50 protein-coding genes, 2 pseudogenes and 2 riboswitches (2 of these 54 cut by a window edge) are annotated in these 57,671 nt (G+C 36.4%); of the genes and pseudogenes, 44 read left to right on the forward strand and 8 right to left on the reverse strand.

Annotation, left to right across the window (positions count from 1 at the left end):
- On the reverse strand, nucleotides 1-172 hold the 5' portion of the coding sequence (locus O7776_RS08630; RefSeq protein WP_274310191.1) for an AAA family ATPase. 389 nt of this gene lie to the left of the window's left edge; 172 of the gene's 561 nt are visible here — the first part of the coding sequence; its start codon is at nucleotides 170-172; its stop codon lies off the left edge, out of view.
- A 168-nt stretch (nucleotides 173-340) separates the two neighbouring features.
- Nucleotides 341-1,426 carry a response regulator transcription factor gene (locus O7776_RS08635; RefSeq protein WP_274310192.1) on the reverse strand — a complete coding sequence of 362 codons (1,086 nt, stop codon included), beginning with the start codon at nucleotides 1,424-1,426 and terminating at the stop codon, nucleotides 341-343.
- A gap of 130 nt (nucleotides 1,427-1,556) precedes the next feature.
- Between O7776_RS08635 and O7776_RS08640 the strand changes: the two genes are divergently transcribed.
- Nucleotides 1,557-2,450, forward strand: coding sequence for a 3-hydroxyacyl-CoA dehydrogenase (locus O7776_RS08640; RefSeq protein ID WP_274310193.1), 894 nt, complete (start codon nucleotides 1,557-1,559; stop codon nucleotides 2,448-2,450).
- A gap of 268 nt (nucleotides 2,451-2,718) precedes the next feature.
- Here O7776_RS08640 and O7776_RS08645 read toward each other — a convergent pair whose 3' ends face one another.
- Complete coding sequence (locus O7776_RS08645; protein ID WP_274310194.1) at nucleotides 2,719-3,885, reverse strand: YhgE/Pip domain-containing protein; 1,167 nt, start codon at nucleotides 3,883-3,885, stop codon at nucleotides 2,719-2,721.
- 157 nt (nucleotides 3,886-4,042) lie between these two features.
- On the opposite strand from O7776_RS08645, the gene O7776_RS08650 reads away from it, so the two are divergent.
- From O7776_RS08650 to O7776_RS08760, 22 genes are all read left to right on the forward strand, one after another.
- Entirely contained in the window at nucleotides 4,043-4,678 is a 636-nt protein-coding gene (locus O7776_RS08650) for a TetR/AcrR family transcriptional regulator (protein WP_274310195.1), read from the forward strand.
- Between the two features lie 188 nt (nucleotides 4,679-4,866).
- Nucleotides 4,867-5,091, forward strand: a complete 225-nt coding sequence (locus O7776_RS08655) for a hypothetical protein (protein WP_274310196.1) — start codon at nucleotides 4,867-4,869, stop codon at nucleotides 5,089-5,091.
- 299 nt (nucleotides 5,092-5,390) lie between these two features.
- Nucleotides 5,391-6,530 (forward strand): acyl-CoA dehydrogenase family protein, encoded by a 1,140-nt coding sequence (locus O7776_RS08660; RefSeq protein WP_274310197.1) that lies wholly within the window; start codon nucleotides 5,391-5,393, stop codon nucleotides 6,528-6,530.
- A gap of 6 nt (nucleotides 6,531-6,536) precedes the next feature.
- Nucleotides 6,537-7,406 (forward strand): ABC transporter ATP-binding protein, encoded by an 870-nt coding sequence (locus tag O7776_RS08665; protein ID WP_274310198.1) that lies wholly within the window; start codon nucleotides 6,537-6,539, stop codon nucleotides 7,404-7,406.
- 13 nt (nucleotides 7,407-7,419) lie between these two features.
- The gene (locus O7776_RS08670) at nucleotides 7,420-8,484 is read left to right on the forward strand and encodes an ABC transporter substrate-binding protein (RefSeq protein ID WP_274310199.1); all 1,065 of its coding nucleotides are present in this window, start codon (nucleotides 7,420-7,422) and stop codon (nucleotides 8,482-8,484) included.
- 15 nt (nucleotides 8,485-8,499) lie between these two features.
- A complete protein-coding gene (locus O7776_RS08675) occupies nucleotides 8,500-9,264 on the forward strand; it encodes an ABC transporter permease (protein WP_274310200.1) in 765 nt (254 codons plus the stop codon).
- A gap of 1 nt (nucleotide 9,265) precedes the next feature.
- A complete protein-coding gene (locus tag O7776_RS08680) occupies nucleotides 9,266-9,619 on the forward strand; it encodes a FixH family protein (protein WP_274310201.1) in 354 nt (117 codons plus the stop codon).
- Nucleotides 9,616-10,101, forward strand: coding sequence for a redoxin domain-containing protein (locus O7776_RS08685; protein ID WP_274310202.1), 486 nt, complete (start codon nucleotides 9,616-9,618; stop codon nucleotides 10,099-10,101). The genes O7776_RS08680 and O7776_RS08685 overlap by 4 nt, the downstream gene beginning before the upstream one ends.
- 14 nt (nucleotides 10,102-10,115) lie before the next feature.
- Nucleotides 10,116-11,414 (forward strand): O-acetylhomoserine aminocarboxypropyltransferase/cysteine synthase family protein, encoded by a 1,299-nt coding sequence (locus O7776_RS08690; RefSeq protein WP_274310203.1) that lies wholly within the window; start codon nucleotides 10,116-10,118, stop codon nucleotides 11,412-11,414.
- A 13-nt stretch (nucleotides 11,415-11,427) separates the two neighbouring features.
- Nucleotides 11,428-11,799, forward strand: a complete 372-nt coding sequence (locus O7776_RS08695) for a chemotaxis protein CheY (protein WP_274310204.1) — start codon at nucleotides 11,428-11,430, stop codon at nucleotides 11,797-11,799.
- A 16-nt stretch (nucleotides 11,800-11,815) separates the two neighbouring features.
- Nucleotides 11,816-12,943 carry an LLM class flavin-dependent oxidoreductase gene (locus O7776_RS08700; RefSeq protein WP_274310205.1) on the forward strand — a complete coding sequence of 376 codons (1,128 nt, stop codon included), beginning with the start codon at nucleotides 11,816-11,818 and terminating at the stop codon, nucleotides 12,941-12,943.
- 13 nt (nucleotides 12,944-12,956) lie between these two features.
- Entirely contained in the window at nucleotides 12,957-14,279 is a 1,323-nt protein-coding gene (locus tag O7776_RS08705; RefSeq protein ID WP_274310206.1) for an LLM class flavin-dependent oxidoreductase, read from the forward strand.
- A gap of 12 nt (nucleotides 14,280-14,291) precedes the next feature.
- The gene (gene ssuE, locus O7776_RS08710) at nucleotides 14,292-14,822 is read left to right on the forward strand and encodes an NADPH-dependent FMN reductase (protein ID WP_274310207.1); all 531 of its coding nucleotides are present in this window, start codon (nucleotides 14,292-14,294) and stop codon (nucleotides 14,820-14,822) included.
- A gap of 1,037 nt (nucleotides 14,823-15,859) precedes the next feature.
- Complete coding sequence (locus O7776_RS08720) at nucleotides 15,860-18,769, forward strand: S-layer homology domain-containing protein (RefSeq protein WP_274310208.1); 2,910 nt, start codon at nucleotides 15,860-15,862, stop codon at nucleotides 18,767-18,769.
- Between the two features lie 236 nt (nucleotides 18,770-19,005).
- Entirely contained in the window at nucleotides 19,006-20,769 is a 1,764-nt protein-coding gene (locus O7776_RS08725) for an ABC transporter ATP-binding protein (protein WP_274310209.1), read from the forward strand.
- Nucleotides 20,766-22,502 carry an ABC transporter ATP-binding protein gene (locus O7776_RS08730; protein WP_274310210.1) on the forward strand — a complete coding sequence of 579 codons (1,737 nt, stop codon included), beginning with the start codon at nucleotides 20,766-20,768 and terminating at the stop codon, nucleotides 22,500-22,502. The genes O7776_RS08725 and O7776_RS08730 overlap by 4 nt, the downstream gene beginning before the upstream one ends.
- Nucleotides 22,503-22,802: 300 nt before the next feature.
- On the forward strand, nucleotides 22,803-23,786 hold the full coding sequence (locus O7776_RS08735) for an alpha/beta fold hydrolase (RefSeq protein ID WP_274310211.1): 984 nt from the start codon (nucleotides 22,803-22,805) through the stop codon (nucleotides 23,784-23,786).
- A gap of 236 nt (nucleotides 23,787-24,022) precedes the next feature.
- A riboswitch (cobalamin riboswitch) is annotated at nucleotides 24,023-24,209 on the forward strand.
- 118 nt (nucleotides 24,210-24,327) lie between these two features.
- Complete coding sequence (nikA, locus tag O7776_RS08740) at nucleotides 24,328-25,950, forward strand: nickel ABC transporter substrate-binding protein (RefSeq protein ID WP_274310212.1); 1,623 nt, start codon at nucleotides 24,328-24,330, stop codon at nucleotides 25,948-25,950.
- A 59-nt stretch (nucleotides 25,951-26,009) separates the two neighbouring features.
- On the forward strand, nucleotides 26,010-26,954 hold the full coding sequence (gene nikB / locus O7776_RS08745; RefSeq protein ID WP_274310213.1) for a nickel ABC transporter permease: 945 nt from the start codon (nucleotides 26,010-26,012) through the stop codon (nucleotides 26,952-26,954).
- Nucleotides 26,951-27,769 carry an ABC transporter permease gene (locus O7776_RS08750; protein ID WP_274310214.1) on the forward strand — a complete coding sequence of 273 codons (819 nt, stop codon included), beginning with the start codon at nucleotides 26,951-26,953 and terminating at the stop codon, nucleotides 27,767-27,769. The genes nikB and O7776_RS08750 overlap by 4 nt, the downstream gene beginning before the upstream one ends.
- Nucleotides 27,769-28,707 carry an ABC transporter ATP-binding protein gene (locus tag O7776_RS08755; protein ID WP_274310215.1) on the forward strand — a complete coding sequence of 313 codons (939 nt, stop codon included), beginning with the start codon at nucleotides 27,769-27,771 and terminating at the stop codon, nucleotides 28,705-28,707. The genes O7776_RS08750 and O7776_RS08755 overlap by 1 nt, the downstream gene beginning before the upstream one ends.
- Nucleotides 28,689-29,459: an ABC transporter ATP-binding protein gene (locus O7776_RS08760; RefSeq protein WP_274310216.1), complete on the forward strand. Its 771-nt coding sequence runs from the start codon at nucleotides 28,689-28,691 to the stop codon at nucleotides 29,457-29,459. Before O7776_RS08755 ends, O7776_RS08760 begins: the two co-directional genes overlap by 19 nt.
- Before the next feature lie 324 nt (nucleotides 29,460-29,783).
- On the opposite strand, the gene O7776_RS08765 is transcribed toward O7776_RS08760, so the two are convergent.
- On the reverse strand, nucleotides 29,784-30,566 hold the full coding sequence (locus O7776_RS08765) for an alpha/beta fold hydrolase (protein ID WP_274310466.1): 783 nt from the start codon (nucleotides 30,564-30,566) through the stop codon (nucleotides 29,784-29,786).
- A 472-nt stretch (nucleotides 30,567-31,038) separates the two neighbouring features.
- Here O7776_RS08765 and O7776_RS08770 point away from each other — a divergent pair, with 472 nt between their 5' ends.
- The 9 genes from O7776_RS08770 to O7776_RS08810 all read left to right on the forward strand — a co-directional run bounded on the left by O7776_RS08770 (nucleotide 31,039) and on the right by O7776_RS08810 (nucleotide 40,036).
- Nucleotides 31,039-32,151 (forward strand): ABC transporter substrate-binding protein, encoded by a 1,113-nt coding sequence (locus O7776_RS08770; protein ID WP_274310217.1) that lies wholly within the window; start codon nucleotides 31,039-31,041, stop codon nucleotides 32,149-32,151.
- Nucleotides 32,141-32,980: an alkaline phosphatase family protein gene (locus O7776_RS08775; protein ID WP_274310218.1), complete on the forward strand. Its 840-nt coding sequence runs from the start codon at nucleotides 32,141-32,143 to the stop codon at nucleotides 32,978-32,980. Before O7776_RS08770 ends, O7776_RS08775 begins: the two co-directional genes overlap by 11 nt.
- A gap of 111 nt (nucleotides 32,981-33,091) precedes the next feature.
- Nucleotides 33,092-33,946 (forward strand): ABC transporter permease, encoded by an 855-nt coding sequence (locus tag O7776_RS08780; protein ID WP_274310219.1) that lies wholly within the window; start codon nucleotides 33,092-33,094, stop codon nucleotides 33,944-33,946.
- Entirely contained in the window at nucleotides 33,943-34,815 is an 873-nt protein-coding gene (locus tag O7776_RS08785) for an ABC transporter permease (protein ID WP_274310220.1), read from the forward strand. The genes O7776_RS08780 and O7776_RS08785 overlap by 4 nt, the downstream gene beginning before the upstream one ends.
- Entirely contained in the window at nucleotides 34,815-35,828 is a 1,014-nt protein-coding gene (locus O7776_RS08790) for an ABC transporter ATP-binding protein (RefSeq protein ID WP_274310221.1), read from the forward strand. The genes O7776_RS08785 and O7776_RS08790 overlap by 1 nt, the downstream gene beginning before the upstream one ends.
- Nucleotides 35,829-35,855: 27 nt before the next feature.
- On the forward strand, nucleotides 35,856-36,638 hold the full coding sequence (locus tag O7776_RS08795; RefSeq protein ID WP_274310222.1) for a DeoR/GlpR family DNA-binding transcription regulator: 783 nt from the start codon (nucleotides 35,856-35,858) through the stop codon (nucleotides 36,636-36,638).
- 27 nt (nucleotides 36,639-36,665) lie between these two features.
- Complete coding sequence (locus O7776_RS08800) at nucleotides 36,666-37,538, forward strand: Cof-type HAD-IIB family hydrolase (protein WP_274310223.1); 873 nt, start codon at nucleotides 36,666-36,668, stop codon at nucleotides 37,536-37,538.
- 26 nt (nucleotides 37,539-37,564) lie between these two features.
- Nucleotides 37,565-38,905 carry a D-serine ammonia-lyase gene (locus O7776_RS08805; protein ID WP_274310224.1) on the forward strand — a complete coding sequence of 447 codons (1,341 nt, stop codon included), beginning with the start codon at nucleotides 37,565-37,567 and terminating at the stop codon, nucleotides 38,903-38,905.
- A gap of 513 nt (nucleotides 38,906-39,418) precedes the next feature.
- Entirely contained in the window at nucleotides 39,419-40,036 is a 618-nt protein-coding gene (locus O7776_RS08810; RefSeq protein WP_274310225.1) for a HutD/Ves family protein, read from the forward strand.
- Between the two features lie 520 nt (nucleotides 40,037-40,556).
- Here O7776_RS08810 and O7776_RS08815 read toward each other — a convergent pair.
- Nucleotides 40,557-41,913 (reverse strand): annotated as a pseudogene (locus O7776_RS08815) (transposase).
- Between the two features lie 216 nt (nucleotides 41,914-42,129).
- On the opposite strand from O7776_RS08815, the gene O7776_RS08820 reads away from it, so the two are divergent.
- Nucleotides 42,130-43,305, forward strand: a complete 1,176-nt coding sequence (locus O7776_RS08820; RefSeq protein ID WP_057990217.1) for a DUF4272 domain-containing protein — start codon at nucleotides 42,130-42,132, stop codon at nucleotides 43,303-43,305.
- Nucleotides 43,306-43,432: 127 nt separating this feature from the next.
- On the opposite strand, the gene O7776_RS08825 is transcribed toward O7776_RS08820, so the two are convergent.
- Both O7776_RS08825 and O7776_RS08830 read right to left on the reverse strand, forming a co-directional pair.
- Nucleotides 43,433-43,609, reverse strand: a complete 177-nt coding sequence (locus tag O7776_RS08825) for a hypothetical protein (protein ID WP_157764828.1) — start codon at nucleotides 43,607-43,609, stop codon at nucleotides 43,433-43,435.
- A 251-nt stretch (nucleotides 43,610-43,860) separates the two neighbouring features.
- Entirely contained in the window at nucleotides 43,861-44,679 is an 819-nt protein-coding gene (locus tag O7776_RS08830; RefSeq protein ID WP_274310226.1) for a hypothetical protein, read from the reverse strand.
- 572 nt (nucleotides 44,680-45,251) lie between these two features.
- Here O7776_RS08830 and O7776_RS08835 point away from each other — a divergent pair.
- The 8 genes from O7776_RS08835 to trhO all read left to right on the forward strand — a co-directional run bounded on the left by O7776_RS08835 (nucleotide 45,252) and on the right by trhO (nucleotide 54,435).
- Entirely contained in the window at nucleotides 45,252-46,157 is a 906-nt protein-coding gene (locus O7776_RS08835) for an NAD(P)/FAD-dependent oxidoreductase (protein WP_274310227.1), read from the forward strand.
- Between the two features lie 365 nt (nucleotides 46,158-46,522).
- Nucleotides 46,523-46,664: riboswitch (cyclic di-AMP (ydaO/yuaA leader) on the forward strand.
- A 196-nt stretch (nucleotides 46,665-46,860) separates the two neighbouring features.
- Nucleotides 46,861-48,198 (forward strand): TrkH family potassium uptake protein, encoded by a 1,338-nt coding sequence (locus tag O7776_RS08840; RefSeq protein ID WP_274310228.1) that lies wholly within the window; start codon nucleotides 46,861-46,863, stop codon nucleotides 48,196-48,198.
- Nucleotides 48,199-48,227: 29 nt separating this feature from the next.
- Complete coding sequence (locus tag O7776_RS08845; RefSeq protein WP_274310229.1) at nucleotides 48,228-48,884, forward strand: potassium channel family protein; 657 nt, start codon at nucleotides 48,228-48,230, stop codon at nucleotides 48,882-48,884.
- Nucleotides 48,885-49,048: 164 nt separating this feature from the next.
- The gene (locus tag O7776_RS08850; RefSeq protein WP_274310230.1) at nucleotides 49,049-49,576 is read left to right on the forward strand and encodes a DUF4871 domain-containing protein; all 528 of its coding nucleotides are present in this window, start codon (nucleotides 49,049-49,051) and stop codon (nucleotides 49,574-49,576) included.
- A 188-nt stretch (nucleotides 49,577-49,764) separates the two neighbouring features.
- Entirely contained in the window at nucleotides 49,765-50,718 is a 954-nt protein-coding gene (corA, locus tag O7776_RS08855) for a magnesium/cobalt transporter CorA (protein WP_274310231.1), read from the forward strand.
- Nucleotides 50,719-51,029: 311 nt separating this feature from the next.
- Nucleotides 51,030-51,599: an RNA 2',3'-cyclic phosphodiesterase gene (gene thpR / locus O7776_RS08860; RefSeq protein ID WP_274310232.1), complete on the forward strand. Its 570-nt coding sequence runs from the start codon at nucleotides 51,030-51,032 to the stop codon at nucleotides 51,597-51,599.
- A 645-nt stretch (nucleotides 51,600-52,244) separates the two neighbouring features.
- Nucleotides 52,245-52,784 carry a YusW family protein gene (locus tag O7776_RS08865; protein WP_274310233.1) on the forward strand — a complete coding sequence of 180 codons (540 nt, stop codon included), beginning with the start codon at nucleotides 52,245-52,247 and terminating at the stop codon, nucleotides 52,782-52,784.
- A 709-nt stretch (nucleotides 52,785-53,493) separates the two neighbouring features.
- Nucleotides 53,494-54,435: an oxygen-dependent tRNA uridine(34) hydroxylase TrhO gene (gene trhO / locus O7776_RS08870; RefSeq protein WP_274310234.1), complete on the forward strand. Its 942-nt coding sequence runs from the start codon at nucleotides 53,494-53,496 to the stop codon at nucleotides 54,433-54,435.
- A gap of 202 nt (nucleotides 54,436-54,637) precedes the next feature.
- Here trhO and O7776_RS08875 read toward each other — a convergent pair.
- Nucleotides 54,638-54,757: pseudogene (locus O7776_RS08875) on the reverse strand (transposase); the annotation flags it as partial.
- Nucleotides 54,758-54,912: 155 nt separating this feature from the next.
- On the opposite strand from O7776_RS08875, the gene mgrA reads away from it, so the two are divergent.
- The 3 genes from mgrA to O7776_RS08890 all read left to right on the forward strand — a co-directional run.
- Complete coding sequence (gene mgrA / locus O7776_RS08880; RefSeq protein WP_274310235.1) at nucleotides 54,913-55,914, forward strand: L-glyceraldehyde 3-phosphate reductase; 1,002 nt, start codon at nucleotides 54,913-54,915, stop codon at nucleotides 55,912-55,914.
- Between the two features lie 221 nt (nucleotides 55,915-56,135).
- Nucleotides 56,136-56,912, forward strand: a complete 777-nt coding sequence (locus O7776_RS08885) for an SDR family oxidoreductase (protein ID WP_274310236.1) — start codon at nucleotides 56,136-56,138, stop codon at nucleotides 56,910-56,912.
- Between the two features lie 531 nt (nucleotides 56,913-57,443).
- Nucleotides 57,444-57,671, forward strand: the 5' portion of a protein-coding gene (locus O7776_RS08890) for a hypothetical protein (protein WP_274310237.1). Its footprint extends 42 nt past the window's final position; 228 of the gene's 270 nt are visible here — the first part of the coding sequence; the start codon lies at nucleotides 57,444-57,446; its stop codon lies beyond the right edge, outside the window.

Genomic DNA, 57,671 nt, shown 5'->3' on the forward strand with positions numbered 1-57,671 from the left:
GAGTATTCGGCCCGTTTTGTGGTACGAGCTTTTCATAATGTGCATTTAAAAATTCCGCCTGATTATCTTGATCGAGCACGACAAAATTCACGAGCGCCTGTTCAAGTTGCCGAGCAAGCGTCGTTTTTCCACTATGCGTAGGGCCAATAGTAAGAATCACTATTCGTTTCATCACATTCATCCTTCAATGTTGTTTTTATTTTCGATACATATCTACTACATAAATTCTGTAATCAAAATAAGCATATAAAATGATTGCGATTTTACATGCCTTTATTTATGAGATTTTGCGTATTAAATTCCTAAAGGCTGCTCCTTTACATGCTCCAAAACACCTTATTTATTCCACCAGCCCCATACGAAAAGCAGTCGAAATGATTTGAGTTCGATTGTTCGCCTGCAATTTGTCCATTAATCGTTGCACATAATCACGCACTGTAAATTCGCTTAAAAACAGAACATTCGCAATTTCTTTATTTTTATAGCCTTCAGCAAGCAAATACAAAATCGTATATTCCTTCTCGCTTAGCTGCATACGGTGATTCAAGTGATTGCGCAGTTGCTTACGGGCTAAATACATACCAAGACGCTTGCCTGCTTGTTCAAGTAAAAACAATTTTTCATTGTCACAATCAAATGTTTCTCCCATTTGGTCAAATGATATCCAACCAAATAACTGCTGTTCATATTCAATCGGAATAAATATGACGGAAGAAAGCCCAAACAAATCAATTGCTACTTGTTGTACATATGGCGCAGGATCTTTAAGGAAAATGGGTTTTTTTAACGTAAAAACCGGCTCGATTTCGATATTACCTTGCATACGTTGTACTTTAGGTAATTCAGTACCAATGACACCTGAAAACTCATTGAGCCAAGGATTATAACTATAAAAAATACAGCGCTTAAATTGAAAAATTTCCTCGGCCTTTACTAAAAGTAGCGGTAAATCCTCCGTACCATTAAGCTGAATCAATTCAATACTAAATGCATCAAGTTGCTTTAATGAAGCCTTCGTCAATTCAAGGGTAGCTATAGGCTTTTCAAGTAATTGCATAAAAGAACGCATACTTTGGTTCATAACTTCTTCATGCGTTGCTAAAATCGCTTCTTTATTGGAATGGTCGATTGAATCTAATACTGTACGCAAAACATGCTCAATTGCTATGGGGAAATAGTTTGATTTATCAACAGGCAAGCCGTGCTGATGAACGCGCACCCAATATTGGAGTGCTTCCAAATTGACTTGCTGCTGCTTCATTTGATTTGCTAAAAATTGCAAAAATGAAATTGAAATGAGATGAAATTGACGCTTCTCAATTGCGGTCAAATCGGGAATACTCTCAATGTACGCTGTCGCTTCATTTTGCAGGTCACTTCGATACATCTTTAAGAATAACAAATACGGAAATTGTTCGCTTGTCATGATTTCACCTACATTTATATGTTTTTTGTTTATGAAATAACCTTAATATATATGTATCATATCACATGAAAGCGCTTTATCATAAAGGTATAAGTTATATCATTAAAATTCTTTCAAAGGAGAGATTCTTATGAATTTCAAAAACGTAACGATCGCTGGTAGCGGTGTATTAGGCAGCCAAATCGCATTCCAATCAGCATTTTTTGGTTTTAACGTAAATGTTTATGACATAAATGACGGTGCAATTGAAGCAGCAAAAACACGTATGGAGTCATTAAAGGCGACATATGGTGAGTATTTCAACGATACAGAAAAAGCAGAAAAGGCATTTGCTAGCCTAACTTATTATACGGATTTAGCACAAGCAGTAAGAGACGCAGACATCATTGTTGAAGCGGTGCCAGAGCGTATCGAAATTAAACAAAACTTCTATGAAAATTTAGGTAAAGTTGCACCTGAAAAAACTGTATTTGCATCAAATTCATCCACATTATTACCAAGTCAATTTGCACATTTTACAGGTAGACCTGAAAAATTCTTAGCATTACATTTTGCGAACTCCATTTGGCAAAACAACACAGCAGAAGTAATGGGTCACCCTGGTACAGAAGAACAGTACGTGGAGCAAGTAGCAGACTTCGCGCGTGCGATTAACATGATTCCATTCGTACTAAAAAAAGAACAACCAGGCTACATCTTAAACACATTATTAGTGCCATTTCTATCAGCAGCGATGGAGCTTTGGGTTAAAGATATTGCCGATCCACAAACGATTGACAAAAACTGGATGATTTCTACCGGCGCACCACGCGGGCCATTCGCGATATATGATGTTGTTGGTATGGAAACACCGTACAACTTAAACTTAATGCGTGCTGAGATAGACCCAGCTGCAAAATTTGTTGCAGAAAAAATTAAGCGTGAAATGATTGACCAAGGGAAAATGGGGATTTCAACAGGAGAAGGCTTTTACAAGTATCCAAACCCAGCCTACATGGATCCTAACTTCTTAAAATCAAATTAATTTTTTGTACATGCGCATCTTGCAAAAGGATGCGCGTTTTTTTGTGCATAGAAATGTCTAAATTTTTTAGTGTAACCCTTTCGAATTTCGAAACTGCCTTCATTCGACCTCGAAATGTGTTTTCTCTTAACGAAAGAATACCAAAGCTAAGAGGGGCGCGTTAAAGAGAAGGAGCTATAATCTAAAATTAGATATGGCCTATTAGTATAGTCTTTCACTATAAATCAAAAAACAGTCTATGTGTAATTTTACACATAAACTGCATTTATTAATTTTCGCTAATTTCATGCTTTTCCATCAAATTTTTCACCCAAATTAGCACAAATGCAATGATAGCAATGACAATTAGCACGGTTGAATTACTGTTTAACACGTCGTCACTGAAGAATAAAATATCTTTCAAGCCCTCAATTAAGAAGCCAAATGGTAACCAAGACACAACATAATCGCGATAGAAACTTGGAAGCATTTCCGGTGCTAATTGAATTAAAGGCAGTCCGAAGAACATTAATATTGCAAAAATTGGCACGACAGCGATACCAATCCATTTTAAACATGCCAATACTAAATACACATAGCCTAAAAATGCGATAGATAGCATCAAAGCAACCGAATTGAACGATTCGAACTCATAGCCTAATACCCATGTGGAAACTAGCGTGATAACATAGCCTGCAAAGAAGTTATAAACGATTGGTAATAGTGATTGTGCCATTTGAAATAGGCGGGCTTGCTTCATCGAACTGAAATTGCGCTTGCGTCCAGCAAAGTAAAAGAGAACTGCGCCAAGTAAGCTAGAAATCCATATAGATGTAAATAACCCCATTGGTACAGAGGCTAACCCATTTACTGGATTAACTTTATACGTTTCTGTTGTAATCGGAGTCGCAAGCAACGGAATCAACTGTGGCTGAACAGGGGATACTGCTGCCGCTAATTGCGGATTGTCTGCGAATTGCTGTTGCAGCGAAGTTTGTACCTCTGTTAGTTTTGCAATCGTTTGCGCACTCATTGTTGAACCAAGTTGTGTCGCCATTTTTTGAAGCATCGTTTCAACGGTAGTTGCGACGCTTGCATTGTAGCCTTCATTTACATATATTTCTACAATCGCTGCTTCAGGTGCGTTTGATTGCAATGAAGCCAATTGCGCCGAAAAATTTTCTGGGACGACTAAACCGCCGTAAGTTTCACGCTGATTCATAGCCTCTTTCATAATTTCCACAGAATCATATTCAATAAACTTAACTGCATCTGGCGCATTCTCAATTAATTTTTCAGTAATGGTAGCCCCAATCTCTCCAGTATCTTCATTGACTAATGCAATGGGTAGATGCTTCGGCTCTATTTTCGCAGTCGGAATCTGTGCCATTAAAAAAATGAACGACACTAATATAACCGCAAGAAACGGAATGATAAAAAATTTATTTTCCTTCATATGCCAATTTGGTCCTTTCTATTTACTCAACGTAATGTTGATTAATGTATAATGCGATTATAAAGAATTTCGTAATCGATGCCCATAAACAATAATAGGTACTCTGTATGTTACTCAACATAATGTTCCATATTGTTTATTAAAAGGAGGAGAAAAAATGGATCGTAGAAAACGAAAATCCCGTGAAGCATTGCGTAAAGCATGTTTAGAATTAGTAAGAGAAAAAGGATTTGAAGCGATGACGATTTTAGATATTACCACGCGCGCTGATTTAAATCGTGGCACGTTTTATTTACATTTTGTTGATAAATACGACATGGTGGAGCAATTTGAAAAGGAGCTTATTTCGAAGATTGAACATGCGCTGCTAGACGATATAACTGAGATACATACGCTTGAAGAATTAGTTCATTCACGCAAATTATCACTTATCAAAATCTTTGATTGTTTTCAGGAGGATCGCGATTTACTAGAAATTATTTTCAATACGAAAGGGGTAGTTTCGTTTCAGCAAAGTTTAAGTGACATTGCGGAAACGGTATTTGAAGACAAACTCAATCGTGAAAAATTAAAGCTTGATAAACATATTCCCCCAGAACTGTTTCGCATCGTGATCGTGTCGCTCATGGTTAGCATTGCACAATATTGGCTTAAAGGCGATAAGCATGTATCTTCTGAAGTAATGGCGCACGGCTTTTTAAATATTATGATGAATGGACCTGCGCGTGCAACAGGGTTAATTCCAGGGGTTTACATCGACATTGAAGATATTTTTAGCAAAACCCAAGACTAAGGTGCGCCGATGCTTTACGGTAGCACCTTTTTTTTTCGCTCCCATAGAATAGTCAGATAGGCAGTCGCAAAAATTTGCGCTTGTTTTATTCGAACATCGATGGTGGGGAATAGATTAAATGAAAAATGTAAAATAATAGGTGTTGATTATGATACAATTACTTCAAATACAATAATAGGGAGCTAGTTATGGATATGATGAACCAATTTGGATCGGTGTTATGGTTGTCACTAATGCCACCGATTTTTTATATTTGTTGTTTGTATTTTACATTATCCTTTTTTCAACATTTGAAATCTGGGGAAGAGGCAAAAATTAAAAAAGCAAAATTAGGTGCGGTAATCTCTCTTTCAATTGCATTATTATTACCTTCTATATCACAACTAATTATTTATTTAGTCATGATGCGATAAAGATTTTAAGGGCTACTAGCAAAATTGTTAGTGGCTTTTTATTGTAGCGAGTGTTCAATAATGCTCAATTGATAAAAAATTCACCTCGAATAACGACATTTTCATGTATATTCATCGAAGATTTATCCTTCCTATCCACTACTTTATTACGTTAATTAACTAAAAACATATTAAACTAATAAGAATTATAAAAATTAATTATTGACTTTAGCAAAATGAATCTGTAAACTAACGAATTAAGATTTGTTGAATTGTAAGAAAATTCAAGGACTTTAAATTTAAAGGGGTGCACACAACATATGACAGCAGTGGCAAACATTCAAGAAGTTGCCTATGAACTCGCAGCGCAGTTTGAACAAACAGCGGTACAGCGAGATAAAACAGGAGGTAATGCAAAATATGAACGAGACTTAATCCGCGAAAGCGGGCTTTTAAAGCTTTTAATTCCTAGTGAATATGGTGGTTTAGGTGGTAATTGGCGAGATGTTTTTGAAGTTGTTCGTATTTTTGCACGAGTAGATAGCTCACTTGCACATGTTTTTGGTTATCATTTTGTGAATTTAGCAACTCCGCATTTATGTGGAAGCGAGTCACAGAAAGAATACTTCTATCGTGAAACAGCAGCGCATAATCTATTTTGGGGTAATGCCTTTAACCCGGTAGACATTAAGCTAGTTGCAACAAAAACGGCGAAAGGCTATGTGTTAAACGGTGTGAAAACATTTTGTTCAGGTAGCGTTGATTCGGATGTATTACTTGTATCGGCACAGGAAGAGGGACGTGAAGAGCCTTTGTTGGTTGTAATACCAAGTAATCGAATAGGTATAGATATGAAAGGCGATTGGGACAATATGGGGCAGCGTCAAACAGACAGTGGCACAATCATTTTCAATCAAGTTGAGGTTTCAGCAGATGAAGTGTTAGAGCGCGGTTTTAATGCTAGTGAGTTTTCAAAGCTGCGTTTAAATATTGCTACATTCACTCTGAATCATCTGTATTTAGGCATTGCAGAAGGTGCGCTACAATCAGCACTAAGCTATACAAAGCAGCACACTCGACCACGTTCAATTGCTCAAACGTCCGCGATTGAAGATCCAATCATACAGCATCATTACGGTCAGTTTTACGTCCAGATAGAAGCGGCAAATTTGGTGGTACATAAAGCCGATACATTATTACAGAAACTTTGGGACAATCCAAATAATATTACACCTGAAAAACGTTTTGTGCTTGAAATGGCATTGCAAACAGCGAAAGTATTTACGACAACAGTAGGCTTAGATATTACTTCACGAATTTTTGAGGTAATGGGTAGCCGCTCAACATCCAACCAATTCGGCTTTGATCGATTTTGGCGCAATATTCGTACCATGACGTTGCATGTACCAGTAGACACAACGATTCAAAACCTAGGCTATCAATTTTTAACGAAAGGGTGATGTGAGATGGTGTTATTGCAACAAGAGGTGGAACTGCCCATAGAAATTCCTGAGCAACGAAAGTTTTCGCGCAAAAACAAAATCGAAGCGCGTGGCATTGATTTTAGCTATGATGGGACGACGAAAATTTTAAATAACATTGATTTAGATGTAAAAGAAGGTGAATTCCTTGTATTCATGGGACCGTCTGGCTGTGGCAAAAGTACATTTTTACGCATGATTGCCGGGCTTGAAGGCTTTGATAATGGAGACATTGTCATCAACGAGAATTCAGTAAAGACGAAGCATCCGGATTGCGGCGTTGTGTTTCAAGATTATTCGCTGTTCCCATGGTTAACTGCTCAAGCAAATGTTGTGCTAGCACTCAAGCAACGCAACAAAACCAAGTCGAAAAAAGAGCTAACACATATCGCTGAAGAGTATTTGACGCTTGTGAATTTAGGGCATGCCATTAAAAAGTACCCAGGGCAAATGTCGGGTGGAATGAAGCAACGAGCGGCTATTGCACGGGCACTGAGCTACGGCTCGGATCTGCTGTTAATGGATGAACCATTCGGCGCACTTGACCCTGTTACACGTATTCACTTACAAGATTTAATCGTTCAAATTCGTGCGCAGCAAAATCGTACCATTGTTTTTGTAACGCATGATGTCGATGAAGCCATTTACTTAGCAGACCGCATTATTATTTTTGCACCTGGAAAAAATGGCGCAGTGACAAAATCAATTGAAGTGTCAGTAAAAAAGGGAACAGACCGTCAAAAATTATTTGAAAGTTTCGAATTCCGTTCGTTCCGCGAATCATTACTAAACGAAATGAATGAACAAATTTTAAATAGCATAAAAAACGAAGTGTCAGATGGCGCAGGAATTTAGGAGGATTTTTTAAATGAAGAAATTAAAATTATTCGCACCTTTTCTACTCGCGGCGAGCGTATTAGCAGCATGTGGGGATGATACAGACGTAAAAACAGGTAGTGCTGAAGAAGATTTTGAAATTACAGTCGGCTTAAGCCAATCATCTGGTGGAACATTAGTAGACATTGCTTACCAGGAAGGCTACTTTGAAGATGAAAATTTAATAGTTAATCGAGTTGGGTTTGCGAACTCCGCAGATGGTTTAAATGCATTACAGGCAGGGAAAGTTGATGTCGGTGTATCGTTCGGTACTGCAGGTCCGCTAACATTTATCGCAAATGGTTCAGATTTTTCAATTATCGGTGGGCATTTAGAAGGTGGACACCCGATTTTAACGAAGAAGGAAAATGCAGGTCAATATACTTCGCTTGAAAGCTACAAAGGTAAAAAGGTAGGGACGATTCGTATTTTTACATCAGATATCGTATTCCGCTCAGCGCTTGAAGATGCCGGTATTGACTGGAAAAACGAAGTCGAAATCGTTGAATTTAAAACGGGTAGTATGTTGTTAGAGGCAGTTGCATCAGGAAAAGTTGATGTTGCGGTATCAGCGAACTCGTTTTACGCACAAGCGATAGATATGGGCTTAGAAGCGGTTGCGTGGAGTAATGATTTACAAGAGGGGCATGTATGCTGCCGAGTTGTTACACGTACCGAATTATTATCAGATCATGACGGTGAGGCATATAAACGTTTCTTAAAAGCATTAATTCGTGCTGAGCGTATTAAAGGCGAAGACCCACAAGTTGCGGTCGCTGCAGCGAAGGAATACATGAAAGTAGATGAGAGCGTAATTAAGACAATTGTCAACGATCCGCATTCAAATTACTCATCTGACCCAAGTAAGGAAAAGGTTGGACAAATGTGGGAGCAAATGAAGGAAATTGGCTACATTGAAAATGTGGATGATATTAATATTAACGATTATGTAAATATTGACCTATATGAGCAAGCGTTAAACGAGCTCATCGAGGAGCATCCAGATGATAGCTACTATCAAAAGCAGCTTGTACGCTTTAACGAACAAAATATTTAAAGGGAGTGAGAACCTGTGCTCACATTTTTTAAGCGCTATAATCTGACTATTTTTATAGGAATTCTAATCATTGTTATTTGGGCACTTGTAACCAAGTATGCTTCGTGGATTAACCCAGTTATTTTCCCAGAGCCACTTACGGTTGTCGAATCATTTGTCACAAAATGGGGGGAGCTAATTGGTGGTGTTGGTAGCTCGATGAAGCTCCTTATACCTGGCTTTTTTGGGGCATTACTTGCAGGCATTGTAGCTGGTCTGTTTTTTGGACTAAACAAACGCTTACGTGAAATTTTAATGCCATACTTTCATGCACTAAGCCCGATTCCACCAACATTATTTATTCCATATGCAATTGCGCTGTTACCGACATTCCAAACTGCATCCATTTCACTCATTTTCATCGGTGCATTTTGGCCAGTGTTTTTAGGCACGATTCACGGCGTGTTATTGATTGAAAAGCATTATTTAGACAACGCTAAATCACTTGGCTTAAAGGATCCAACGTTTTTATTTAACGTGGTGCTACCAGCGAGTGCTCCCCATATTTTAAGTGGTGCAGGCACAGCGCTTGGTATGAGCTTCTTAATATTAACAATTGCCGAAATGTTCGGTGCATCGAGTGGCATGGGCTTTTTCATTCAATACTATAGCGACTTCTCACAATATCATTACGTGTTAGCCGGCATTATTTTCAACAGTATTATCATTGTTTCGGTGATGGTTGCGTTCGAAAAAATAAAAAAGCGTCTGCTGTTTTGGACGAATTTAAAGGCAGATTAAATTGAAACGACTCTTCCTTACTGTGCTGCTACTTGCCGGCTGTAGTGCACAGGAAACAGAGCACCTAGAAGTAACGATAGAAGCAAGTAAACAGAATGTCGAAGCATTTGAGCCTATAACAATTACAGCGCAAATTGAAGCTGGTGAAAAGCCGGTGACTGAAAATGCCGAGGTAGATTTTGAACTTATCAATCCGAATGGGCAAACGATTGGAACCGTCAATCCAATAAATAATGGCGATGGTACGTATTCAATCGAAACGAGTTTTGATGCAAGTGGCGTGTACCGCATTATTTCACATGTTGATTATGAGGAGATGCACGAAATGCCTGAAGTTGAGGTGAAGGTGAAATGAAGCGCATTACTCAACTTTCTTTAGTTCTACTACTTGGGCTTGCAATTGTGTACGCCATTTTTTCAAACGTGTCACAACAACAGGTACTCGCCAAAGATGTCACACTACATTCTCTAACTGGTGAGGGGCAAACGATTTCCGCTTCTGGCAACGTCATCTTAAATTTCTGGGCTACGTATTGCCCTCCATGTGAACGAGAAATGCCTGCACTGAATGCGGTATATTCAAATTTGCAGGCAAAATCAGTACAGCTGTATGCCATTAACGTTGAGGAACCAACGAAAATCGTCAATCAATATGTAAAGAATAAAGACTTAGATTTTCCGATTTTACTAGATCGCAGTGGCGAACTAAAGGACGCCTACGCGATCACAACACTACCAACAACGCTGTTTATACGTGATGGTGAAGTAGTGCATACGGTGAAGGGTGAAATCACCGAGCCTGAAATATATGAGTTAACAAAAAAATACTTCAATTAAAGGAGCACATCCAAATGACATTTTTCAACCAAGAAACAATCGCCCTACATACTGGCCAAACGGTAGATTCAGTTACCCGTTCACGCGAAGTTCCACTTTATCAAACAACATCTTATGTTTTTGATGATACTGAGCACGCAGCAAGCCTGTTCAAATTACAAGGCAGTGGCTATCTATATTCACGAAATGCTAACCCAACAAACGCTGTATTCGAGGAGCGTTTAGCTGCACTTGAAGGTGGTGTGGCAGGCTTTGCGGTTTCTTCAGGGCAAGCGGCAATTTTAATCGCGGTTTTAACATTAGCGCAAGCTGGTGAAGAAATCGTAGCGACAAACGCATTATACGGAGGTACGTATACATTATTCTCTAAAACATTACCTCGCTTTGGCGTAACGGTTCGTTTTGTTGAAGGTTCGGATTTAGCAGAAGTCGAAGCAGCAATCAATGACAAAACACGCGCCGTATTCACGGAAACAATTGGGAACCCAAGTTTACAAATTGCGGATATCGAAGGTTTAGCAGCAGTTGCACATCAACATGATGTTCCGCTCATTGTAGATAACACATTTGCAACGCCATATTTATCGAAGCCAATTGAATTTGGCGCAGATATTGTTGTTCATTCAACGACAAAGTTCATTGGCGGTCATGGAACATCACTAGGTGGTGCAATTATTGATGCCGGGAAGTTTGAATGGAAGGAAACCCGTTTCCCGACCTTTGTTCAGCCAAATGAATTAATCGAAAATCGTTCATTTGTTGAGGCGGCTGGAGAAAAGGCATTTATCGCAAAGGCTCGATTTGAATTAGGGCATGATTTAGGTGCGACATTATCACCGTTTAATGCATGGTTGTTTATACAAGGTTTAGAGTCATTAGCGGTGCGCGTACGTCAGCATGTATTGAATGCACAGGCCGTTGCGGAATATTTGGCACAGCATGAGCTCGTAGAATGGGTGAACTTGCCAACATTAGAGGGAAATGACCCAAATCAGTTAGTCGAAAAATACTTACCAAAAGGCGCGGGCTCCATCTTTAGCTTTGGCATTAAAGGCGGATTAGAGGCAGCAAAAGCGTTCATTAACAATGTGGAATTATTATCACATGTAGCAAACGTAGGTGATTCGAAATCACTTGTGATTCACCCAGCGAGTACATCACATTCACGTTTAACACCAGAGCAGCAATTAGCAAGCGGTGTAACACCGGGCTTAATTCGATTATCAATCGGTTTAGAAGATATTGAAGATATTAAAGCGGATTTATCACAAGCTTTACAAAAAGCGAGTGAAGCCGCACAAATCGCGAAATAGGAGGAACTGGAACATGGCAATCGCAGTAGTAGTAAATGATGGCGGCATCGTAACACCAATCGTAGAGGGAACAGTATTACGAATTATCAAAAAGGACGGTACAGTAGAAGATCATCGCAACCCAGCGCTTGATTTAACAGAAGGTCGTCGCGGTGCAACATTACGTAAAGCAATCGAGTTAGGTGCAACTACATTCGTCGCTCCACCAGCAACGTTTTGTGAATTATCGTATGGAAAAGCGCAGCAAGAGCAAGTAAACTTCATTAACATCGTAGCAAATCAAACATTTTCGAATGTAGCTGATCAAATCAAATCAGGTGCCATCAACGTAACGAACAAATTACCACCAGACGAAGTTGTACCAAGTGCACCTGTAGTGAAATAAAAAGGAGGAAATGATTGTGACTAAAGTGGAATTTATTACAATGGCGCCAACTTCAGGCGATAGCGAGTATGTAGGAAATCAAGCTTCGAAAAAGGATCAACAAACTTGGTCAGGCGCTGGAGTTGATTCAGATCGTCAGCCTTCAGTGGAATACATTACAAAAGTAGCGCAAGCAGCAGAAAAAGCGGGCTTCACTACATTATTATTACCAATCGGTGGTAGCTGCGTCGATTCATTAGTGGCGGCTGCTCATTTAACGGCACATACAGATAACTTGAAATTTTTATTTGCAGTACGCCCAGGCTCAACAGCACCTACACAATTAGCTAAACAGTTCGCATCTGTGAATTACTGGACGAATAATCGCGTATTCGTCAATGTTGTTACGGGTGGTGCACCGAAAGAATTAGAAAACGATGGCGATTTTTTATCACACGCAGATCGCTATAAGCGTACACGTGAATATATTGAAATTTTAAAGCGTTTATTTAACGGTGAAACGTTTGATTACAACGGAGAATTTTACACATTAAAAGGTGCAAACTTACCGTTACCATTAAAAGAGGCACCCCCAATTTTCTTCGGAGGGTCATCTCAAATCGCCAAAGAAGTGGCAACCGATTTGGCAGATGTTTATATGCTGTGGGGCGAAACATTAGAAACGACGCAGGAAGAGCTTGAATCAGTTGTGAAATTAGCGAAGGAAAAAAATCGCGACCTTTCATACAGCGTGTCCTTCCAAGTGGTGTTAGGCGATACAGAGGAAGAAGCGTTTGCCAATGCCAACAAAATTATTAGCCAAGTAGATCCAAGCGTATTAGCAGCGAAGCATGAAAATACGCTGAAAAATGGCGCGGTTGGTGTTGGACGTTTACACCAAATCATGCTGGAATCAAAAGACAATAATTTCGTCATCGCACCAAATATTTGGGCAGGCTTAACACAAGTTTTATCAGGCAATTCAATTGCTTTAGTAGGTACACCGCAGCAAGTTGCAGAGCGTGTTGTGGAATTCGTAGACTTAGGCTTTGACAAAGTATTATTACGCGGCTTCCCACACTTAGAGGTAATTGAAGAAATTGGCGCAAAAGTAATTCCATTAGTCAATGCGATTTTAGCAGAGCGCGAAAAACAAGTGGTATAAGGAGGTGTAACAGATGACAAAAAAGCAAATGAAGTTAGGGCTGTTTTTAATGGGAACAGGCCACCATATCGCTTCATGGCGCCACCCACAAGCGCAGGCTGATGCGAGTGAAAACGTGGAATTCTTTAAAGAAGTAGCCATAAAAGCTGAGCAAGGCAAGCTTGATATGCTGTTTTTAAGTGACGGCTTATCGTTCAATGAATTATCCCACCCCGCCGAGCAAGTTCGTTTTGAACCGCTGACATTACACGCAGTCTTATCAACAGTAACTAAAAACATCGGTTTAACGGCAACAGCATCAACGACGTATAATGAGCCGTTCCATATTGCGCGTAAGTTTTCATCATTAGACCATTTAAGTGGTGGCCGTGCCGCTTGGAATATCGTGACATCTTACTATGAAGCAGAGGCGAGCAACTTCAATCAGGATAAGCATTTAGACCACTCGTTACGTTACGAGCGTGCAGATGAATTTGTTGAAGTTGTAAAAGGTCTTTGGGATTCTTATGAGGATGACGCATTAGCACGAAACAAAGCAACTGGTGAATTTATTACAAAGGGTAAATTACACACATTACATCATAAAGGTGAATACTATGCTGTGCGTGGGCCTTTAAATTCAAGCCGTCCACCACAAGGTCGCCCGGTACTAGTGCAAGCTGGTTCATCGGATTCAGGGACGACACTTGCGGCAAAACAAGCAGATGTGATTTTCACCGCACAGCAAACATTAGAGGACGCTCAAAAATTTTATAAACTGCTTAAGGACAAAGCAGTAGCAGCAGGTCGTGAGTGTGATGACGTGAAAATTATGCCGGGCGTTTCGGTGTACGTAGCGGAAACAGAAGAATTAGCACGTGCGAAATATGAGGAGCTACAACAGCTCATAACACCTGAAATTGGCCTAGACTTTTTAGCGGATTACTTAGGCTATGACCTATCAAATCATGATTTAGATGGTCCATTACCGAAGGACATTCCTCCGACAAATGGTAACCGCAGTCGCCAGCAGTTAATTATTGAACTAGCCGAGCGTGAGAATTTAACAATTCGTGATTTATATTTACGTATCGCTGGCTCACGTGGTCACCGCATCATTTTCGGATCACCAACGCAAATTGCCGATCAATTAGAGGAATGGGTAGAAAATGAAGCAGCTGACGGCTTTAACTTAATGCCGCCATACTTCCCAGGTGGCTTTACCGATTTCATTGATTTAGTCATTCCAGAATTACAAAAGCGCGGTACATTCCGTACTGAATATGAAGGCACAACTCTGCGTGAAAACTTAGGCTTAAAGCAAGTACCTTCACGCTATGCGCTACAGAAAGTGTAGGAGGTTTTAATTATGACAAAGGCAATTTTAATTAATGGTGGTAATAGTGTATCGTCACGTTTAACAGGTGTCGAGCAGTATATTGCAAACAACTTGACAGCTAAGGGAATAGAAGTAGAAACGATCCAAGTACATCAGTTACCGGCAGAAGATTTAATTACAGCGAACTATAAGAGTGAGGCGATTGCAGCGGAAATCGTGAAAGTTGGCGCGGCTGACATCGTAGTCTTTTTAACACCGATTTATAAAGGCTCGTATACCGGCATTTTAAAAACATTTATCGATCTATTACCACAAAAAGGGCTAGAAGGAAAGCAAGTATTCCCAGTGGCAATTGGAGGCTCGATTGCACATTTACTAGCATTAGAGTATTCGTTAAAGCCGGTATTATCGATATTAGGTGCAACGAATATCGATTGTCCGATTTATATTGTCGATTCTCAAGTAGCGCGTATTGAAGGTGGCTTTACTTTAGACGAAACTGCGACAGCACGTATTGATAATGTTTTTTCGACTGTAAGTGGGGTTAAGGTAGGGGTTTAGGAGGAACAGGGCACGGAAGCTGAAGAATGGCTTTCGTGTTTTTTGTTTGTAACTTTTTTAATAACACCTGTTTTAATTTTGAATAAAATGAGAATTTAATTAAATCATTTCTCACACTAATTTTCCAAGCGACAATTTCGTTATTATATAAATCTTGAACAGTCGATAGATAAAGGAATCCACTATTAATATAAAATAATAAATTTTTTTAACCTAAATTTAACCTTTGTTATTTATTCTATTTAAGGATGATGCAATAGGAGTGTTCTACTTTGGGAAGTTATTATCTTTTTGAAAATAAATAAGCGTACCGTTAACGTTCGACAGTATTACATAATCATATCCTATTCTTTAGTGGAGTTGAGACGCTTAGAAAAGATAAGTATCTAAAAATACAAGAAAGGGTGCTTTCAATATGTGGATTTAGGATTTTATTACAGAGGTATAGTTAGAATACGAACCTAGATGTCAAATAGGATTTTACTTACTAGATGCTGTTAGTTGAAGTACTAGAGAATGAAGTATGCAGTATATTAGTGTTGTATATAGCAACGTTCAAGGAGAGCTGATGTATGAAAAAAAATAAACGTACGGGATTAGTAGTACTATTTTTATTATTATCTGTAATAGTACCTGATTTTGCACCATTTGCTGCTGGAAGTACAGTAACAAGAACCTATATAGCCACCGCAGATACTATGCAATTAAATGGCCAAGCGGAATATAACGGTATTTATGATAATGAAGGTGATAGTTATCTTTATGTCGGCATGAGCAATAATGACGGCTTCGTCAATGTTCGGAACAGAATGGGCGTAACCTTCAATCTAGGGGCGCCAGAGGGGACTATCGTGTCAGCAGAGCTGGTTCTGACGGTTGCTACTGTTCTCAGAGTTCCTAACCATAATTTGTATATGGAAGTTAGGGGTTCTGCTGCGAATTCATTGGACCATAATTTCAATGGTACTTTCCCCTCTGTAGATACGAATAGCCCCTATGCAGATAAATTCACTGCGAAGAGCACTGCTGAGGTGCCGATGGGTACTTATCTTCAGGATCAGACAATAACGCTAAATGTGAAGAATGCCATCGATGCTTTTACAGATGGTTCTGATCGCCAAATAACCTTTACACTTAACGGGAATGAAGCCGATGCAGATAGCGGGAGATTTTCATTGTACTCCCTGGAAGTTCCGAATGCTGCATTTCGCCCGAAGCTGGTCGTTACTTATGAGACTGGTCCGGTAAATACACCTCCTACGGGTTCCTTCACGATTGCTGACGGAGCTGAGACAAACGCAAGCACTGTCAATCTATCCGTAACAGGATCAGATGCTGATGCAGTGGATAGTGTTACCCATATGAGATTTGCGGATAGCGTTGCTAATTTATTAACGGCATCTTGGCTACCTTTCAGCAATACAGCAATATTCACTCTCTCAGGAGGAGATGGACCTAAGACCATCTATATGCAATTGAGGGATTCCAATAATGGGGTATCAGCCAATTCATCTCAGACCATTCTATTGGATCAGACAGCACCAACAGGTACACTGAACATTAATAATGGTGCCGCATGGACGAATTCGGCTACAGTCACATTGAAAGGAACCTATTCGGATGGAAGCGGCTCAGGAGTTGATCAGGCGCGCCTTTCTAATATCAACGGCACTTGGCAGACCAGTTGGTTCAACATCGCTGACTTGAACGGGAAGTCATGGGTCCTACCGGCTGGTGATGGAGCTAAAACCGTATATGTACAATATAAAGATAGAGTTGGAAATACGAGTAACTCGATCATTACCAGTACGATTACAGTAGATACAATAGCTCCTGTTATTACGAATATAGTGAATAACAATGCATATAACAGCAAAGTTAATCCTCTATTTAACGAAGGCAGCGGATTGCTTAATGGGAGCCCCTATATCAGTGGCACAGACATCACACAGGATGGAACGTATACGTTAAACGTCAGCGATCCAGCAGGCAATAGTACGACGGTGGTTTTCAAGATTGATACGATAGCACCTAGCGTAGTGGGAATAGCGAATGGTGGAATATACAACACGAGCAAAAAAATTACTTTTAACGAAGGGACTGCAACTTTAAACGGAGCTGCTTTTGTTAGTGGTTCACAGGTTGCTCTAGATGGTGTGTATACTCTGGTTGTCACAGATGCGGCTGGCAATGTAACAACAGTAAGCTTTGAAATTGATAAGACAGCACCTATCATTAAGGGAGTAAGCGACGGTAAATCTTATAACTCGAAAGTAACCGTAGGCTTCAACGAAGGAACAGCGACATTGAACGGAGCGGCATTTGCTAAGGATACAGAGATTAATCAAGATGGAGCCTATACGCTTGTTGTCACAGATGAGGCAGGGAATGTAACAACAGTAAGCTTTGAGATTGATAAGACAGCACCTATCGTTAAGGGAGTAAGCGACGGTAAATCTTATAACTCGAAAGTAACCGTAGGCTTCAACGAAGGAACAGCGACATTGAACGGAGCGGCATTTGCTAAGGATACAGAGATTGATCAAGATGGAGCCTATACACTTGTTGTCACAGATGAGGCAGGGAATGTAACAACAGTAAGCTTTGAGATTGATAAGACAGCACCTATCGTTATGGGAGTAAGCGACGGTAAATCTTATAACTCGAAAGTAACCGTAGGCTTCAACGAAGGAACAGCGACATTGAACGGAGCGGCATTTACTAAGGATACAGATATTGATCGAGATGGAGCCTATACGCTTGTTGTCACAGATAAGGCAGGCAATGTAACAACAGTAAGCTTTAATGTGGATAAGGTATCTCCAATTGTGACGGGAGTAGCGGATGGTGAATTCTACAAAGTAAAGAAGACGATTGACTTCAATGAAGGAACAGCGACGTTGAATGGAGCAAACTTTACTAGCGGTACAGAAGTTACACAAGATGGTATCTATGCGCTTGTTGTAACGGATGAGGCAGGTAATGTAACAAAGATTCAATTCATCATTGATAGAACTCCGCCCACAGGAACGCTTGTTATTAATAATGGTTCTGCTACTACAAATAGCAAATCTGTGACGCTTAGTCTGACTTCATCTGACGGGGGAGGAAGTGGAGTCACTGAAATGCGTTTTTCTACGGATGAGCTAACTTGGTCAGCATGGGAAAAAGTAATGCTTACAAAAAACTGGGATTTGATTGGTGGTACTGGGCCGAAGAAACTCTATGTGCAATATCGTGATGCTGCAGGGAATTCAAGCATTTCATCTATGGCGTTAATTGAGTACAAGACTAGCAACGGTTCAGATAGTAGTGGCGGTGGCTACAATTCGACACCGGAGCCAAGTCCAACACCAATAGAGCCAAAGCCGGAACAACCAGCACCATCCCCGGTAGAGCCAAAGCCAGAGCAACCAGAAGAACCAATACCAAGTTATCGATTCAACGATATTTCGAATAACTGGGCAAAGGTCATGATTGAAGACATTGCAGCTCATGGTATTATCACAGGCTATCCAGACGGCACATTCCGACCGAATGCGCCAATCCAACGACAACACGTTGCATTGATGTTTACCCGTGCTTTCGAGTTAACAGCAAAACGTGATGCTGCATCGTTTAGTGATGTACCAACTGATCACCCGTACTATGAGGCCATTACATTATTACAACAAGCGGGCATCATTGATGGTTCGGATGGGGCATTCAATCCAGATGCACCAATGACGCGCGCACAAATGGCAAAAGTTATTGTGCTTGCATTTGGTCTTACACCAGGAGGGACAAGTACCTTCCAAGACGTTTCGAAGACGCATTGGAGCTATGACTATATTGCTGCGCTCGAATCGAATGGTATTGCCTTAGGTGATAACGGAAGCTTTAATCCAGACGAGCCAGTGACACGCGCACAATTCGTGGCGTTTATGTACAGAGCACTAAACCTATAAAATAGAGATTCTACACTAGTTAGGATTTGGGCTTACCCCCGTCTAGTAGACAGCTATAAAAAAGACTAAGCAGCCATCTGGTGTCGATATTCTATCGATGTCAGATGGTTGAGTTGTTTTTGGAAGCGTTACGTTGGACGATAATTGAACAACAATATAGCAATTTATTCCAATTGATAAAGTGATTGTATTAATATTGTAATAGTGTGAATTTTTAGAATAAAAAGAGGGGTAGAATGATAAATAAAAGCTCAATAGAAATAAGTTTGTTTAAGGTTTATATATGGGTTGTATCCTTTTTAAAGCCATATTTAATGAAAGTTTTCCTATTAATCATTTGCGGGGTAGTAATCTCTGTAAGTGAACTAATAATTCCCAAAATGTTTGGATATTTTATTGACGAAGTTTTAAAAAATAAGAATATAAAATTATTTGTTTATTGCCTATTTGTAATTTTTTTAGTATTACTACTAAAGTTAATCGTTTCAGCTTCAAAAGAATATTTGCAACGGTATATTCAAGAAAATAGTGTAAGAGACTTGCAGTGGAGTATTATAACAAAATTACGAATTCTTGGTGCCAGTTATCTTGAGAAAAACTCTACAGGGACAATACTTGCGTTAGTAAACACTGAAGTTGCAGCTTTACAAGAGCTATATAGAAGATATTTCCCTGAAATGATACAACATGTTTTATTTGTTACTATCTCTATTTATCTCATGTTAGATATTAGTCTATATTTAAGTATATCTATAATACCTTGTATATCCCTGTACTATTTATTTGGCCCAAGGATTGAAAAGAAGGCTTCTAATATTGGACAAAAACTAGCAGATAGTCAAATAAATTTAGGACAGAAATATTACGAAAGTGTCTCTTTACTCAAAGAACTGAATGTGTTTAATAGCTTTGAATGGGATTTAAATAAAACATTAAAAGAGGTAAAGAACAATACAAATTTATATTCGAAGCGGTATTGGTATGCATATTTAAGAGGATCGATTCGACGTTTTACATATTATTTTGGAGCGATTATTCTTATAATATTTGGTTGTTTTTTAATAAGTGAAGAAACCATAACAGCAGGAGAATTTGTTTCATTTTTACTACTATATTTAGCTACGATGCATAAATTAACAACAGTAATTACTCTTTTAACGGAGCAAAAAATGCTCATGTTTCAAGCGAGTAAACTTTATGAATTTGCACACTTTGAACCAACAATAACTGAAAAGGAAGGTGCAATACAATTAGATAAGGTAGAAGGAAATATTAATTTCGAAAATGTATCCTTTAGTTATTCTCCTAATAATACTATATTAAAAAATTTAAGTTTTAATATTAAGTCAGGGGAAAAAATAGCATTTGTTGGAGAGTCAGGATGTGGAAAATCTACAATTGCAAAGTTAATGATACGTTTTTATGACAGTAATATTGGGGAAATCTCAATTGATAGCAACCTTATTAACTCACTGAGTTTGGAGACGATTAGACGATCAATTGGAATTGTCTTTCAAGATGTTTATATTTTTGGCTCTACTATAAAAGAGAATATTTTATTTGGAAATCCAAACGCAACAGAAGAAGAGTTAATTGAGGCATCAAAGGCAGCTCATTTACATGACTATATTTTGGAATTACCGGATCAATATAATACGAAAGTTGATGAAAAAGGGGATACTTTATCAGGTGGACTCAAACAACGAGTGGGCTTGGCAAGACTGTTTCTAATGAATCCATCTATAGTAATAATGGATGAACCAACCTCTGCTTTAGATAATATAACTGAAAAACATATACAAAAATCTTTAGATCGTTTTCTAATAGATAAGACCGTAATAACCATTGCTCACAGATTAAGTACTATTCGAGATTATGATCGAATATACGTACTTGATAATGGCATAATTGCAGAATCTGGTCCACATGAGGAGTTACTAGCAAAGAATGGGCTTTATAAGAAATATATTTTACAAACGAAAGAAGCTGGGCTCGTATGAAGAATATGCATTGGATCTGGAATTATATTAAAAATCAAAAGTTCTTCTATTTCACTTCTATTATTTTATTAATCATTGAATCCATAAGCTTTGTTTACTCAATAACCTTGCAACAATATATTATTGATCAAATAATTATGGGATCAGATTTTGGTGGAATCTTAAAATATGTTCTATTAATTGCATTATGTTATTTAATATTCATAATGTTATTTGTTGTTAATCCATATATTCAAAGTAAAATTCATGGTCGTATTAAATATCAATTAGTTGAGCAAGGCTTATCAACTTTGTATAGTACGCCAATAAATATAATTCAGAAAGAAAGAAATGCTCGATATGTACATTTTTTTACAAATGAAATACCAATTGTAGCAAGGTTAATAGGTGAAGATATTACAGATATTATAAAGCACTTTGTAAGTACCATTATTATATGTGTTTTATTTTTAAAGGCTTCTCCTATCCTTTTCTTTTCTATCCTTATTTTATCTCTTTTCTATATTAAAACTGGAAAAAAGTTATCCAATGAGCAAAAAAAAGTTTCGAAAGATATTCAAAATAAAAAATCTTCACTACTAATTGTATTGGAAGAATGCATAACATCTACTCGTGATGTAATAGCAAATAATCGTGGGGATTGGGAAAAAGCGAGATATCAAAACCGTTTTATTCAATATTTTAAATGTATAATGATGGAAGGAAAGCTGAAGATAAAAATGGTGTTTTCATTAGAATCTATAACTTCCATTGCACAGATAATTGTAATTGGTTATGGGGGATACCTTGTATTTAAGGGGGTAATGTCAATTGGATTATTAGTTGTGATCTACCAACTGACTTTAGAACTGCTCCACTCGTTTGTAAAAGTATACAATTTAGTATTTTCATTTTCAGGTAAGATGGCTTCAGTTGAAAATATTAGTAATTGGTTAAATACAAAACCAAAGCGAACAGATAATACTAAAACAATTTCCTCAATTGAGTCATTAACAATTAATAACATCTCTTTTCGTTATAATTCAGGGGAAAAATTTATATTAAAAAATTTTTCTATAGATATACCAGTAGGAAAGAAAATAGCTTTAGTTGGACTTAGTGGTAGTGGAAAATCAACTATTGGAAGTTTACTTGAAAGCTTATATGAGGTTGAAGAGGGAAGTATAATGGCAAATAATATCAATATTAATGATATTTCTAATGATACATGGAAATCGAAAGTTAGTATTGTTTTTCAAGATCCATACATATTTCCAGGTACTATAAGAGATAACTTATTACTGGGGTATAATCGAATAACAGATAATCAAATAATAGATTTAGCCAAAGCAATGTGTATCGATAATTTTATCCAGAAATTGCCGGATAAGTATGATAGTTCATTAGGGGAGCGTGGAATAACTATTTCCGGCGGTGAAAAACAAAGGTTAGCATTAGTTCGTGCCTTAATTAGAGATCCAGAGGTATTAATTTTAGACGAGTCTACATCGGCATTAGATGTAAATACAGAAAAAATCATTCATAAAAATCTTGCAATGATTAGAGAAAATAAAACTACAATTATTATTGCTCATCGACTCTCTACTATTAAAGATTCAGATATAATATTTGTTATCGATAAGGGGGAAATTGTAGAACAAGGTTGTCATTCTGAATTATTAAATAATAAATCATTATATTATGAATTAGTGATGAATGAAATGAAAGATAATAATTCTTTAATATATCAATAAAAAAATTATAGCCCTTATAATTTTTCGTGAGCGTGGCCTTTTTTGAAAGTCTAAGGTATAATCTGCCTTTTTAATCGTTTCTAAACTTCAACTAACAGGGGCTTTAATAGAAAAATGATCTTCAACAATCAGGCGCTTTCCTTAGTTTAGGAAAGTGTTTTTTTATTAAAGGGCCAGATTATTGAATAAATGAGAAATCTTTCAAACTTGTAAGAAGGATGTATAGTTAAACGATGGAACCACTACTTTATTTCCATTATTGTGAAATTATATAATAAATAGAGAGGATTTATATTAGTAATGAAAGCAAAAAGAAAATTTAGAACTTGGATTATTATAAGAAATATTTTATTAACAATAGTAGCATTATTCCTTGTATGGATTGTTTTTCACCACGTCTTGAAGGTTTATGAGCAAACACAATATCCACCAATTGGTCAAATAGTAGAAGTCGATAATCAAAATATGCACGTTTATACAAAAGGAGATGGGGTGAACACCATTGTTTTATTAAGCGGACTAGGCACAACCGCACCTGTATTAGATTTTGAACCCTTAATAAATGAAATGGCCAAAAACAATAAAGTTGTCGTGGTAGAAAATTTTGGTTATGGATGGAGTGATTTAACGACAAAAGAACGAACTGTAGAAAACATCGTAGAAGAAATTAGAATTGCTCTAAAGAAAGCCAATATTGATGGTCCATATATTTTAATGCCCCATTCCGTATCAGGAATTTATAGTCTGTATTATGCTAATAAATATCCTGCTGAGATTGATGCAGTTATTGGGATTGATGCTCTTTTCCCACAAGCTATTGAGTATTTTAATGAACCTGCCCCGACGCTACCTAAATTTTTAAGATACGTAGCACCAACAGGAATAGCAAGACTCGCGTTATATATAAATCCTGAAGGTTTTTTACCTATTGCTGATGATGGTACATATTCTGAAGAAAACTTAAAAATGACCAAGGCTATCTCCGCTTGGAAGGGGGGAAACAAAAGCGTTGTTAATGAAGCTAATGAAATTAAAAATAATATTGACAAAACAGTTGATATGACTTTCCCTTCCAATATGCCAGTTTTATTATTTGCTACGAAAAAAGATAAGGTTACAGAGGATGGTAAAAACAATGTGACTTTTTATGAAACGCAATTAAGTAATTCTCCTTCAAGTAAAATTGTAACATTAGAAGGACATCATTATCTCCACTGGACTCGTTACAAAGAAATGAGCAAACAAGTTAATGAATTCATAGATTCATTAATAATAACAAATTAGTAATACTTTTTTCTTCAGCAAAAGAGCACTATCCTTGAACAAGGATAAGTGCTCATTTTCATTAAAGGGCAAGATAATTGAGGAACTCTTTAACCTATTCATGAAGGTAAAAAAATGAGATGCATTTCAGAAACAAAGAGATATCGGATTCTGCGTTTTTAGGCAACGTATCAATTGGTGTGTTATTATCATTTTGATATTTATTTCTTTTTGTAGTAGGATAGTTGAGAGAAAACTAAATATTGTGTCGAATAGGTGTATCTATGTTACATAGATACTTAAAAGGGAAATCGGTGAAAATCCGATACGGTCCCGCCGCTGTAAAGGGGAGTCTTTTGTAAATGTCACTGGGTCTTGATATCTGGGAAGGCACAAAAGATGTTGAACCTCAGTCAGAATACCTGCCTATTTAATAGAGATACCGTTGAACCTACGGAGAATAGGGAGGTGCTGTAAGAAATACTTAATATAGAATTGTGATGTATTTTTAACTGTATCTGTTAAAAATACTTTTTTTTATGAAAAAATTAGGGGTGAAGAAATGAAAAATAGTAGTATATGGGCAGTTTCCCTCATTTTGATGACTATTATATTATCGCTTGCTGGATGTTCTCAACAGGATGAAAAAGAAACAGCAGCTACAAAAGATGACAAGAAAGTATTTACTTTTTCTTGGTCTGGGGATATTGGTGATTTAAATCCCCACACTTATTTTCCAAACGAGTTTTTCTCGCAAGCAATGGTTTATGAATCTCTTGTCTATTATGGTAAAGATGGAGAAATTAAGCCGTGGCTAGCAAAGAGCTGGGATGTATCGGAGAATGGGAAAGAGTATATATTCCATTTGCGTGATGATGTGAAGTTCTCAGATGGCTCCGCTTTTAATGCAGCAATAGTGAAGAAAAATTTTGATACCGTACTTGCCAACCGTGAACAGCATGATTGGATTGAATTGATTAATCAAATTAAAACAACAGAAGTAATCGATAACTATACATTTAAATTAACGTTACATAATGCTTATTATCCAACTCTCCAAGAATTAACGTATGTGCGACCACTACGTTTTGTTGCAGAATCAGCTTTCCCAGCAAGTATGGATACATATAAGAATGGTTTAACTGCGCCAATTGGTACTGGCCCATGGGTATTAAAAGAACACAAAGAAAATGAGTACGCTATTTTTGAGAGTAACGATAATTACTGGGGTGAAAAGCCTAAAGTAGATGAAGTAGTTGTCAAAGTAATCACAGACGGTGAATCTCGCGTGTTAGCCTTTGAAAAAGGTGAACTGGATATGATTTTTGGCAATGGTGTAATTAGCCCAGATTCCTTTAAGTTTTTAAAAGAATCTGGAAAATATGAAACAAAAATTTCAGAACCTACGGCTACCCGTACACTGTTATTCAATACGAATCGTGAAACAATGAGTGATAAAAATATACGACTTGCGCTGCAGCACGCTTTCGATAAGGATGCGGTCATCGATAATATTTTCTATGGAATAGAAAACAAAGCGGATACGTTATTCCCGCAAAATTTAGCCTATACAAATGTAGAAGTTGATCCGTATGAGTATGATGTGGAGAAAGCAAAAGCTTTATTAGATGAAGCAGGCTGGAAAACTATAGAGGGTAAGGAATTCCGAGAAAAGGATGGTCAACCTTTACAACTCGAATTGTTATTCATAAGTACGGACAATATTCAAAAGTCAATAGCGGAATTTGTGCAAGGGGACTTACGTAAAATTGGCGTCGATGTGAAATTAACAAGTCAAGAATCAAATACATTCTGGACAACGGCATTTGATGGCAACTATGATATGTTATTCACTGCAACTTGGGCGGTACCTTTTGATCCGCACTCTTATTTAGCTTCCATCACAACCGATTCTTCTGGTGGTGGCCCAGATTACTATGCATTATCTGGCTTATCCTTTAAAAAAGAGTTGGATACGCGTATTAAACAAGTATTATTAACAACAACAGAAGAGGATCGTATTAAACAATATCATCAAATTTTAACGATGCTTCATGAGGAAGCTGTCTATTTACCAATTTCATATCAATCAAATATCGCAGTTTACAAGAAAAATATAATGGGTGTAGACTTCTTGCCACAAGAAGTAGAAATACCAACAACAACTATTGATATGAAAGACTAAATTAATTGCGCCCATTTCTTTTCGGAATGGGCGTTTGTTCTATAGAGAGGCGTTGACTTATGATTCGTTTTATATACAAACGATTGCTAGGGGCAATACCGTCCATTTTTGGTTTGTCGATCATTACGTTTTTGCTTATACAGCTAATACCAGGTAATCCTGTATTAACGTATTTACGCGTATCAAATATTCAGGCTTCTGAAGAAACTGTTCAAGCGATACGTGCTGAAATGGGACTAGATCAGCCACTTGTCATGCAATATGTACAATGGCTAACAAATGTACTGCAATTTGATTTTGGAACGTCCTTAATATCAAAGCGGTCGGTCTTAGATGAAATGATGCTTCATTTTATACCAACTTTACAATTAACAGCAGTTGCGTTTTTACTGATTATTGTTTGCAGTATACCACTAGGAGTTATATCTGCTTTACATAGAGGGAAATGGTTTGACCGAATGACGCAATTTTTTGCTTTTAGTAGTGTGTCATTGCCCACATTTTGGTTAGGTTTTTTGCTCATTTACTTTTTCTCGTTGCAACTTGACTTATTACCTGTACTTGGCAAGGGATCAGCTGCGCATTTTGTGTTACCAGCAACGACATTGGCACTTGGTTATATTGGAACCTATTTACGTTTAATAAGAGCCAGTACAATCGAAGTGTTGGAGGAGCCGTTTGTATTATATGCACAGGCACGTGGTTTGAAAGAGCGTACAATTGTTTGGCGGCATATTCTTAAAAAAGCAGCTTCCCCAACATTAACTGGCCTTGGCATGAGCTTTGGTAATATGCTTGGAGGGACGATAATTGTGGAGAACATTTTTGCTTGGCCAGGTATGGGACAATTAATAGTAGAATCGATTGTCAATCAGGATTATCCAATGATCCAAGCTTGCGTTTTACTATTAGGAATTGTTTTTTTCCTAACAAATTTAATAGTAGATATTCTTTGTGGCTGGCTAGATCCACGCATTCGACTGGCAGGTGATCGGATAAAATGAAGACATTTCGCCAGCATTCTATATTAATTGTCAGTGCGACAGTCATTGTATTTTTTACAGCTGTTGCAATTTTTGTACCGTTCATAGCTCCAAATGATCCAAATTATGTAGATTTGACACAAAAACTACAGCCAACTTCTAAGGACTATCCACTTGGCACAGATCATTTAGGGCGTTGTCAACTGTCGCGCCTATTATTTGGCGCACGCACATCTTTAATTACTGCATTTATCGTGATGAGCATTACTTTCTGTATCAGTGTGCCAATAGGTATTTTTGCGGGATATATGGGTGGAATTGTAGATACTTGGTTTATACGTATTTGTGATATGTTGATGGCTTTTCCAAGCTTTTTATTATCGTTAGCATTTGTTGGGATGCTTGGTCCTAGCTATGGGCATTTAATTTTAGCGATGGTCTGTGTACAGTGGGTCTTTTACGCACGATTTATTCGAGGGATGGTACTAAGTGTGAAGGAACGATCGTTTGTTATGGCTGCTCGTATTTGTGGAACAAGCCCATTTAAAATCGCCATAAAGCATATCGTTCCTACAATTTTAGCGTCTGTCATTGTTTTACTTTTCATGGATATTGGTGGAGTTATTTTATCAATTTCAGGTCTGTCCTTCCTCGGACTGGGCGTACAGCCACCATATGCGGAATTGGGCATGATGATAAATGATAGTAAGCCATATTTTAGAAGTCACCCGATGCTAATGATGTATCCAGGTTTAATAATTTTTCTCGTCGTTATTTCATTTAATGTATTTGGTGAATCATTGCGACAATGGCTACAGGTAGAAAGGAGACTTTAATGATTGAAGTGCAACAGTTAACGATAAAGACTAAGGAAGCTACTGTCGTAAGAGATGCTTCTTTTCAATTAACACAAGGCAAAGTATTAGGTTTAGTCGGTGAAAGTGGCTCAGGTAAAACAATGACAGCGATGGCGCTTGTCGATTTATTGCCAGAAGGAGTAACATGGTCAGGTAATATTTCTCATCATGGAAAAGAACTCAAAACCTTTTCAAAAAAAGAATTACGTCGATTACGTGGAGAACAAATTGCTATTATCATGCAAAGACCTATGAGTGCATTTAATCCTGTACGTACAATTGAACGTCACTTTATCGAAACGATTCGTGCACATCAAGCTATTACAAAACGGCAGGCTAAGGCCATAGCCGTGGCCAATTTAGAAAAAATGGGGCTACCACCTTTGCAGATTCTTTCGCAATATCCATTTCAGTTAAGTGGTGGTATGCTTCAGCGGATTATGATGGCGATGACATTAGCATTAGAACCAGCCTATATTATCGCAGACGAACCTACAACAGCTCTTGATACAACGAATCAACTTACCGTACTAAAGGAATTAAAAGCTATTGTTGAACAGACAAATGTCGGTATGCTACTCGTTTCACATGATCTCGCAGTTATTCAATACATAGCAGATGAAATAGCGGTGATGTACAAGGGCTTTATTGTAGAGCAGGCACCACTAACAACGCTTATAAAATCAGCAAAACATCCCTATACAAAGCGCCTTTTACAATCGGAAATTGGACGAGAAAATAGCCAGAAAATAGAAAATAATATAGTGCAACATAATAGCTGTCCCTATTTTGCTGCTTGCCCTTTTGCTCAAGTTTCCTGTCAATCTCTACCTCCACTATTAGAAGTGGCACCGCATCATCAAGTACGTTGTATACAGATTGAAAGGAGTATGTCAGTATGTCCTTCCTCGAAGTAGAACATGTGGCTAAAAGCTATCTTGTTGGATCGTTTATGCAAAAGAAAGTGACCTTCGATGCAGTTTCAGATGTTTCACTTTCTTTAAATACCGGAGAATGCTTAGGACTTGTTGGAGAAAGTGGTTCTGGGAAAAGTACGTTAGGTCGTATGATTCTTGGCGTTGAACGCCCTTGTTCTGGGTGTATTACTGTAGATGGAACGGAGCTTTATAGGACTAAGAAAATCCCCTCTACTATACGTCGAGAAATACAAGTTGTTTTTCAGGATTACTATGGTGCAGTGAATCCTCGGATGACAGTGAAACAGATAATTGCCGAACCCCTTCGAAATTATCAAAAGCTCACTAAGGTAGAAGAACAAGCCTATATAAATGAACTTCTTTCAATGGTAGGTTTACATGAAGAGTATGGTGAAAAGCGACCAAGCGAATTGAGTGGTGGGCAACTTCAACGAATAAATATTGCAAGAGCCATTGCTTTGAAGCCGAGGCTCATTATACTAGATGAACCTATTAGTGCACTAGATGCAATTATTCAAGTTGAAATACTCCATTTATTGAAGCAGTTAAAGGAAAAACTTCATTTATCGTATATTTTTATATCGCATGATTTACAAGCAGTGTCTTATTTAGCAGATCAGATTGCTGTTATGCATAAAGGAACGATTATAGAGCAGGTGAATAGAGTAGAAGAGCTGACAGAACATCAGTCAAAAAAATTACTTATCGCGAGGTTGCCAACTCTATTCTAAAAAATGCTACGATACGTCTTACCTATTAAAAGATGACAAAGTATATTTTTTTTCAATAAAACCAGCTAATAGAAACTGAACGATTTACAATAAAAGGCGCGATTCTAGAGTAGAAATTGCGCTTTTTCTTTATATATCTGTTCTTTACTAAAATAACTCATTAGGGGGATTGGATATTTATGCTAAAATATAGGCGAGGTTACCTTACTGCTTATGCTACTATTTCTTTCTTATTGAACTAATGGGAAAGGCTCTGTTTTCATTCATTGTTGATTTTTGATAAAAAGAAAAGACCGCACATGATATAAGCGGTAAATTGAACAATCAACCAATAAATTGGATTAGTAGCTGATTGAACTTGTCACGTTCTTCATAGAAAGGAGCATGGCCGCTATATTGAAATGGAACGAGCTGTGAATTTCTTATCAATTTGTTTGTTTCTTGTGCATTTTTAAAAGGAACAACTCTATCATGTATGCCGTGAATAATTAGCGTAGGAACTAATATTTTACCAAGATCATTGTACACATTCTCATCTCTTAATGACATCATGACCGCGGCAGTCGACCAACCCGCAGCTTGTAAGCCTAGCTGAAAGAACCAGTCAGATAATGGAATAGTGATATACTGGAAGAAGAAAGTGTCGGTTAGTCTCCCCAACATATTAGGACGATCATTAAGTGTTTCAGTAATGAACGTATTTGCTACATCTTCTTGTACACTAGATGGAGATTGAGCGTCTATTAAGACAAGTTTTGAAACGCCATAACCTTTATATCGAGCCATATATCGAATCGAGATCGCGCCTCCTGTGGAGTGCCCTGCTAGTGTGAAGTCTTTTAACTGCAACGCTTCTACTACCGCATGGATATCATCTGCCATTCTGTCAAAATTGTACCCATTGAATGGTTTATCCGAATTACCGAACCCCCTCCAGTCAATCCCAATACATCGATATCCCATTGCTGGAAGAACATTAAATTGATATTCAAACTGCTTATGATTTAATGGCCAACCGTGAATAAATAAAATCGTTTTATTTCCCTGCGGGTTTACATCCTCTACATATATTCTTACATCAGGTTCCACTGTAACAAAGTATCCTATGTTGTTCCCTCCGTTTAATTATAGTGTTTCAATAATAAGGTACTCAACTAGGGGAACATCGGTGAAAATCTAGCCGAAACGATAACACAATTAATTTCAGGGGAATTCTGCGAACATATAAAAAAAGAGTAGCTTTTTGCTGCTCTTTTTATTTTGGGTTCTTATTGCTTGGGGGAAAGGTGAACTGAGTGAGAATTTAAGGAGTCTACAATTTAGTTGCACTCAAATCCCCGTGGCTTTGAAGCAAACCATTACTACGAATAAGTTGATTAATACTACCAACAACAAAACGGTTTGTTTCTGATAACAATCGTTCATACGGACACCAAAATAATGAAACTGGAGAAAATTAAACTTGATTTACAAAGTCTTAATGTGGGATTAACGAAGTATTAAAACTATCAGATTATTATTAAACCGTAACAAACAGTAATAAACGGTAAAAAAACCACGTTTAAGGGAGGCATTTTTTATGAATTACAGATTCAAGAAGAATTGTTACAAGTCTATTCAAGCCGCAGTATTAGGGGTGAGTGTACTAGGATTAGCTGCTTGTGGAGCTACTAAAGAGGAAGCTACACCAGTTGTTAAGGATACTAGTTCGTTAACTCTGAAAGAAATTGAAACAAAGGCAACGGAAGAGGGAACGATTAATAGTGTCGGTATGCCTGACTCATGGGCTAACTGGGGAGAAACGTGGAATGAAGTAATGAAAAAATATACATTAGAACACACAGATACAGACTTATCTAGTGCTGAAGAGATTGCCAAAATGGAATCTGAAGGAGAGAATGCAACCGCTGATATCGGTGATGTAGGGGTTGCCTTTGGACCAATTGCGGAACAAAAAGAATTAACGCTCGCCTATAAAACTTCTTATTGGGACGAGGTACCTGACTGGGCAAAAGATGATAACGGAGATTGGGTTGTTGGCTACCAAGGAACGATTGCTTTCTTAACTAATAAAGAATTAGTAGATAATCCGCCAAAATCTTGGGATGACATATTAAAAGGAGATTATAAAGTAACTGTTGGAGATGTTCAGCGTGGTGCACAGAATCAAATGGCCGTTCTTGCTGCTGCGATGGCTTACGGTGGTGATGAAACCAATATTCAACCAGGAATTGACTTTTTTGCGACGCTTGCTAAGCAAGGTCGTCTAAGCTTAACAGATGCTAAACCAGCCAATATCGAAAAAGGGGAAGTAGAAGTTGCCTTAGTATGGGACTTCAATGCTCTTGGTTACGCTGAACAAATCAACCGCGATCAATTTGATGTGAGCATTCCAAGTGAGGGTTCAGTAGTAAGTGGTTATGCAACAATTATTAACAAATATGCAAAACATCCTCATGCAGCAATGGCAACGAGAGAATATATTTTAAGCGATGAAGGACAAATTAACTTAGCTAAAGGATTTGCCCGTCCAATTCGTGATGTAGAACTTCCGAAAGAAGTAGCTGAAAAAATGGTTCCAGAAGAACAGTACAAAAATGCAAAGCCAGTTGAAGATTACAAATCGTGGGAAGAAACGGCTAAAACGTTACCACAGATTTGGCAAGAAGAGGTGTTAGTCCATGTCAAATAAAGTAATAGCAATTGTTGTTGATGGTATGAGATATGATAAAGCGTGTGAAGCTCTTGGATTTATTCAACATTTAGTTGAAACAAATCAGGCGGCACTTTATAAAGTAAAGTCGGAACTTCCGAGCCTTTCCCGCCCATTATATGAGGTGTTACTAACGGGTACACCGGCATCAGTGAACGGAATTACGTCTAATCAAGCGGTTCGTCTATCTACCGAGAAAAGTCTTTTTCACCTTACGAAAGATAATGGCTTAAGAAACGGTACGGCATCGTATTACTGGGTAAGCGAACTGTATAATCGCGCGCCATTCCATTTTATTGAAGATCGTGAGCAAGAGGATGAGTCCAAGCCGATTCAATACGGAAAATTTTATTGGGATGATGACTATCCAGACAGTCATGTGTTAATGGATGCAGAAGCTTTGCGCAGAAAGTATGACCCACACTTTTTATATATTCATCCGCTTGGTGTAGATGTAAAAGGAGAAATTTTTGGTTCAGAATCGAAAGAATATCGTGAACAAATTTTAAAAGTGGGGAGCTTGTTGGCACAACTTTTGCCAATCTGGATTAAAGAAGGCTATCACATATTAATTACATCTGACCATGGCATGAGTGAAACTGGGAACCATGGCGGCATAACGGATGGTGAGCGTGATGTACCGCTCTTCATTATTAGTCCAAAAGTTGAGCCTGGTGTTTACAATAATGAAGTAGTTCCACAATTAGCTTTTGCACCGCTCGTATGTGAACTTTTAAATATTGAGCCGTCCGATAAAATGATTTCATATCAGTTGCCAGGTCTTAAAGGTAAATCACTAGTTGAATAGGCTAACCTATTCAACATTAAGGTGAAGAATGAAGCTAGGCTGGAATTGGTTTAACAGTACGTTTGTTAAACCGATTCCCCATTGTTAGAGAACAAAGAGGAGCGAATAGTCTTGAGAAAAATAAAAAAACAAAAAATTTACTTATTAGCTCTTTTACTGCCATTTATTTTGTTTGTGATTGGGTTTGAAATAGGGCCCTTACTGGCAATGATTAAAAATAGTTTTTATGCAGACGATGGAATACAAGTTACGATTGATCAATATATCACTATATTTCAAAGTGATTTTTACTTACAAGCCATTCAAAATAGCCTTGTTATTTCCTTATTTTCTGCTGTAGTTTCTGTCATTATTGCTGTCATTGCTGCCTATTCAATTACAAAGTTTTCACAAAAAATACAAAACCGACTATTGATGATTGCTAATATGACATCGAATTTTGAGGGCATTCCACTTTCATTTTCTTATATTATTTTACTTGGAAATAATGGATTGTTTACATTGCTTTTTGCCAAGCTTGGTTGGGAAGTGTTTGCGGATTTTAATTTGTATTCGTGGACAGGTCTCATTCTCGTTTATATTTATTTCCAAATTCCACTTGCTGTTATGCTTATCTATCCATCTTATCAAGGAATTAAGAAGCAATGGAAAGAAGCCTCTTCTTTATTAGGAGGGTCATCATTCTCGTTTTGGCGTCGCATCGGGATTCCAGTTCTCTTACCTAGTATTGTAGGTACATTCAGTATTCTATTTGCTAATGCGATGGGAGCTTACGCTACAGCCTATGCATTGGTCGGCAGCAACTATAACTTATTGTCGTTGCAAATTGCATCGTTAGTTGCTAGTGACGTTGCATTAAAGCCGCAGCTAGGCAGTGCGTTGGGAGTGCTTCTAGCAACAACCATGATAGGGGCGATGTGGTTCAATGAACGAATGATGCGTCGCATTAGGAGGGACTTACGATGAAAGTATCATTAACTTTCCATAAAGTGATTGTTGGATTACTAGTTATATATTTATTAATTCCACTTGTAGGAACATTTTTATTCTCAATAGCTGGTAAATGGGATCATACTATTTTACCTGAGAGTTATACAATGAAATGGTATATAGAATTATTTCAAGATGAACGGTTTTATGATGCTTTTCGAAGAACGCTGTTTTTAATTGTTATGTCTGTAGGTCTTAGTGTTGTTATTATGCTACCAACTATCTTTATCATCACGGTATATTTCAGTAAGTGGGAAAGATTGCTACAAGCAGTAGCTATGCTTCCTTATGGTATTCCTCCTATTGTTGGAGCTGTTGGATTAATCAAGGTATATTCAAATGGACCGATTCAAATTGCCGGAACGCCTTGGATTTTAATTGGTGCTTATTTCATAACCATTTTACCATTTATGTATCAAGGTATTCGTAACAGTCTTCGTACGCTTAATGCAGTACAGTTGGTTGATGCAGCTGAATTACTAGGTGCCTCAAAATTCCAGGCGTTTCGTACAGTGGTGTTCCCAAATATTATATCTGGAATTTTAGTGTCTACCTTATTATCAGTCGCTCTTTTATTTAGTGAGTTTGCTATGGCCAATCTGCTTGTCGGGGGCCGATTTGAAACCATTCAAATTTATCTTGCCGACAAATTAAACAGCAGCGGTCACTTAACAAGTGCAATTGTTATTACTTATTACTCAATGGTTTTACTATTAACAGGTATTGTATTAAAACTTACGTTAAAAAACGAAAAAAATGATGTCGTGTCAAATGAGAAGCGAGTTCTTTCATTTTTTAAGAAACAATACCGTCATAAAAATACTGCTGTAGAAGGTGAAAAATAATGAGCTATGTAACTATTGACCTAGTGACTAAGGGATATGAGAAACAAGTCGTATTAAATAATATTTCTATAACTTTGAAAAAAGGTGAATTTGCTACACTTCTTGGGCAAAGTGGATGCGGAAAAAGTACATTATTACGTTCCATTGCAGGACTTGAGGACGTTGATACAGGAAAAATCTTAATTGATGGAAAAGATATTACAAATTTATCACCGCGTCAGCGCGAAGTCGGTATGGTGTTTCAGTCTTATGCACTTTTTCCGAATATGAACGTTTTTGATAATATCGCGTACGGTCTTAAAATGAAGAAGGTAAAAAATATTAAATCAAGAGTGAACAAGATGATTGAGATGGTGGATTTAATAGGAAAAGAGGAGTCTTATCCTCATCAATTATCTGGTGGACAACAGCAGAGGGTTGCTCTTGCTCGTGCGCTTGTCATGGAGCCGAAAGTATTGCTTTTGGATGAGCCCTTAAGCGCATTAGATGCTAAAATTAGGAAAAGTTTGCAAAAAGAATTAAAGAGAATACAAAAAGAATTAGATATTACAACTATTTTTGTTACGCATGATCAAGAAGAAGCTATGACGATGTCTGATCGAATTTTTGTCATGAATAAAGGACAGGTTGTACAATCCGGTTCTCCATCGGAAATTTATACTTCTCCAGTCAATACATTTGTTGCAAAGTTTATTGGAAACTACAATGTTTGTACTATGGAAGTGTTCCGTAAACTCGTTCGTTGCACAGAATTAAAAGGAAATGAAGTAGCCATTCGTCCTGAAGTTTTACAATTAGTTCGTGTTGGTGAAGATAGCTTGGATTTACAAGAGAACTGGGGCATAAAAGGTGTTATTAAAGATGTTTCTATGACAGGGAATGTTTTAAGATATGAGGTAGAAACAGAAGAGTCCTCTTTCTATGTAGACTATCTTCATCACCAAGGATCAATGTTTGAACAAGGGACAAGTGTTCAAATAGTCTTACCGAAGAAAGAGTGCATTATTTTATAAATTATAAATGATAACGGGGCGAGAAATATGTCTGTATTACCTGAAGAAAGAAAGAACGAAATTTTAAAAGAACTGAATAAAACAGGCAAAGTAAAAGTCATGGAATTAGTTGATCAATTTAATGTTTCAGAGGAAACGATTCGACGCGATTTGATGATATTAGAGGAAAAGGGACTTTTAAAGAAGGTTTACGGTGGAGCGATAAAAATAGTCTTTGAATTTGAGGAACCTCCATTTACACAGCGTGCAACGATGAATCAAGAAGCGAAAGTTAAGGTTGGGAAAAAAGCAGTAGAACTCATTTCTAACGGAGATGTGATTATCATTGATGTAGGGACAACCATGCTTGAATTTGCGCAGTGTATTGAAAATAAAAAAGACATTACGATATTAACTAATTCTCTTCCTGTGTCGTCTGTGTTGACCGAATCGCTCAATCAAAATAAGTTTACAGGACAAATTCTATTATTAGGTGGACAAATTGATCCAAAGCAGCAATCTATAAGTGGCAGTCTCACTGAACAAATGTTAAATCAATTTAATATTGATAAAGCGTTTATTTCAGCTGGTGGTGTTTCTATTCAAAGTGGGGTTAGTAATTATCATCTACATGAATCATTAGTTTCACGCAAAATGGTTGAGGTATCAAAGCAGGTTATATTACTAACGGATTATTCTAAAATTGGTGTCGACACATTTTGTAAAGTTTGTCCTCTAGAAAAAGTTGATGTAATTGTCTCCGAGCAATCATTTCCAGAGGAATGGAGAAATCATTCGAGTTTAAAGGAAATCAATTTGATTCAAACATAATCAATTTATTAAAAGGAGCAATAGAATATGAGTTTCATTGCAACAGATTTAGACGGAACATTATTAAATGACCAGAATGAAATTAGTGATGAAAATATAAAGGCGATTCAATATGCCCAAGATAAAGGCTTTGAAGTGGTTATTTCAACAGGGCGCGCCTATTTTGATGTTCAAGAAATTTGCAAAAAAGCTGGAATTAATCCATTCGTAGTCGGAACAAATGGAGCAACCATTCATTCAAAAAATGGTGAGTGCATTTCTTCTATTACGATAACTAAAGAGCGTGTCGAATCTATTCTCCAATGGTTAGATGAACGGAATTATTATTACGAAGTGTTTACTAATAAAGCCATTTATACTCTAAAAAAGGGTAGAGAACAATTCCTTAATGAGATTCGAGGGTTGCTAAACGCAGATTTGGATTCAAATTTAAAAGAATTAGTTGAAATAGCGGAAAGACAGTTTGATCAGTTTGGATATGTTTTAGTTGAAGACTATCATGATATTTTAAAAAATGAGGAAGAATTTCACAATATAGTAGCGTGTTCGTTTGATCAAAAGAAATTAGAGGATGCATGGGACCGATTTGAAAAGTTTGATGAGTTAATGGTTGTTTCGTCTGCCGATCATAACATTGAAATTACCAGCAAAAGGGCTTCAAAAGGAATGGCCCTTGAAAAATTGGCTATCTTGATGAATGGTTCTTTAGATCAGGCTATGGCCATCGGGGACAGCAACAATGATTTATCAATGTTCGAAAAAGTGGGTTACAGTGTAGCAATGGGAAATGCAAAAGACTCCATAAAAGCTGTTTGTACAACGACAACTCTTAAAAGTAATGAAAATGGGGTAGCTTATGCAATTTACCGGTATATGGAGAACTTCGTTGATCAAGAATAAGTATTAATGTCGAAGGGAGATGAAAGATGAAAACTATACAAGATTGGATAAAAGAATATCCTTTAATAAACGAGTTAGTTGCTACAAAGGAAGTGTTTTGGTCAAATCCTAAATATGAGCCATTTAAAAAAAATGGTAATGATCTTCCGTTTAATGAAAACGATGTAAAAGATGCTGAGGAAAGATTAAAGCGGTTTGCTCCATACATTGCTAAAGTTTTTCCTGAAACAAGAAAACTAAACGGAATCATTGAATCTCCTCTTGTACCCATCCCAGCAATGCATCAACAATTATCAAACATGTGTGAGCAACCGATAGAGGGGGAATTTTTGTTAAAATGTGACAGCCATCTTCCCATTTCAGGTTCCATTAAAGCACGCGGCGGCATTTATGAAGTGTTGAAACACGCAGAAACGTTGGCTCTTAACCATGGTTTATTGACTGTAAATGATGATTATTCCATCCTTGATAGTGAAAAATTCAGAAACTACTTTTCGCAATACTCAATTGCAGTAGGATCTACAGGCAACCTAGGGTTAAGTATAGGTATCATGAGTACCAAATTAGGTTTTAAAGTAACGGTCCATATGTCTGCTGATGCAAAGAAATGGAAAAAAGATCTTTTAAAAAGTAAAGGAGCAACGGTTATAGAATATACGGGAGATTATGGTGAAGCCGTAAAAGAAGGGCGAAAGCAGGCGCTGTGTAACCCGAATTGTTACTTCATTGATGACGAAAACTCTCAGGATCTATTTTTAGGCTATGCAGTGGCAGCAAGCAGATTACAAAAACAATTAGAGGATTTAAATGTAATAGTAGATGAAAATCATCCGCTATTTGTTTACCTTCCATGTGGAGTGGGCGGTGGACCTGGTGGAGTAGCTTATGGTTTGAAACTAATATATCAAGATTGTGTACATTGCTTCTTTGCAGAACCTACACATTCACCGAGTATGTTACTTGGACTGATGACAGGGCTACATGATAAGGTGTCTGTACAAGATTTTGGAATTGACAACGTCACTTCAGCAGATGGTCTAGCGGTAGGAAGACCATCAGGGTTCGTTGGCCCAATTATTGAACCTTTATTAAGTGGAAGTTATACAGTAAGTGACAATAGGTTATTTAAACTATTGAGCACATTGGCTGTTAAAGAAAATATTCATCTAGAGCCTTCTGCATTAGCTGGAGTAATTGGACCAGTAAAATTATGTGGCGAGAAACAAGGTATGGAGTATATAAAAATTCATAACTTAAAGGATAAAATGAAAAATGCTGTACATCTCATGTGGGCTACCGGTGGAAGTATGGTTCCTAAAGAAATAATGCATGAGTATTATAAAAAAGGAGTAACGTTATCACTTTAAATGGGACATCCCCCAAAAGTAAAAACAAAAAATAAAGCATCTACGATAGATTTCGGGTTCAGATACCTCAAATTCAAATAGTAGATGTTTTTTCTATGGGGAAAAATAAGTTATCCATACTATGTTAAAATGAGTACAATTGAAATGAGAATACTGAAATTCCTATAAACATTTTCCAGAAAATTTATCTGAGAAATTTACTTTATCTGAGATATCTAGAGTTCATTTAATATTACAGATTCTAAATATATTGAGAAAGTTTCTGTATGAAATATGTGTCAAAGTAATAATTTTTATGGTTCAGATAATTAAAATAGAAGATTTTTTGTCAAATGAAATTAAAGGTTAAGCAATAGCTATTATCAAAAATATTATACAAACGGGAAAGATACTGAGTTTTGGAGATGAGTACATACATTTATTAATGCAGATTTTTATCCAAACAAGTAATCAGTGTATTCCCGGAATGATTTGATGAACAGGTACCCCGAACTAGAGAAGGAGAATAAAAATATGATGTATTCAATACAACTGATTAGAAAAAATGAGCAAACGACCAATGAATGGTCAGGTGGATTCACTACGCAGCTAGCCATTTATCCTGAGGATGCAGATTATAAAGAGCGTAACTTTAAGTGGAGAATTAGTTCAGCTATAGTTGAATTAGAAGAGTCTATTTTTACCCCTCTCCCGGATATAAACAGGTTAATTATGGTTATTGATGGAGAAATGACGCTAAAACATGAGGGGCATCATCAGGTACATTTAAAGCCTTTTGAACAAGATCGATTCAGTGGAGGATGGACTACTCGAAGCTTTGGTAAAGTAAGAGATTTCAATCTCATGTTATCGGAAGGTTGCAGCGGTGATATTGAAGCCATAGCTGTAGAAAAAGGTGGATATCACGAAACAGTCAATCCTAACAACCCTGCTGAACGTCAAATAGCTGAAGCTTTTTATTGCATCACCGGCCCGCTTCATATAACGATTGACGACCAGGAAGCTATCGATGTAGAAGAGGGTGACTTGCTCCTATTAAACAGTGAGCCTTCGGAAACAAGCATCACTATAAAAATAAACAATAAAGCTGAAACTGAAGCCAATGTCATAAAAGCAAGCGTGATTTTTTAAGATTAGGTACCCAACACTCAAATCCAATAGATTGTTTGTCCTATTCTTTATGCCAGGATATTGCAGAATTGACAGGTGGAGTCTGAGCTTGTGCACTGCGTGGGAGGACTCGACTCCGTCAGAAAAGGCAGATAATAATTACTGGAAACAAAACAGCAACTCATTATTGGTATAGTAACCTGATTAAACTGTCTTAAGTGGGATACGACGGCTATTTCTTCTTGAGGGAGTCGTATAAGATTTCCAGGATAGCGCTCCAAACACCTTAATAGTCGGCATAATGAAGCACGAATCGTATATAGGCAATTTTTGTTTCAATGAATTCAAATATGTGTTTTATTTTTTGTTAGCTTAGTGATTCATAAAGTGATAGTTAATGGATTTAGAGTTGATAACTGAGTTGTAATTTTAAAAATAAAATTGGTATATTTATATCATTTTACTTATATGAATCAATTTCATAAATCATCTTTTTTTAGAGCGTAGACTTCTCCTGTGTAAAACTTACGTTTTAAAAAAATTATGCAGCTTCCTGTTGCTCTTGTAATTGTGCATTAATGCGATCGATTGCTAATTTGCAGGCATTATAAACAAACGTCACCAGGTTGAAATGTAACTTTGCTTTTCTACCTGTTCTGTGACGGACATTTTTTAATTGAAAGAATTGCTTTAAATAGGCATTTACTCTTTCAACGGCAGTGCGTTCTTTATAGAGATTTTTCCAGTATTCTGAACCTCTTGCTGGATACGTGTACTTGCGAATATCCGTTTCGCACTTGATTTTGTATACCTTTTGACAGAGCGTATCTTTTCTTAATGGACATGTTTCACATTCCTTTGGACGTGTGAATTTGAGTGTACGATATTTTTCGTCAAAGCTATCGTAACAGTAGCTATGTTCACGCACACATGTTGGTCGGAAATGCTGGTCAAAACCGATCACTTCGCCTTCTCGACGGACATTATAAGGAATGATGACACGCATGGTTTGATCAAGTGCTTGGCGATAAATAGGTTCGTAATCATAACCTGCATCAAAAATCGCGGTTGTAAAATGGTTCGGTACTAATTGCGCTACCTTTTTGAGTAACGGAATCGCCGCTTTACTATCACTTAAGTTGCCTGAAGACATCAGGCGAGCTACGATATATTGGCTTTTTGTGGACACAACTAGATGACCCTTAAATCCATACCAGAACGTGTTTTTACCCTCACTATTTTTCTTGATGCCCCAGTTTGGCTTTATGGGAATGTCTTGCCAAAGCGTATTGAGTGGGATGGTTAATTGCGCCTCTAGGTTCTTTTCATAAGTCTTTTGTTTTTGCTTCGATTTCTACTTGTTCGGCGAGCCAGGCAGCGTGTTCTTCTTTTGATTTACGTCCAAGCTTTTTGGGTGGCATGACTTCCTTTTTTTCAGAAGGCTTAGAGGCATCACGAGATTCAAAATGTGTTGCGTCAAAACCAAGGTGCTCATCATCAAGAAAACCTTCAGTAAAGGCTGTTTGAATGAGTTCATCCTGCATGTAATCCATCACATCTGATTCACTAATCACGCGAATCATACGTGAATAAGATGCCTCAGATGGAACGGCATCTGAGAATAGAAAACCGCAATCCAAATGGAATAAAGGATCATTGACTAAACGTTTAATTAAATCCTTTATTGTAGGAATACGTTCTACAATGCGAATGATGAGGGATTGAATCATGGCACCGTAGTTACATTCACGTGGAGCCCCACGCAACGACTTTTTCGAAAAGAGTTGAAAGATTGGTTGTACGTCGAAAGTGGCGAAAATCGCATCAAATCGGTGCGAACTTTCCATTTCGTATAATTCTTGGATGCCAAAAAGGCTAATTTGTTTTACAATAGTCATGAGGCATTCGCTCCGTTCGTATAAGGTTGTTTAGTCGCTACCATTATACCGAACTTGGGGAGGTGCCTCATTTTTATTTGTTTGAAACCCTTGATACCGAAGGGATGAGAATTATGAAAATTAACTCGTATAGAAATGGTATAATATTACTCGATTTACTAAATTTTTTTACGTAATCATAAATTAAAACAATGGACTACAAGAGGAGAGATGGGTTTGAAGTATTTCACAATATTTGCTTCTAAAAACGATATTGAAGATATTGAATATGGGATTTTAGATGTTTTTGCAAAAGGTTTTCGAATTAAGAGTAATGAAAATGAATATTATATCCAGTCCAAAAGGCTTTTTAACAAAGATAAGATGACGATAAGGGTCAGTTCGGAAGATACAGAACCAGATTATTTCGAGAAAAATATACCTGGGATGATGGGGTTCTATGATGAAATTCCTTTTGAAGATGAGCAACTTAAAGGGCTAGTTTTAACACAAATATCTGTGTTAAATACGATGATTGCCATCGAATTGGAGAAGGATATGAATGAAGAACTGCAGCAGTTATTTACGAACCTGCTCGCACAAATAGGCGGGATTGGCTTTTTGCCAAACGGTACTTTGCTCGATCAAGAAGGGCTTGTTATAGTTTACCCTGATGGGAAATCGGGACCTGCTCATTTCAGACCTCAAAGTTGTACAAGAAAAATAATGGGACCTGAAGTTACATCAGAAGAAGGGGAACAAAGAAAAAACAAAACCATTGTGTATTTAAATGAACATGAGATTCCATTTATTAAATCACTCCCACAGCTCCTACCATTAGCGCAATATCCGTTTAGAACACAGGAAGATATCGCAAAAAGAGCTGTCGCATTGTTAATTGTTATTCAATACGCTTGCGATGTCGTGCATGAGGGAGATATACATAAATCGAAAGACTTCTTCATGACGATGCTGCAGAAATATGGTGTGGAAGATTTCCTAACTGATAATGAACGGAACTTTTTACAAGCTAAAGAACCAAATGAGCAAGAAGCGGGCGATATTACCTGGCAATATGAAGCATACTGGGTACTTATTTGGGCGTTGGGGATTGTTGATACACTCGATTTTCCTGAAGATATTTGCAATTGCCAATATGCAATTCAAGTTGTTTCAAGCTGTGAGTCGTTCGAGCAATTTTATGGTACAACGGCAATGCGGAACAAGGAAGAGATTGTGGATGAAGCGGACAAAATCTATAGATTGCACTGGGCTTGTGTAAATAGTCGAATACAAGGACAAGAAGCTCCAGCAAATATAGATGAAAGAATTGTCACGGAAAGACGCAGGGGATTGTTCTGGATGTTAGGACATCGGGATGAAGAATGGGATTATATTTCAATGGATACGTGATTGAAGATAGGAAAGAGGGCACTTGATGAACTGCACCGGGTGCAAAAACAATTACCTACAATTCAAGACCGGTATTTAATTTAAGTTAGTAATCAAATAGTGGTAAGCGTCAAATGCAGTATACCTTCTACCAAATGGCACCGTAGTTACATTCACGTGGAGCCCCACGCAACGACTTTTTCGAAAAGAGTTGAAAGATTGGTTGTACGTCGAAAGTGGCGAAAATCGCATCAAATCGGTGCGAACTTTCCATTTCGTATAATTCTTGGATGCCAAAAAGGCTAATTTGTTTTACAATAGTCATGAGGCATTCGCTCCGTTCGTATAAGGTTGTTTAGTCGCTACCATTATACCGAACTTGGGGAGGTGCCTCATTTTTATTTGTTTGAAACCCTTGATACCGAAGGGATGAGAATTATGAAATTAACTCAATTATATGATTAAACAGGAAATATTATTTTTAGGAAGTCACTAGATAAAATAACGAGTATAGCAATATTCTTAGCTATACTCGTATGTAATTTATGAATTGGTTTTGTTATCCTTTATGTAAGTCTATATATCTTGAAATAGGCATTTAAAACAAAAATAACCCTCAATAATCTCACCATTTTCAGGTTCACCATTATCATTTAAATAATCAACTCTATTACAACTGCCACATTCTAAAAATCTTTCTTTTTCGAATTGCTCCTTACAGTTTAAACACTTACATATATGTTGTTCGGTAGAAATAATTAAAGAATTTTTAAAGCATTTAGGACAATCTTTCAGTAAATCATAGTGTTTGTAGGGTAATGACAGAGTTTCAAAATCAGAGTGAGTCTTAATGAAATTTGTTAAGGCCATTACACTATGATAATTACAGAACAGACATATTTCATTGTCTATGTCTAAAGTGTTTTCTTGTTTACATTGAGGGCAGTCAACCCTAAAAGATGAATTAGTTTTTAAAAGTGAAGAAATAATATTATTACGTGCATTTAAATAATTTTCATTCTTATGTAGCCAATTTGATGCTTGTTGGAACTCTAAATTATCATATATATTGCGGAACTCTGAGTTTAAAAAAGGAATTAGAAAGCTTAATGTATTGTAAATTATTGATTCAAGTTGGTAACCATTTTCATTTAGGTGAAAATGTTCAATCTTATTTCTAGATTTTTTTAATCGTGTTATTGTTCGATTGAATTTTTCATCTAAATCAATTTTACATATATATTGTAAGCGATATAATGCAGTATCAAGGCTAATACTCTTAAAATCACCATCAGTATAACTATCAAAGTTGGCTTTGTTTAAATCTTCAAATACAAATGCCCAATGGTCTTGAGTTAAGCTTGCTTTAAATATTAATTCTACAGCTGAATTCAATGTAAAATAGCATATTTGATTGAAGGTGTATGGTCTTGACTATCTTCAAGCTCATATATGCATTTGTTCAAAAAATCCAAACCATTCTCTAAAACATTTAATTCTAATTTCATTAGATACCCTCCCAATAAATTATTAGTTTAATTAAAAATATAATATCCAAAAAATTGAGTGTTAGGTAAAGTTCTAAGGTGTTTTAGGTGATTCTACCACATCTTATAATTTTTTTGTCCACGTCCAACACTCATGGCATTGTGAAGAGGTTGCTTAGTTGGAATTAAACTGAATAATTCGATATGAAATAGGGTCATTTTATCAATAACGATAAATTGATCCTTTTTGATTTGACAACTTATTATGCATGAATGATTTTTGTAGTCTCACTATACTAATGATGTTCAGATTTAGTAATAAAAATAAAAGCAATGTCTCCTGTGGTCGCTAAACACACAGTCACTTCTTTTCATTATTAATATTAGTGTGTAAAGAATGGAAATCGATGATGTGGGAAATAATGTAGTTCTCTTTTGCAAATAACAATTCAAAATAAAATCAATACGGAGGTAAAAAAAATGAATGTCCTTGATTGTATCATTATAGGTGGGGGTCCTTCTGGGTTAAGTGCTAGCTTAATTTTAGGAAGGGCCAGGAGAAACATTGCATTATTTGACGATGGAACGAATAGGAATAGAGTGACACAAGCGTCACATGGATTTATTACTCGAGATGGGATAAAACCACAAGCGTTTAAAGAAATAGCGTTAAAAGAGTTGGAGAATTACCCGTCCGTATCATATTTTACTGCAACAGTTACTGAAATCATTAAGGATATAGGTAATGAGCGATTTACTGTCAAAACATCTACTAGTCAGGAATTTGTTTCAGAAAAAATAATACTCGCCTGCGGTATTCAAGAAATATTTACTATACCAAGTATAAGAAAGTTTTATGGGAAAAGTCTATTTAGTTGTCCATATTGTGATGGCTGGGAGCAAAAAGATAAGCCGTTAGTGGTTATTGCAGAAAAAGAAGAGCATGTACTACATTTGACTAAGTTAATTTATAATTGGTCGCAGGATTTGGTTGTCTTAACGAATGGAGTTCAATTATCTAAAGAAGGTAAAATAGAGTTACAAAAACACAATATCAAAATTATATCGGAAAAGATAAAAGACTTAATAGGTAATGACGGTTACTTACAAAAAATAGAGTTTGAAACAGGAGCAACAATTATAAGATCGGGTGGATTTGTTGCCCCATCTTATTATCGCGCAAATCAATTTGCTGAGAAGCTTGGCTGTGAAATTCATGAAAATGGGAAAGTTATAACAGATGGTGTTGGTAGAACAACCCAAAAAAACGTATATATTGCAGGGGAAACAGAAAGATCTAAACCATCCTCTTTAATGATTTCAGCTGCTAAAGGTAATAAAGCTGCGGTTTCAGTAAATACTGATCTAACGATGGAACGATTTTGAATACGATATAACACCTTCTGCTTCAACTAAATAGGAACTTAGCTAATATAATTAAACACATCAGCGCCAATGTGTTGCCACATATACTCCAAACTTTTTGTGTTAGTGTTAGTATAAGAATTTACGAAGAACGGATTTTGATTTTAGAGTTCGTTTTTTCTTGTTGTTTAAAAAGGATTAAAGGTTTTTTTGAAGTTGTTGAATTATAAAGGGGATATTTTGAAGAATTGTAATTAATGTAAGCACAGTTTAGTCAACAAAAATCAAATTTTAGACATACAACGTTATAAAAATCTTTTGAAAAATTTTAATTTTTACAGTTTACAAGTGTTATACACAGGAGTACAATAAGCCCGTAATTAAGAAATCTAATAAAGCCAAATCTCAACAATTGAGAACGGAGGACCCATTTTTTGGGGTTAATTCTGCATTTGCAGAAGGGATGATATATACTCTTTCGCCATCCTAACCCGTCAGCTAACTTCGTCGGCTAAAGCGAGGGAGGTCATAATAGAGACCGCCTTATTCAAGTATTGTTTTTGTTGATATAGCAAAATTAATGCTTGTTTAAATCGGTCTTTTTACTTTGAAAAAACAAGTTCATAAGTCCATTTTAGAATAAGATGCAGAATTGAAACATATTTAGTTTAATCATTGGACCATTTGGTAAGTATACTTTTAACTTAATTCTAAGGAGAGAATTATGAAAAATTTCAAAGAGAGTCTTAATCCATCGAAAATACTTGTTCTGGGCTTCGCGATTCTAATACTAATAGGAGCTTTTTTATTGACTCTCCCCATAGCAACAGAGGATGGTAAAGGACTTATATTCTTAGATGCATTATTTACCGCTACTTCTGCTACATGTGTTACAGGTCTAGTGGTTGTTGATACTGGTGATACATTTTCAATGTTTGGTGAATTAGTCATTTTATCTCTTATTCAAATTGGCGGCTTAGGATTTATGACGTTTGCAACCTTTTTATTCACTTTATTAGGCAAAAAAATCTCTTTAAAAGAAAGGATTATATTAAAAGAAGCTTTTAATGCTACTTCGACTAATGATATCGCCAAATTAGTAAAAAGAATATTAATTTTTACTGTAATAGCGGAGAGTATCGGAGGGATTATTTTATCTATTAGATTTTCATTTGATATGCCGATCGGTCAAGCAATCTATTTTGGTTTTTTCCATTCAATTTCAAATTTTAATAACGCAGGTTTTGATTTGATGGGGGAATTTAGAAGTCTTACGGATTACGTTGATGATCCATTTGTCGTTTTAACTATTTGCTCTCTTATCATTTTAGGTGGCTTAGGTTTTATTGTCATACATGAAATATATGAATATCGTGAAACACGTAAAATTTCGTTGCATACAAAAGTTGTATTGAGTACAACTCTAACACTTATCGTTGGAGCATCCATCTTAATTTTTCTATTTGAGTATGGAAATGATAAAACATTAGGACCGTTGTCTTCCACAGGAAAAGCTCTCGGTGCCTTGTTCCATAGTGTAACGCCAAGAACTGCTGGAGCTAATACATTACCAATGGCGGATTTGACTCATGCAACATTATTCCTAACGATTTTCCTAATGTTTATCGGGGGAGGTTCAGGATCGACTGCTGGAGGTATTAAGGTATCAACTTTTGCTGTTCTAATGGCAACTGCTCTTTCCCAACTTAAAGGGAAAGAAGATGTGGTTTTATTTAAACGTCGTATTGTTATAGAGAGTGTTCTAAAGGCACTTACTGTTGCGATGAGTGGCATCATGATTGTAATAATTGTCACCTTTATCCTGAGTATTACTGAACAAGGTCATAATTTTATTATGTATTTGTTTGAAGCAACTTCAGCTTTTGGTACTGTAGGGCTCTCAATGGGATTAACACCAGAGCTCTCTCCAATTGGACGGATTATTATTATATTGACAATGTTCGTAGGGAGATTAGGTCCATTAACACTTGGTTTTGCTATTTCTAAACGACGTAAAAAAGAAGCTTTCCGTTATCCTAAAGGAAATATAATGATTGGTTAATTAATAGATAGAGAAGGAAGGAATATAAAATGGCTAGTAAACAGTATGTTGTGATTGGTTTGGGGAGATTTGGAACAAGTATAGCTAGAAGATTACATGAAGCGGGTCAAGAAGTATTAGGAATTGATATAGATGAGGAAAGTGTAGAAGCTGCGGAAGGTTATGTAACACTTGCAGTTGTTGCTGATTCTACAGAAGAAAAGGCACTTACTTCGGTCGGGATAAAAAACTTTGATTGTGTCATTGTAGCGATTGGAGACGATATTCAATCAAATATATTGACTGTGATGCTATTAAAAAATTTGGGCATTCGAAAAATTATCGCGAAGGCACAAAGTAAACGACATGGACAGGTGTTAGATTCAATAGGCGCTCATTGGGTTATTTATCCTGAAAGAGATATGGGAGAACGAGTAGCGAATCAACTTCTTTCACCAAATATGTTGAACTATATAGAACTCTCAAAAAATTACAATCTCGAGGAAATCATTGTTCCTTCCAAAATGGCGGGTAAAAATCTACGAGAACTTGATGTTCGGGCTAAATTTAATGTAAGTGTCATTGCAATTTTAAGAAGTGACGATATTATTATTTCCCCTTCTCCAGAGGAATTACTTCAAAAAGAGGATATACTTGTAACAATAGGGAATAGGAAAGATTTAGCGGAATTTTCAAGTATAGAATAAATTAAGATATTAGTAAATTTCGAACTCTGAGTAATCTAAAAGGGCCTTTTCATGTTATTAGTAGATTTATTTCATAGAAGAGTAAAAGGGTCGGCAGCAATAGAGAATTTATTTACGAAAGGGTTTTAAATTTGGTGGGAACATTGAAAGGGGGAACTAAGTAATTGAGAAAATTACCGTTAAGTATTTCGCTACTCTTTATTTTACTTATTGCGGGTTGTTCTCAGGATAACAAAGAAAAAAATAACATTAATTCAAATAAAGTTGATGCCGTTTCAGAAGAAAATCAGCAGTGGGATATATCACCTGAGTTTGAAACATCAACTGGAGATAAATTAGTAGGACAAAAGAATAAAGTTGGAATAATCGAAGGTGAGTTTAAAGCCGGGGTAATAGAAAAATGGTTGTGGCATCTCTGGGGAGATGAACAAACTATAAAAAGTGGTAATTTTAAAGTGGTAGCTATCAATAAAGATACAGGAGAAAAAGAGAAGGTTTTAATAACAGATGCCGGTACAGCTAATGAAAGAAAAGTTTGGAGTTATGAGGAATTAGACTACAGTCCTAATGGAGTTAGGGGTTCTGATAGCTCAAGACCTTCCAATGTATCATTTTCAAAAGCAGGGATATGGCGTTTAGAAGTCTTTATCGGTGACGAACGTTTTGGTTCAATAGTTGTCGATGTAAAGTAGAAATCACAAATTTTTTATACAACAATCGGGCGCTTTACTGTAAAAAGGAAAGTGTCCTTTTTCTTGATTTCTTGGGTAATTCGCTATTTTTTAGGATTCCTGAATATCCTCGTATGGATAAGTCTTTCCTTGAACACAATAGAGTTTAATTATTAGGTGCTTGAAAGCATTAAGAAGGTGTTAATACAGTGATAAACTTCATTGGAATTACGAATTACAATCATTTGGAAACGGAAATTTCTATAAGCAATATCAATTTTTCTAATTATATATGGTTTTGGGTGGATTTTAATCAACCAACTGATGAAGAAATAAGACATTTAGCAGATACTTTTAAATTTCACCCACTAGCTATTGAAGACTGTATATATAGAATTCAGCGTCCCAAGTTAGATTATTATGATAACTATACTTTTTTTGTTACACATTTAGTTCGAGAAGAAGATAAAGAAATTATTAAAGAAGAATTAAATTTTTTTGTTGGAGAGAATTTTATAGTTACATTCCACCATACTCCATCACAGGAAGTTTATCAGGTATGGGAAAGGGTGTTGCAAAAGAACATTGAAAAATGGGACCCCTTTTATGTTTTTTATCGAACGTTAGACAAAATTGTAGATAATTACTTTCCAATCATATATAAAATTGAAGATGATTTAAACAAAATTGAAGATAACATACATCATAAATCGATGAACCTTCTAATGAATGAACTATTCGACATAAGACATATGTTATTAAATCTAATGCATACAGTGAATCCGATGCGTGATGTACTCTACCGTATATTAAATTCTCATCGTTTAAGTAAAATAACCGAAAGAAGAGAATATTATTCTGATATTTATGACCATCTTTTAAAGCTATCGGACGCAATTATGTCTGATAGAGAATTAACTGCTGATATAAGAGACAGCTATCTCTCCTTGAATTCACATCAAACAAATAACGTGATGAAAGTACTAACAATTATCACTTCCATTTTTGCTCCTTTAACATTTATTGCCGGGATTTATGGGATGAACTTTGAAAATATGCCAGAATTAACATGGAAATATGGTTATTTTCTTACACTTGGACTTATGGGGATAATGGGTGTTTCAATGTTTATCTGGTTTATGAGAAGAGGCTGGTTTAAATAATATGCTACTAAAGATTAAATGTTTGACCCTTTTTAATATTCAACAAAAGGTCGCGGTTGAATAGGCGTCTTTTATTTCTTCATTAAAGGGTTTATGTTGGATAAGCAACAGTAGAAGATTAATAAAAAACTCGACTCCGCTTATTGGGAACCGAGCAATTATAATTAAACTCACCAGTAATCACCACTTAAACTCTGCACATGTCGGGTGTGACTGTTATTGATGCCAATTCTTAATCCAACAATGTGTTTTATTATTGGCTACGAATTTTTATTTGTAGTTCTAGTTAGTTATAAAAAGAGGTGAAACATATGGTAAGAGAGAACCACTATTTTTGGGCAGTACGTGTTCCGGATAGTGTTAAACAAGCAATTCACGATGAACTGTCACAAATTAAACCAATATTCCAGTTTAAACGTTGGGTGGATTTAAATGATTACCATTTAACCCTTGCTTTTCTTGGCTCAGTAAATCCACAAAAACTTCTATCTGTTATTAGACTAGTTGGCGACGCAATTAAGAAACAAAAAGCTTTTATGTTAGAGATTGAAGGACTGAATGTGTTTGGTCCTCAAAAATCTCCTCGTGTATTTTGGGCAGCAGTGAATGAAGTGAATCAGTTATTTCAACTTCAAGGAATTGTCCATAAAACTTGTCTTGCAGCGGGCTTCACTTTAGAAACACGTCCTTATCATCCCCATATCACATTGGCCCGGAAATGGGGAAAAAATGAAGATTTCAAAATGGCCGATTTAGTCACGCATAACCCTTTTAGAGAAAAGATTTTATCTTTTCAAGTAAGTGAAATTGTCTTATATAAATCGAATCTAGAAAATACACCAAAATATGAATCAATTGCAGCTTTTTCTTTAGTAGACTGATGGCTAAAATGTAGCCATTGATTAATCGAACTAAATCTTGCGGACAAATCCTAAAATAGAGGCTTAAGTTAGTAAGTCATTAAAAAAGAAAAACCTGTAAACATTGTTATATCAACGTTTACAGGCACTTTATATGATGGTTTCGACAAGAACACTCCAGGTGCTTTAGTTGAATAACGATCTACTATAAAACCAGCTAATAGAAGCTAATTGTTATTCAATTATCGACGTGATTGTAGAATAACACAAATTGAAAATAATCAATCTTTATTAAATTACCGAAGTTAAAATATGTTAGTTAATAATCCCTTTTGATTAAACTTTTATCAAAAGGGATTATTTTAATTTGCCGTAAAATGCAGATTCAATCGTTACTTTTAATCAAACTTTATTTTAAAGCTACATCACTCCGCCATATTTATAATGGGCACGCCATACTTGAAATGAGGGGATTTACATTAAGAAATGTTAGTTGTTAAAAGCGTTGAATTCAAGGAAGAGTGGGGATTGTATAGGGGAAAAGTTTTAATTTCAGTAGAAATGGATAGTTTCCTTATATATTGGGAATGCTCTTATATAAAGTCTCTAAATTTGATTGAGATAATTATTAATTGATTATCAGAGCCACTTAAAAGGAGAGAGTATATGAAAATATTTAAAGGCATTCTTACACTGCCATTATTATTAGGATTATTGTACGCTTGTAACAACAACGATACAAATGTAGAAAAGGATAAGGATGTTACAGGCAATAATACTACGGTTGATGAAACAACGAAAAATAATACCACTAATAATACCGGAACAAATGAACCAATTCATAATGAGAATGAAAAAGAAAAGACTGGAATTAAAGCTACCGATGTGAATTATGCTTTTACTGACTTTGATTTAGAGGTAGAATATGCGGATTATAAATCATATGATGTTGAATATGAGAACGATGGAAATTATATTTATGCTGAAATAGATGATGAAATTAAAGGTGTTGAGTATAAAGGTGATCAAGCCTACGACCACATTGTCAAGGCATTAGAACAACTTAAATTTGATAAAGCTACGAATGATGAGGATGTTCGTAAAGAAGTTTTAAAGGCATTTGCTCTAGATGAGAATTATCAGTACTTTGATCTTGAAGTGAAATTCAAAAATGGTGAAGAAAAACATTATCATTTTAATAAATAATTGTTTATAGTGGCTGAGATAAAGACCCATTTCAATTAATAAATCCCGAAAATTTTACAAATAGTAAAATTTCGGGATTATTATTTTTGAAAAAAAAAGACATCTGAAGAGTCTTCGCTGAATTTATGGAAGAAGTAAGGAAAGAACATGTATAATTTGAGATACACGAGATGTGAGATTTAACAAGAAGCTATTCCAAAAGAGAAAGCCTGTAAACTTTAAAGTACTAACATTTACAAGCTTACTAAAATGATGGTACCGAGTGGTCTCAAACCAGCCCCCCACCGTGTCGATTTTATCTGGCTAAATAAACCGAGTTAATTTCAATTCAATTAAGTAAAATAATCCTGATTTAATAAGGTTTTTGGGACAGGCAAGAACAATTTAGTTAATTAAATCAGCACATAAAATAATTCTGCGGACAAAAGAGTAAACAAGTGGTTTGTATTACTCTTTTTTTTGATTTTCTGTTTTATTTGTTGTAGCCATTTATTTAGCTTTGTTCAACAATCGGACCAGATTGTGGAATAACACTTCTTTGTATAAATAAGGTCCGCTAACCACTTCATCAATTCTTTAAAAACAATATTTATACTCATTTCAGCCTAATTACCGATAGCATATTAAGCGATTATCCTTTATGGTTAATAGGTCGTAAAAGAAACTATCAGGTATATCCTGCAAATATATGAAATGATAGGTGGAAACAATGAATTATCAAGTTTTATTATATTACCATTACACGAAGATTGAAGATCCAGCTGCGTTTTCAACAATGCACTTAGCAATGTGTAAAGAAATCGGTTTAAAAGGTCGTATTTTAGTAGCTAATGAGGGCATTAACGGTACTGTTTCAGGTACGATTGAGCAAACAGAGCAATACATGGCAAACATGCAAGCAGACTCATTATTTGAAGGCATTGTATTCAAAATTGATGCGGCAGATGGCCATGCATTCAAAAAAATGCACGTACGCCCACGACCTGAGTTAGTAAACTTAGGCTTAGAAGAAGATGTAAATCCGCATGAATTAACAGGTCGCTACCTGTCACCAGAACAATTCCTTGCTGAAATGAAAGATGAGAATACAGTAGTATTAGATGTGCGTAACACGTATGAATACGATGTCGGCCATTTTCGTGGTGCGATTCGACCAGATGTAGAAAACTTCCGTGATACTCCGGAATGGGTACGTGAAAACCGCGAGCTATTTGAAGGGAAAAATGTTTTAACATATTGCACGGGTGGGATTCGTTGTGAGAAGTTTTCAGGATGGATGAAACGTGAAGGCTTTGGCGATGTCGGTCAATTACATGGCGGTGTTGCAACGTACGGAAAAGACCCTGTTGCGAAAGGCCAATTATGGGACGGTCAAATGTACGTATTTGATGAGCGTTTAACGGTGCCAATCAATCAAGTAGAGCGTGTGATTATCGGTCGTGATCACTATGACGGTGAACCTTGTGAACGTTACATTAACTGTGCAAACCCTGAATGTAACAAGCAAATCATAGCATCTGAAGAAAATGAAGCAAAGCATTTAGGGGGCTGTACAATCGAATGTACAAAGCATGCGCGTAATCGCTACATCGTGCGTCACAATTTAACAAAAGAGCAAGTAGCTCAAACAATTGAGGCGTTACAAGCATAAGCATGAAAAGCTGTCTTAACATAAAAAACGTCATTAAATATCTTTTAAAACCTCAACCAACTATATAGAGGTACTTAAACCACTCTATGTAAGTGTTCAAACTATCCATTTCAAAATTGGACTAGTCTGCTCGCTTACATAGGGTGTTTTTTCTTTTGTAAGGAAAAAGTAAATGACTAAATCATAGGGTGAAGAGGGTAATAGATCTAATCTCGCCTGACCGATACTGCATCCATACCAAACCTGCGTATTTCGCTAAAGCGTGATGATCACCAAAACGATGAATATCACCAATTTCAACGATTAAGCCCGCATCAGTAACATCAAACCAGCTTGCGACTTCAGGTGTTGCGTAGTATTAAATAATTTAGCTAATAGTATATAAAATACAATAAATATACAAATTGCAGCAAATCTGCATTGATTTTGACAAATATTTGTATAAAATATTTATATATCAATATTAGGAGGCATGTAATGAACTATTTTCCAAACAAAGAACGATATAATGATATGCTTTATAATCGATGTGGGCAATCTGGATTAAAACTACCTGCAATTTCTTATGGTCTTTGGCATAATTTCGGTGAATGTGATTATTTCGACAATTCAAGAAAACTTATACATAGCGCCTTTGATATGGGGATTACTCATTTTGATCTTGCTAATAACTATGGTCCACCTCCAGGTTCTGCAGAAGAAACCTTTGGACGGATACTTAAAAAGGACTTAAATCATTATCGAGATGAATTAATTATTTCTACAAAGGCCGGTTATTATATGTGGCCCGGTCCCTACGGAGATTGGGGTTCAAAAAAATATTTAATAGCTAGTATCAACCAAAGCTTAAATAGAATGGGGCTTGAATATGTAGACATTTTCTATCATCATAGGCCAGACCCTAATACGCCTATTGAAGAGACTATGCTAGCCTTAGACCAAATAGTTAAACAAGGAAAGGCACTCTATATTGGATTATCTAATTATAATGATATTGAAACTAAAGAAGCTGTAACCATTCTGAAAGAATTAGGTACGCCCTTATTAATACATCAAGCTAGTTATTCAATGCTTAATAGATCGATGGAAGATAATTTACAATCGGTTTTAAAAGATGAAGGAATTGGCTGTATTGCATTTGTTCCTCTTGCACAAGGATTACTTACAAATCGATACTTAAATGGTATTCCAGATGATTCTAGAGCAGCTAAGCCGACTGGATTTTTAAGCAAAGAAAGTATTACTGAAGAAATCATTAGTAAAATTAAGAAGCTTAATACAATTGCTGAAAATCGTAATCAATCACTTGCTCAAATGGCAATTGCCTGGGTATTAAAAAATGAACAAATTTCTTCAGTTCTAATAGGCGCTAGTCAGGTTGCTCAAATTAAAGAAAATGTTAAAGCACTTGAGAATGTTTCTTTTAGCCAAGAAGAGTTAAATTTAATAGATAAGATATTAAAAGATCATGGATCTTAATGGGAGATATCCTTTAATAGCTAAGTAATTGAATGGATTTGTTGATTCCCTTTTTATTGAAGGGTCAATTTTTCATTTTATTTAAACCATTATAGGATCGCTGGGTTCATGTGCTATAAACACACCGAGCGAATACCTATTTTAGGTATTCGTTTTTTTTGTTTGGTAAGCATACATCTCCAATAGCACTATGTTTAGCGTGTCCGTGAGGAGATGCTTTTATGAAACGATTAGTGAATAAGATCGCGATTGTTACTGGCGCAAGTCGAGTAATGGGCATAGGTACTGCAATATGTCGAGAATTAGCCAGAGAAGGCGCAGACATTTTTTTCACCCATTGGTCAAATTATGATCGTCAGATGAAATATTTTATTGATGATGATTCTGTTTGGTCGCAACATCTTATGGAGGAGATCCGCAGCTTTGGAGTACGATGCGAATCAATGGAATTGGATCTTTCGCAACCAGACGCACCGAGGAAACTGCTTGATGAAGTTAATGAGAGACTGGGCTCTCCATCAATTCTTGTAAATAATGCAACATATTCCGTTGACGTAGATTTTCGTTCTATAAATGCAAATATCCTCGATTCTCATTATGTCGTTAATATTAGAGGAACGTGTCTTTTGACTGTTGAGTTTGCTCGACAAATTGAAGGAAAACATGGTGGTCGAATTATTAACATGGTGTCAGGTCAAGACAAATCACCTGAGCCTGGCAATTTGGCTTATGTTGCAACAAAAGGTGCTGTTTCTACTTTTACTAAATCAGTCGCTCTTGAATTAGCGCCACTTAAAATCACGGTTAATGCCGTAGATCCTGGACCAACTGACAGTGGTTGGATGAACAGTGAGTTGAAGGAATCCTTATTACCGAAATTCCCAATGGGTCGAATCGGTGAACCTAGAGATGCTGCAAAGTTAATCGTCTTTTTAGCAAGTGAAGAATCTGAATGGATTACGGGACAAATTATCCATTCAGATGGTGGCTTTTGGTGATTTAACGTATTAGAGGGCGCCAACTTTTATTTGTTCTTCAAAGGATGTCTAATGTTCAATAAGTATGAACTCTTTTCAACGGCCTGAATAATTCCAGAAGATGGCGCCTTCTGTATACAAAATAAACCTAATAAACGTTCCCAAATACAAGTTTTAAAGGCTTTTTCTGAACCCATTGTACTTTTAGGTGTTATCTTTTAATTTACAGGATTTGTGTTAAGTTTTATGCTATCTTTAAAATGGAAAAAGGAAGTGGAAAGTATATATCGCTTACTACTTTTTTCATTATAATATTTTTAGTTACTTGGTTTGAAGCAATCGAAGTTCTTCGAGTGATGACTTGGATTAAAAATATTATTTAACTAACGTAGGCTTTACTTGAAGATCATTGAGTTGCATGTGCAGCTCTTTTTTCTTTTTTAACTAACGGGCAGTTTAGTTGAACAAGGGAAACCTAAATCGCTTGGAGAAATAGATAGAATAGAAGGGGATGAAAATAAGGGAAAAAATTTATAGATTGGGGGCGAAAGAATGAAAAGGACAGTAATTGGCGGTTTTATAATGTTAGGGGGATTATTTACTACATTAACTGTAATTGTGGTGGCAGCATTATATATTCCCAGCATGAATAGTTGGTCTGGTTCACAGTTGTGGTATGCAATATTTGGAGGAAAGCAATATGGGAATGAAAGTGTTGAAAGTTTATTCTTAGGTTTCCCATTTGTTGTAGGATCGTTGTTGTCGATTTTGGGGCTAGTA

The organism is Solibacillus daqui (assembly GCF_028747805.1).
Taxonomy (GTDB): domain Bacteria; phylum Bacillota; class Bacilli; order Bacillales_A; family Planococcaceae; genus Solibacillus; species Solibacillus daqui.

What these genes read in the sequence shown, in the direction of transcription:
- O7776_RS08755 (WP_274310215.1), top strand. Translation starts at nt 27,769, where the DNA reads ATGATTGAAGTGCAACAGTTAACGATAAAGACTAAGGAAGCTACTGTC.
- O7776_RS08660 (WP_274310197.1), top strand. Translation starts at nt 5,391, where the DNA reads ATGACAGCAGTGGCAAACATTCAAGAAGTTGCCTATGAACTCGCAGCG.
- O7776_RS08805 (WP_274310224.1), top strand. Translation starts at nt 37,565, where the DNA reads ATGAAAACTATACAAGATTGGATAAAAGAATATCCTTTAATAAACGAG.
- O7776_RS08835 (WP_274310227.1), top strand. Translation starts at nt 45,252, where the DNA reads ATGAATGTCCTTGATTGTATCATTATAGGTGGGGGTCCTTCTGGGTTA.
- O7776_RS08665 (WP_274310198.1), top strand. Translation starts at nt 6,537, where the DNA reads ATGGTGTTATTGCAACAAGAGGTGGAACTGCCCATAGAAATTCCTGAG.
- O7776_RS08885 (WP_274310236.1), top strand. Translation starts at nt 56,136, where the DNA reads ATGAAACGATTAGTGAATAAGATCGCGATTGTTACTGGCGCAAGTCGA.
- O7776_RS08770 (WP_274310217.1), top strand. Translation starts at nt 31,039, where the DNA reads ATGAATTACAGATTCAAGAAGAATTGTTACAAGTCTATTCAAGCCGCA.
- O7776_RS08810 (WP_274310225.1), top strand. Translation starts at nt 39,419, where the DNA reads ATGATGTATTCAATACAACTGATTAGAAAAAATGAGCAAACGACCAAT.
- O7776_RS08795 (WP_274310222.1), top strand. Translation starts at nt 35,856, where the DNA reads ATGTCTGTATTACCTGAAGAAAGAAAGAACGAAATTTTAAAAGAACTG.
- O7776_RS08640 (WP_274310193.1), top strand. Translation starts at nt 1,557, where the DNA reads ATGAATTTCAAAAACGTAACGATCGCTGGTAGCGGTGTATTAGGCAGC.
- mgrA (WP_274310235.1), top strand. Translation starts at nt 54,913, where the DNA reads ATGAACTATTTTCCAAACAAAGAACGATATAATGATATGCTTTATAAT.
- O7776_RS08845 (WP_274310229.1), top strand. Translation starts at nt 48,228, where the DNA reads ATGGCTAGTAAACAGTATGTTGTGATTGGTTTGGGGAGATTTGGAACA.
- O7776_RS08735 (WP_274310211.1), top strand. Translation starts at nt 22,803, where the DNA reads ATGAAAGCAAAAAGAAAATTTAGAACTTGGATTATTATAAGAAATATT.
- O7776_RS08670 (WP_274310199.1), top strand. Translation starts at nt 7,420, where the DNA reads ATGAAGAAATTAAAATTATTCGCACCTTTTCTACTCGCGGCGAGCGTA.
- O7776_RS08705 (WP_274310206.1), top strand. Translation starts at nt 12,957, where the DNA reads ATGACAAAAAAGCAAATGAAGTTAGGGCTGTTTTTAATGGGAACAGGC.
- O7776_RS08690 (WP_274310203.1), top strand. Translation starts at nt 10,116, where the DNA reads ATGACATTTTTCAACCAAGAAACAATCGCCCTACATACTGGCCAAACG.
- O7776_RS08685 (WP_274310202.1), top strand. Translation starts at nt 9,616, where the DNA reads ATGAAGCGCATTACTCAACTTTCTTTAGTTCTACTACTTGGGCTTGCA.
- O7776_RS08825 (WP_157764828.1), bottom strand. Translation starts at nt 43,609, where the DNA reads ATGACTATTGTAAAACAAATTAGCCTTTTTGGCATCCAAGAATTATAC.
- nikA (WP_274310212.1), top strand. Translation starts at nt 24,328, where the DNA reads ATGAAAAATAGTAGTATATGGGCAGTTTCCCTCATTTTGATGACTATT.
- O7776_RS08650 (WP_274310195.1), top strand. Translation starts at nt 4,043, where the DNA reads ATGGATCGTAGAAAACGAAAATCCCGTGAAGCATTGCGTAAAGCATGT.
- O7776_RS08635 (WP_274310192.1), bottom strand. Translation starts at nt 1,426, where the DNA reads ATGACAAGCGAACAATTTCCGTATTTGTTATTCTTAAAGATGTATCGA.
- ssuE (WP_274310207.1), top strand. Translation starts at nt 14,292, where the DNA reads ATGACAAAGGCAATTTTAATTAATGGTGGTAATAGTGTATCGTCACGT.
- O7776_RS08790 (WP_274310221.1), top strand. Translation starts at nt 34,815, where the DNA reads ATGAGCTATGTAACTATTGACCTAGTGACTAAGGGATATGAGAAACAA.
- O7776_RS08695 (WP_274310204.1), top strand. Translation starts at nt 11,428, where the DNA reads ATGGCAATCGCAGTAGTAGTAAATGATGGCGGCATCGTAACACCAATC.
- O7776_RS08750 (WP_274310214.1), top strand. Translation starts at nt 26,951, where the DNA reads ATGAAGACATTTCGCCAGCATTCTATATTAATTGTCAGTGCGACAGTC.
- O7776_RS08760 (WP_274310216.1), top strand. Translation starts at nt 28,689, where the DNA reads ATGTCCTTCCTCGAAGTAGAACATGTGGCTAAAAGCTATCTTGTTGGA.
- O7776_RS08655 (WP_274310196.1), top strand. Translation starts at nt 4,867, where the DNA reads ATGGATATGATGAACCAATTTGGATCGGTGTTATGGTTGTCACTAATG.
- O7776_RS08645 (WP_274310194.1), bottom strand. Translation starts at nt 3,885, where the DNA reads ATGAAGGAAAATAAATTTTTTATCATTCCGTTTCTTGCGGTTATATTA.
- O7776_RS08730 (WP_274310210.1), top strand. Translation starts at nt 20,766, where the DNA reads ATGAAGAATATGCATTGGATCTGGAATTATATTAAAAATCAAAAGTTC.
- O7776_RS08840 (WP_274310228.1), top strand. Translation starts at nt 46,861, where the DNA reads ATGAAAAATTTCAAAGAGAGTCTTAATCCATCGAAAATACTTGTTCTG.
- trhO (WP_274310234.1), top strand. Translation starts at nt 53,494, where the DNA reads ATGAATTATCAAGTTTTATTATATTACCATTACACGAAGATTGAAGAT.
- O7776_RS08725 (WP_274310209.1), top strand. Translation starts at nt 19,006, where the DNA reads ATGATAAATAAAAGCTCAATAGAAATAAGTTTGTTTAAGGTTTATATA.
- O7776_RS08865 (WP_274310233.1), top strand. Translation starts at nt 52,245, where the DNA reads ATGAAAATATTTAAAGGCATTCTTACACTGCCATTATTATTAGGATTA.
- O7776_RS08800 (WP_274310223.1), top strand. Translation starts at nt 36,666, where the DNA reads ATGAGTTTCATTGCAACAGATTTAGACGGAACATTATTAAATGACCAG.
- O7776_RS08775 (WP_274310218.1), top strand. Translation starts at nt 32,141, where the DNA reads ATGTCAAATAAAGTAATAGCAATTGTTGTTGATGGTATGAGATATGAT.
- thpR (WP_274310232.1), top strand. Translation starts at nt 51,030, where the DNA reads ATGGTAAGAGAGAACCACTATTTTTGGGCAGTACGTGTTCCGGATAGT.
- O7776_RS08785 (WP_274310220.1), top strand. Translation starts at nt 33,943, where the DNA reads ATGAAAGTATCATTAACTTTCCATAAAGTGATTGTTGGATTACTAGTT.
- nikB (WP_274310213.1), top strand. Translation starts at nt 26,010, where the DNA reads ATGATTCGTTTTATATACAAACGATTGCTAGGGGCAATACCGTCCATT.
- O7776_RS08720 (WP_274310208.1), top strand. Translation starts at nt 15,860, where the DNA reads ATGGGTACTTATCTTCAGGATCAGACAATAACGCTAAATGTGAAGAAT.